This is a genomic window from Leucobacter fengyongliangi (assembly GCF_050971685.1).
Taxonomy (GTDB): Bacteria; Actinomycetota; Actinomycetes; order Actinomycetales; family Microbacteriaceae; genus Leucobacter.
Window position 1 is genome coordinate 1 of the sequence record NZ_JBPCEU010000016.1, and the last position, 56,938, is coordinate 56,938.

Annotated in this window: 49 protein-coding genes, 4 tRNA genes and 2 pseudogenes (1 of these 55 cut by a window edge); 38 read left to right on the forward strand and 17 right to left on the reverse strand. The window is 66.1% G+C overall.

Annotation, left to right across the window (positions count from 1 at the left end; translation table 11 throughout):
- Positions 1-66: 66 nt before the first annotated feature.
- Genes ACR0R4_RS11640 through ACR0R4_RS11650 form a run of 3 tightly spaced genes read right to left on the reverse strand, consistent with a single transcriptional unit; the run spans position 67 to position 3,292 of the window.
- Positions 67-1,077 (reverse strand): tyrosine-type recombinase/integrase, encoded by a 1,011-nt coding sequence (locus tag ACR0R4_RS11640; RefSeq protein ID WP_433646244.1) that lies wholly within the window; start codon positions 1,075-1,077, stop codon positions 67-69.
- A complete protein-coding gene (locus tag ACR0R4_RS11645) occupies positions 1,074-2,033 on the reverse strand; it encodes a tyrosine-type recombinase/integrase (protein WP_433646243.1) in 960 nt (319 codons plus the stop codon). The genes ACR0R4_RS11640 and ACR0R4_RS11645 overlap by 4 nt, the downstream gene beginning before the upstream one ends.
- Positions 2,030-3,292, reverse strand: coding sequence for a site-specific integrase (locus tag ACR0R4_RS11650; protein ID WP_433646242.1), 1,263 nt, complete (start codon positions 3,290-3,292; stop codon positions 2,030-2,032). The genes ACR0R4_RS11645 and ACR0R4_RS11650 overlap by 4 nt, the downstream gene beginning before the upstream one ends.
- Positions 3,293-3,456: 164 nt before the next feature.
- Here ACR0R4_RS11650 and ACR0R4_RS11655 point away from each other — a divergent pair, with 164 nt between their 5' ends.
- From ACR0R4_RS11655 to ACR0R4_RS11665, 3 genes and pseudogenes are all read left to right on the forward strand, one after another.
- On the forward strand, positions 3,457-4,248 hold the full coding sequence (locus tag ACR0R4_RS11655) for a Mu transposase domain-containing protein (protein WP_433647622.1): 792 nt from the start codon (positions 3,457-3,459) through the stop codon (positions 4,246-4,248).
- Between the two features lie 148 nt (positions 4,249-4,396).
- Positions 4,397-5,170: an ATP-binding protein gene (locus ACR0R4_RS11660; protein ID WP_433647624.1), complete on the forward strand. Its 774-nt coding sequence runs from the start codon at positions 4,397-4,399 to the stop codon at positions 5,168-5,170.
- A 110-nt stretch (positions 5,171-5,280) separates the two neighbouring features.
- Positions 5,281-5,949 (forward strand): annotated as a pseudogene (locus ACR0R4_RS11665) (IS3 family transposase); the annotation flags it as partial.
- Here ACR0R4_RS11665 and ACR0R4_RS11670 read toward each other — a convergent pair.
- Positions 5,946-6,185 carry an alpha/beta fold hydrolase domain-containing protein gene (locus ACR0R4_RS11670; RefSeq protein ID WP_433647625.1) on the reverse strand — a complete coding sequence of 80 codons (240 nt, stop codon included), beginning with the start codon at positions 6,183-6,185 and terminating at the stop codon, positions 5,946-5,948. The pseudogene ACR0R4_RS11665 and the gene ACR0R4_RS11670 sit on opposite strands and share 4 nt — an antisense overlap.
- Positions 6,186-6,299: 114 nt before the next feature.
- Complete coding sequence (locus ACR0R4_RS11675; RefSeq protein ID WP_433647626.1) at positions 6,300-6,458, reverse strand: hypothetical protein; 159 nt, start codon at positions 6,456-6,458, stop codon at positions 6,300-6,302.
- Between the two features lie 82 nt (positions 6,459-6,540).
- Here ACR0R4_RS11675 and ACR0R4_RS11680 point away from each other — a divergent pair, with 82 nt between their 5' ends.
- Positions 6,541-6,906, forward strand: a complete 366-nt coding sequence (locus ACR0R4_RS11680) for a Y-family DNA polymerase (RefSeq protein WP_433647627.1) — start codon at positions 6,541-6,543, stop codon at positions 6,904-6,906.
- The gene (locus ACR0R4_RS11685) at positions 6,903-7,313 is read left to right on the forward strand and encodes a DNA polymerase Y subunit UmuC family protein (protein WP_433647628.1); all 411 of its coding nucleotides are present in this window, start codon (positions 6,903-6,905) and stop codon (positions 7,311-7,313) included. The genes ACR0R4_RS11680 and ACR0R4_RS11685 overlap by 4 nt, the downstream gene beginning before the upstream one ends.
- Before the next feature lie 153 nt (positions 7,314-7,466).
- On the opposite strand, the pseudogene ACR0R4_RS11690 reads toward ACR0R4_RS11685, so the two are convergent.
- The 4 genes and pseudogenes from ACR0R4_RS11690 to ACR0R4_RS11705 all read right to left on the reverse strand — a co-directional run.
- Positions 7,467-7,733, reverse strand: a pseudogene (locus ACR0R4_RS11690) (helix-turn-helix domain-containing protein); the annotation flags it as partial.
- A gap of 197 nt (positions 7,734-7,930) precedes the next feature.
- Positions 7,931-8,164: a hypothetical protein gene (locus tag ACR0R4_RS11695; RefSeq protein ID WP_433647629.1), complete on the reverse strand. Its 234-nt coding sequence runs from the start codon at positions 8,162-8,164 to the stop codon at positions 7,931-7,933.
- Positions 8,165-8,317: 153 nt separating this feature from the next.
- Positions 8,318-8,391 (reverse strand) — tRNA-Met (locus ACR0R4_RS11700).
- A 34-nt stretch (positions 8,392-8,425) separates the two neighbouring features.
- A tRNA-Thr gene (locus tag ACR0R4_RS11705) sits at positions 8,426-8,497 on the reverse strand.
- Positions 8,498-8,543: 46 nt separating this feature from the next.
- Between ACR0R4_RS11705 and ACR0R4_RS11710 the strand changes: the two genes are divergently transcribed.
- Positions 8,544-9,026 (forward strand): hypothetical protein, encoded by a 483-nt coding sequence (locus tag ACR0R4_RS11710; protein ID WP_433647630.1) that lies wholly within the window; start codon positions 8,544-8,546, stop codon positions 9,024-9,026.
- Positions 9,027-9,097: 71 nt separating this feature from the next.
- Here the strand turns inward: ACR0R4_RS11710 and ACR0R4_RS11715 are convergent, their stop codons facing one another.
- Positions 9,098-10,408: a class I SAM-dependent RNA methyltransferase gene (locus ACR0R4_RS11715; protein ID WP_433647631.1), complete on the reverse strand. Its 1,311-nt coding sequence runs from the start codon at positions 10,406-10,408 to the stop codon at positions 9,098-9,100.
- 56 nt (positions 10,409-10,464) lie between these two features.
- Between ACR0R4_RS11715 and ACR0R4_RS11720 the strand changes: the two genes are divergently transcribed.
- Positions 10,465-11,112 carry a Maf family protein gene (locus ACR0R4_RS11720; RefSeq protein WP_433647632.1) on the forward strand — a complete coding sequence of 216 codons (648 nt, stop codon included), beginning with the start codon at positions 10,465-10,467 and terminating at the stop codon, positions 11,110-11,112.
- Positions 11,113-11,155: 43 nt separating this feature from the next.
- Here the strand turns inward: ACR0R4_RS11720 and ACR0R4_RS11725 are convergent, their stop codons facing one another.
- Together ACR0R4_RS11725 and ACR0R4_RS11730 are read right to left on the reverse strand one after the other, a co-directional pair.
- Complete coding sequence (locus tag ACR0R4_RS11725) at positions 11,156-12,619, reverse strand: SulP family inorganic anion transporter (RefSeq protein ID WP_433647673.1); 1,464 nt, start codon at positions 12,617-12,619, stop codon at positions 11,156-11,158.
- Positions 12,620-12,776: 157 nt separating this feature from the next.
- Positions 12,777-13,373, reverse strand: coding sequence for a MarR family winged helix-turn-helix transcriptional regulator (locus ACR0R4_RS11730; protein WP_433647633.1), 597 nt, complete (start codon positions 13,371-13,373; stop codon positions 12,777-12,779).
- A gap of 106 nt (positions 13,374-13,479) precedes the next feature.
- Here ACR0R4_RS11730 and idi point away from each other — a divergent pair, with 106 nt between their 5' ends.
- The 8 genes from idi to ACR0R4_RS11770 are packed head-to-tail and all read left to right on the forward strand — an operon-like array spanning position 13,480 to position 22,502.
- Entirely contained in the window at positions 13,480-14,052 is a 573-nt protein-coding gene (gene idi / locus ACR0R4_RS11735) for an isopentenyl-diphosphate Delta-isomerase (RefSeq protein WP_433647634.1), read from the forward strand.
- Positions 14,049-15,158 (forward strand): polyprenyl synthetase family protein, encoded by a 1,110-nt coding sequence (locus ACR0R4_RS11740; protein WP_433647635.1) that lies wholly within the window; start codon positions 14,049-14,051, stop codon positions 15,156-15,158. Before idi ends, ACR0R4_RS11740 begins: the two co-directional genes overlap by 4 nt.
- Positions 15,155-16,084: a phytoene/squalene synthase family protein gene (locus tag ACR0R4_RS11745; RefSeq protein WP_433647636.1), complete on the forward strand. Its 930-nt coding sequence runs from the start codon at positions 15,155-15,157 to the stop codon at positions 16,082-16,084. Before ACR0R4_RS11740 ends, ACR0R4_RS11745 begins: the two co-directional genes overlap by 4 nt.
- Positions 16,081-17,694 (forward strand): phytoene desaturase family protein, encoded by a 1,614-nt coding sequence (gene crtI / locus ACR0R4_RS11750; RefSeq protein WP_433647637.1) that lies wholly within the window; start codon positions 16,081-16,083, stop codon positions 17,692-17,694. Before ACR0R4_RS11745 ends, crtI begins: the two co-directional genes overlap by 4 nt.
- Positions 17,694-18,038 (forward strand): lycopene cyclase domain-containing protein, encoded by a 345-nt coding sequence (locus tag ACR0R4_RS11755; RefSeq protein WP_433647638.1) that lies wholly within the window; start codon positions 17,694-17,696, stop codon positions 18,036-18,038. The genes crtI and ACR0R4_RS11755 overlap by 1 nt, the downstream gene beginning before the upstream one ends.
- On the forward strand, positions 18,035-19,240 hold the full coding sequence (locus ACR0R4_RS11760) for a prenyltransferase (RefSeq protein WP_433647639.1): 1,206 nt from the start codon (positions 18,035-18,037) through the stop codon (positions 19,238-19,240). The genes ACR0R4_RS11755 and ACR0R4_RS11760 overlap by 4 nt, the downstream gene beginning before the upstream one ends.
- Positions 19,237-21,594, forward strand: a complete 2,358-nt coding sequence (locus ACR0R4_RS11765) for an MMPL family transporter (protein ID WP_433647640.1) — start codon at positions 19,237-19,239, stop codon at positions 21,592-21,594. Before ACR0R4_RS11760 ends, ACR0R4_RS11765 begins: the two co-directional genes overlap by 4 nt.
- Positions 21,591-22,502 (forward strand): TIGR01777 family oxidoreductase, encoded by a 912-nt coding sequence (locus tag ACR0R4_RS11770; RefSeq protein ID WP_433647642.1) that lies wholly within the window; start codon positions 21,591-21,593, stop codon positions 22,500-22,502. Before ACR0R4_RS11765 ends, ACR0R4_RS11770 begins: the two co-directional genes overlap by 4 nt.
- On the opposite strand, the gene ACR0R4_RS11775 is transcribed toward ACR0R4_RS11770, so the two are convergent.
- Positions 22,499-24,385, reverse strand: a complete 1,887-nt coding sequence (locus tag ACR0R4_RS11775) for a SulP family inorganic anion transporter (RefSeq protein WP_433647643.1) — start codon at positions 24,383-24,385, stop codon at positions 22,499-22,501. The genes ACR0R4_RS11770 and ACR0R4_RS11775 overlap by 4 nt on opposite strands.
- A gap of 489 nt (positions 24,386-24,874) precedes the next feature.
- Here ACR0R4_RS11775 and ACR0R4_RS11780 point away from each other — a divergent pair, with 489 nt between their 5' ends.
- From ACR0R4_RS11780 to ACR0R4_RS11800, 5 genes are all read left to right on the forward strand, one after another.
- Complete coding sequence (locus ACR0R4_RS11780; RefSeq protein ID WP_433647674.1) at positions 24,875-26,275, forward strand: quaternary amine ABC transporter ATP-binding protein; 1,401 nt, start codon at positions 24,875-24,877, stop codon at positions 26,273-26,275.
- Positions 26,272-27,159, forward strand: coding sequence for an ABC transporter permease (locus ACR0R4_RS11785; protein WP_433647644.1), 888 nt, complete (start codon positions 26,272-26,274; stop codon positions 27,157-27,159). Before ACR0R4_RS11780 ends, ACR0R4_RS11785 begins: the two co-directional genes overlap by 4 nt.
- A gap of 101 nt (positions 27,160-27,260) precedes the next feature.
- Positions 27,261-28,163 carry a glycine betaine ABC transporter substrate-binding protein gene (locus ACR0R4_RS11790; protein ID WP_433647645.1) on the forward strand — a complete coding sequence of 301 codons (903 nt, stop codon included), beginning with the start codon at positions 27,261-27,263 and terminating at the stop codon, positions 28,161-28,163.
- Positions 28,164-28,454: 291 nt separating this feature from the next.
- Complete coding sequence (locus ACR0R4_RS11795) at positions 28,455-29,228, forward strand: class I SAM-dependent methyltransferase (RefSeq protein WP_433647646.1); 774 nt, start codon at positions 28,455-28,457, stop codon at positions 29,226-29,228.
- A 255-nt stretch (positions 29,229-29,483) separates the two neighbouring features.
- Positions 29,484-29,825, forward strand: coding sequence for an antibiotic biosynthesis monooxygenase family protein (locus ACR0R4_RS11800; protein WP_433647647.1), 342 nt, complete (start codon positions 29,484-29,486; stop codon positions 29,823-29,825).
- 84 nt (positions 29,826-29,909) lie between these two features.
- On the opposite strand, the gene ACR0R4_RS11805 is transcribed toward ACR0R4_RS11800, so the two are convergent.
- A tRNA-Arg gene (locus ACR0R4_RS11805) sits at positions 29,910-29,983 on the reverse strand.
- Positions 29,984-30,097: 114 nt separating this feature from the next.
- Between ACR0R4_RS11805 and ACR0R4_RS11810 the strand changes: the two genes are divergently transcribed.
- Together ACR0R4_RS11810 and ACR0R4_RS11815 are read left to right on the forward strand one after the other, a co-directional pair.
- Entirely contained in the window at positions 30,098-30,664 is a 567-nt protein-coding gene (locus ACR0R4_RS11810; RefSeq protein WP_433647648.1) for an adenine phosphoribosyltransferase, read from the forward strand.
- A 254-nt stretch (positions 30,665-30,918) separates the two neighbouring features.
- A complete protein-coding gene (locus ACR0R4_RS11815) occupies positions 30,919-32,658 on the forward strand; it encodes an AMP-binding protein (RefSeq protein ID WP_433647649.1) in 1,740 nt (579 codons plus the stop codon).
- Positions 32,659-32,777: 119 nt separating this feature from the next.
- Here the strand turns inward: ACR0R4_RS11815 and ACR0R4_RS11820 are convergent, their stop codons facing one another.
- Positions 32,778-33,224, reverse strand: coding sequence for a VOC family protein (locus ACR0R4_RS11820; RefSeq protein WP_433647650.1), 447 nt, complete (start codon positions 33,222-33,224; stop codon positions 32,778-32,780).
- Between the two features lie 362 nt (positions 33,225-33,586).
- On the opposite strand from ACR0R4_RS11820, the gene ACR0R4_RS11825 reads away from it, so the two are divergent.
- The 5 genes from ACR0R4_RS11825 (at position 33,587) to ACR0R4_RS11845 (ending at position 40,051) form a co-directional block, all read left to right on the forward strand.
- Positions 33,587-35,221 (forward strand): ABC transporter substrate-binding protein, encoded by a 1,635-nt coding sequence (locus ACR0R4_RS11825; RefSeq protein ID WP_433647651.1) that lies wholly within the window; start codon positions 33,587-33,589, stop codon positions 35,219-35,221.
- Between the two features lie 24 nt (positions 35,222-35,245).
- Positions 35,246-36,238: an ABC transporter permease gene (locus ACR0R4_RS11830; protein WP_433647652.1), complete on the forward strand. Its 993-nt coding sequence runs from the start codon at positions 35,246-35,248 to the stop codon at positions 36,236-36,238.
- A gap of 89 nt (positions 36,239-36,327) precedes the next feature.
- Entirely contained in the window at positions 36,328-37,179 is an 852-nt protein-coding gene (locus tag ACR0R4_RS11835) for an ABC transporter permease (RefSeq protein ID WP_433647653.1), read from the forward strand.
- Positions 37,176-38,888 (forward strand): dipeptide ABC transporter ATP-binding protein, encoded by a 1,713-nt coding sequence (locus ACR0R4_RS11840; RefSeq protein ID WP_433647654.1) that lies wholly within the window; start codon positions 37,176-37,178, stop codon positions 38,886-38,888. The genes ACR0R4_RS11835 and ACR0R4_RS11840 overlap by 4 nt, the downstream gene beginning before the upstream one ends.
- Positions 38,885-40,051: a peptidase C39 family protein gene (locus ACR0R4_RS11845; RefSeq protein ID WP_433647655.1), complete on the forward strand. Its 1,167-nt coding sequence runs from the start codon at positions 38,885-38,887 to the stop codon at positions 40,049-40,051. Before ACR0R4_RS11840 ends, ACR0R4_RS11845 begins: the two co-directional genes overlap by 4 nt.
- Here the strand turns inward: ACR0R4_RS11845 and ACR0R4_RS11850 are convergent.
- Positions 40,000-41,082, reverse strand: coding sequence for an o-succinylbenzoate synthase (locus tag ACR0R4_RS11850; RefSeq protein ID WP_433647656.1), 1,083 nt, complete (start codon positions 41,080-41,082; stop codon positions 40,000-40,002). The two genes, ACR0R4_RS11845 and ACR0R4_RS11850, sit on opposite strands and share 52 nt — an antisense overlap.
- 158 nt (positions 41,083-41,240) lie before the next feature.
- Between ACR0R4_RS11850 and ACR0R4_RS11855 the strand changes: the two genes are divergently transcribed.
- Positions 41,241-42,185 carry a 1,4-dihydroxy-2-naphthoyl-CoA synthase gene (locus ACR0R4_RS11855; RefSeq protein ID WP_433647657.1) on the forward strand — a complete coding sequence of 315 codons (945 nt, stop codon included), beginning with the start codon at positions 41,241-41,243 and terminating at the stop codon, positions 42,183-42,185.
- Here the strand turns inward: ACR0R4_RS11855 and ACR0R4_RS11860 are convergent.
- Positions 42,182-43,762: a hypothetical protein gene (locus ACR0R4_RS11860; RefSeq protein WP_433647658.1), complete on the reverse strand. Its 1,581-nt coding sequence runs from the start codon at positions 43,760-43,762 to the stop codon at positions 42,182-42,184. The genes ACR0R4_RS11855 and ACR0R4_RS11860 overlap by 4 nt on opposite strands.
- A 305-nt stretch (positions 43,763-44,067) precedes the next feature.
- Here ACR0R4_RS11860 and ACR0R4_RS11865 point away from each other — a divergent pair.
- The 10 genes from ACR0R4_RS11865 to ACR0R4_RS11910 all read left to right on the forward strand — a co-directional run.
- Positions 44,068-44,140: transfer RNA gene (locus ACR0R4_RS11865), tRNA-Trp, on the forward strand.
- Positions 44,141-44,198: 58 nt separating this feature from the next.
- Positions 44,199-44,471, forward strand: a complete 273-nt coding sequence (secE, locus tag ACR0R4_RS11870) for a preprotein translocase subunit SecE (protein WP_433647659.1) — start codon at positions 44,199-44,201, stop codon at positions 44,469-44,471.
- Between the two features lie 87 nt (positions 44,472-44,558).
- Positions 44,559-45,380, forward strand: a complete 822-nt coding sequence (gene nusG / locus ACR0R4_RS11875; RefSeq protein WP_433647660.1) for a transcription termination/antitermination protein NusG — start codon at positions 44,559-44,561, stop codon at positions 45,378-45,380.
- A 166-nt stretch (positions 45,381-45,546) separates the two neighbouring features.
- Positions 45,547-45,975: a 50S ribosomal protein L11 gene (gene rplK / locus ACR0R4_RS11880; RefSeq protein WP_433647661.1), complete on the forward strand. Its 429-nt coding sequence runs from the start codon at positions 45,547-45,549 to the stop codon at positions 45,973-45,975.
- Positions 45,976-45,987: 12 nt separating this feature from the next.
- Positions 45,988-46,677 carry a 50S ribosomal protein L1 gene (rplA, locus tag ACR0R4_RS11885; protein WP_433647663.1) on the forward strand — a complete coding sequence of 230 codons (690 nt, stop codon included), beginning with the start codon at positions 45,988-45,990 and terminating at the stop codon, positions 46,675-46,677.
- Positions 46,678-46,778: 101 nt separating this feature from the next.
- Positions 46,779-47,894, forward strand: a complete 1,116-nt coding sequence (locus tag ACR0R4_RS11890) for a serine/threonine-protein kinase (RefSeq protein ID WP_433647664.1) — start codon at positions 46,779-46,781, stop codon at positions 47,892-47,894.
- A complete protein-coding gene (locus tag ACR0R4_RS11895) occupies positions 47,894-53,290 on the forward strand; it encodes an Ig-like domain-containing protein (RefSeq protein ID WP_433647665.1) in 5,397 nt (1,798 codons plus the stop codon). The genes ACR0R4_RS11890 and ACR0R4_RS11895 overlap by 1 nt, the downstream gene beginning before the upstream one ends.
- Before the next feature lie 79 nt (positions 53,291-53,369).
- A complete protein-coding gene (locus tag ACR0R4_RS11900) occupies positions 53,370-54,476 on the forward strand; it encodes an AAA family ATPase (protein ID WP_433647666.1) in 1,107 nt (368 codons plus the stop codon).
- The gene (locus tag ACR0R4_RS11905) at positions 54,473-55,663 is read left to right on the forward strand and encodes a DUF58 domain-containing protein (RefSeq protein ID WP_433647667.1); all 1,191 of its coding nucleotides are present in this window, start codon (positions 54,473-54,475) and stop codon (positions 55,661-55,663) included. Before ACR0R4_RS11900 ends, ACR0R4_RS11905 begins: the two co-directional genes overlap by 4 nt.
- On the forward strand, positions 55,663-56,938 hold the 5' portion of the coding sequence (locus ACR0R4_RS11910) for a transglutaminase domain-containing protein (RefSeq protein WP_433647668.1). 1,199 nt of this gene lie beyond the right edge of the window; the window shows 1,276 of its 2,475 coding nt (coding positions 1-1,276); the start codon lies at positions 55,663-55,665; its stop codon lies off the right edge, out of view. The genes ACR0R4_RS11905 and ACR0R4_RS11910 overlap by 1 nt, the downstream gene beginning before the upstream one ends.

A 56,938-nucleotide genomic window follows, 5' to 3' on the forward strand; every position in this document is an offset into this window, starting at 1 on the left:
CGTGGGGTGGTGTGGTGGTTTCTGGGGGTGCGCGCCCGAGGACACCAATTCGGGGGAACATAACCATCACAGCGATCTGAGCCAGTCGAGCAGTGCCGTGTCGTCGCGCCAGACTGCGCGCGGGCGGGGTCCCTCCGAAATAGTTGAAGGCTCGGTATGGCGGAGGGCTTGGAGTTTCGTGTTCGTGTTGATCTCGGCGTATCGGTTCGTGGTGGATAAATCAGCATGTCCGAGCCAGCCGCGGATCACGTTAACTTCGACGCCCGCTTCGAGGAGGTGAACAGCGGCGGTGTGGCGAAAGATGTGCGGGCTGACCCTGCGCCCGGTGCGTGGGTCGTCAAGGTGGCCCGCATGCCGGCGAACGATCTTGTAGATTCCCGAGCGGGTGAGTGAGGTTCCGGTCGTAGACACGAACACATGCGCGTCAGGTGCCCGAAGGCGGCCCTCAACCTCGAGGAGTTGTGTGAGTAGCCGTGACGTTTGCTGCCAGAGTGGGCAGGTGCGCCATTTGTCACCCTTGCCGTGAAGGCGAACCCGTGCTGGCGTGTCAAGGCCGAGGTCGCCGACGCGAACGTCCGCGGCCTCTTGCGCGCGGGCTCCGGTGTTGTAGAGGAACAAGATCAAGGTCCGGTCTCGCAGGGCGAGCGTGCCGTGGCGGGGCAGGCCTCGGAGGAGGGTCTCGGTTTCGTCGCGTTCAAGGTAGCGGGTTTCGGCGGGAGCCGACCGTTTCATTGGGATCGCGGTGACTCGTTGGCATTCGCCGAGCATCTCTGGTTCTCGGGTAGCAATGTAGTCGAACAGGGTGTGAACTGCGGCCAGGCGCTGATTCCGGGTGCGGACGTGGTTGCCGCGCTCGTCTTCCAGGTACCGGAGGAATCTCACGACTCGTTCGAAGGTCATGTCACCAACGGTGAGCCTGGTGATTCGGCTGTTATTGTCTTTAGCGACGAACCCGAGGAGCAGCCGAACGGTGTCCCGATAGCTACTCACCGAGGTGGGCCGTAACCCTTTGACAGTGACGAGATGGTCGATGAAGAACGACTGGATCAGTGGCCCAATCGGCTGGTTGGCGTTCATGGGGTTGCCTCCATCCAAACCGATTGCGCATACGTTTCGAACCGGTCGGCGCCCTCGGTGAGTAGTTCCGGGGTCATGCGCAGGTAGACGGCGGTTGATTCCGGGCTGACATGTCCCATGAACGTGGACAGCCGGAATAATCGGTCGCTGGGATCGATGCCCTCCCGGTACCAGCGCAGCAGGCATCCGACCGCGAACGAGTGACGCAGCGAATGCAACCGCGGAGCTGAGACTCCGTCAGGGACGGTGAAATCCAGTTCGGTGATGATCTGGTGGAAGACGCTGCTGGATGTGCAGGGGTGAATGCTGCGCCGTCCATCGAAGCTGAACAGCGGATCGGTAGGGACAGTTGAACAGTGGTTCAGGCGACTGGTCAACAGCTCGCCGATGCGGGGGCCGTGGGGAACCAGGCGGCTTTTGCCGAACTTCCCGCCTCGAACGGTGATGAGTTGACGGTCGGTATCAACATCACCAACTTGTAGGTTGCAGGCCTCACCGGCGCGCAGCCCCAGCCCGTAACATAACGCGAAGACCGTGCGGTGGATCATCGCGCGGTTTCGGGCCCGCGGGTTGTCATCCAATGCGCCAGCGGCGGCCAGGATCAATCGGACCTGGCTGGTCTCGAAGATGAACGGCAGTCGTTCAGCGGTCTCTGGTCGCCGGATTCGTTGTAGTGGACAGGCAGGTAGCCGGCCCTGTGCCACTGCCCAGTTGAGGAAGCCGGTCACGACGAGCACAAGGTGGTTGAAGCTCCGAGCCCGGTGTCGGGGGCGAGATCCGAGAAACTCTTCCAGCAACGGCCCGGTCAAGCCGTCTAGATCTGTGACACCGTGCTCATCAGCGAATCTGACCAGCAGACGGAGAGCCGCTTCCTCGGTCTCATATTTGCGGCCGAGGGCACGTTTGTATGCGAGGAAATCAGAGACCACAGCCGTGACGGCAGCATCATCATTCATGACAGCACCTCCTCACCGTCACCAAGAGCAACCTCACGCAACGCCTCGATGGCGACTTTCGCGTAGACCTCGGTGGAGCGGGCGGAGCGGTGCCCGATGAAGTCCCCGATCGTCTTCAGATCCATGTCCGCATCCACCAGCCGTTGCACCGCCGAGTGGCGAAAGGTATGCGACCCAGGGCGCGGCACACTCACCCCTGCTGCACGCAGGTAGCGGCTCGCAAGCGCAGACACCGCCGCCGAACTGATCGGCCGTTGTGGCGCGGCAGCCCGGAAGAATACGTGCCGGTCACTGGTATCCGGGCGGCCATGTTGCAGGTAGTCAACGACCGCGTCACCGACGATGGGAGACAGCGGGAACGCGGTGGAATGGCCAGCCTTGCGCTCGGGGATAGCCAACCGCTCCCGCTTCCAGTCAAAGTCATCCAAGGTCAGCGCGACGATCTCCCGGCCGCGCAGCCCGTAAGTGGCTAGCAACAGCAAAATTGCGTAATCTCGCCGACCGACAGGGCTGCGCCGGTCAACCGCAGCAAGGGTGCGGTTCACCCCTTCCCACGAGACCGAGCGGGGAATATTGGAAAGCCGGTAGAACTGGGGCCACCCGACCGTCCCACTCAAATCAGTACCGATGACACCCTCGCGGTGCGCGTATCGCAGGAACACCCGTAGCACTCCCGCAGTGCTGCGAACTGTGCTCTTTGACAAACCAGTAGCCGAGCGCTCCACCATGTACGCGCTCAGCAGCGTCGGCGACAACTCACCCAGGCTGGTAACCCCGATCCGGGACAGGTGCGCCTCGAATCGGGACAAGTGATGCCGGTACTGAAACAGTGACGACGCTCGGAGGCCCCGCTCACTACTGAGGTAGTCGAAGAACCCGGGCAGCACGTCAACGAACGGCACCCGTTGATGCCTCCGGCCCGAACCCTCGAAACCAGGCAGCACAACCGACAGCATCTGCTCGACCGGACCACGGACTTCCTTGACCATTGATCTGTCCGACCCGAACCGCGCTAAATGAGATGCAACTCTGTCTGCTACGAACGCCTCAACGTGCTCGGGTAGATCGGCAACGGTCCTCGCGCCTTGGACCCAAGCGAACTCCCCGAACGCGTACCCGATCGGCACCCGCCGCCAGATCGTCTTATCGGCATAGCCCTCCCTGACCAGCCATTCCAGATACGATTCGATCTCAGCACCGATCCAAGACCCCCGAAACCGATCGGTCGTAGCTGGCTTGACGAAATACTCCTCGAACATAACAATTTCCTTTCACTCGATTGAGTGAAAGGAAACACCCTCGCCCGACCATCCGCATTATGTTCCCCCGAATTGGTGTCCTCGGGCGCGCACCCCCAGAAACCACCACACCACCCCACGCCCTGGGCGCATAACCGAACGGGGCACAGAATCCCGATAATGCATTGACCGCGACGCATCGGAGAACGAAGGGGGAAGCTGCGCGGTTTGTGACCGACCGATACCGGCAAATGGCAAACCATTACCACCTCGCAATCGTGCCAGCCAGAGTACGCAAACCACGCGACAAGGCTGCCGTCGAGTCCGGAGTGAATGTCATCAATAAGCGAGTCCTTGGTTATCTGAACGAAGAGACATGGACGAGCATTGCCGAGCTGAACGAAGCGATCCGTGAGCGCGTGCACGAGATCAACCACGACATTCGTAGGATCGATGGGAGCACCCGGTATGAGCGTTTCACTGCGGAAGAACACCCACTCCTGTCACCGTTACCAGCTGATGGGTTTGAAGAAGTGGAATGGAAGGAATCAAAAGTCGCCCGCAATTACCACGTCACCTGTGACTCGCAGCACTATTCCGTTCCCCACGAGTACGCTGGCCAGCTGCTGCGGGTGCGACTGACCAGCAGCAAAGTCACCATTTTCGATGGGCAGCACATCGTTGCTGAGCATGCGCGCCAAAGGGGCCGAAAAGGGCAATACGCAACTGACCCTGCCCATGTCCCCGAACAGCATCGAAATGTTGCCGGGCTGTGGTCAAGAGCATGGTTCCTTGATCGGGCTCGCGCGTTCGGGCCAGCAACGGTCACAGTTATCGGGAGGGTGCTTGATCGCAGAGAGATTGAGGCTCAGGGGTATCTCGACTGCCAAAACATTCTCGAGACCTTGGGCAAGAAGGATAAGCAGCGTGTCAGCAGCTCATCAATATGGATGGGTATCCGTCGTACTCAACGTTGAAGCGGTTGATCACGGGCATTAACTCTGATGCGCAAAAGCAGCAGCCGTTGCGGCCAGCTGCGTCGAATAAGAAGCCGGTCAGATTTGAGGAGGTTCTCCCACCTGATGTGTTTGTGCGTGGCGCCGACTATTACCGGGAGGTGCGGTGATGAGTGTGTTCACGAGCATCGATTACGACAAATTTCGCACCCTACGCATTACGCATGTCGCGGCCCGGCTGGAGGAACTCATCAGTGATGAAGCGAACGATTCACTCACCCCTGAGCAGCTCTTCCTCACCGCTGTTGATGATGCACTCGAGCAACGTCGCGCAGGCCGCGTGGCGGCCTCGATTAGGAGAGCAAGATTCCCTCTCCCGCAGGCCTCGATAGCGGAGATCGATTACCGGGAGGGGCGGGAACTGAACCCGGTACGCATGCGTCGATACGCGGCGCATGACTGGAGCAGCGAAACCACAAACCTCCTCGTTCTATCGCCCACTGGTGGCGGCAAAACCTATTTGGTGTGCGCGATCGGGGTGAGCGCCTGCCATAACGGGTACGACGTGATCTACACCCGGATGGACGATCTCGCCCGCCGGCTTGTGATCTCCAGAACCGATGGAATTGCGCACCAGCGGCTCTTGAACGAGTTATCGAGCACGGATCTGTTGATCATCGATGACTTCCTGACCGTCGGGATAGACCCTGACGCGGCGAGTGATTTGTTCACGGTGCTTGCAAACCGTGAACATCACCGGCCGACGTTGATCGCATCGCAGTCTGGGCCGGAATATTGGGCTTCGGCGCTTCCTGACCGGGTTGCGGCCGACTCGATCGTGAACCGTCTCGCGACGAACGCACGAACGATCACGCTCGGTCAGGTCGACATGCGACGCCAGCGTGGCATCGAAGCACGAAACGCAGACGGCTACTGGGAATGAGCGAGTGACGCGTGGGTGGCAGGCAGCGGATTGTGTTGTCTGTTACCCACTCGCCAGAACGGTGTTACCAGGTGCGCAGACCAGCGTTACCAACAACCGCTACGCGCCAATACCGACGTGCGTACCATGACGCGCGTGCTGAGGGCTGGAATGTGAACCACAAGAAGGTGAAAAGGTTCTGGCGGGAAGAAGGGCTACGGGGGCCACAGAAACGGCGGCGGAAACGCGTGGGCGCCTCAACCATCGATGCGCCAGCTGAGGTCGCGCCAGGCGTGGTGTGGGCGGTCGATTTCCAATTCGATGTCGATGAGCGTGGCAAAGCGATCAAGATCTGCTCGATCGTGGATGAGCACACCCGTGTGTGTTTGGGTGGTCTTGTAGAACGATCAATCACCGCTGACCGGTTCATGGAACATCTCGAGGAACTCGTCGCTGAGCATGGGGCGCCGATGGTGCTGCGCAGTGATAACGGGCCGGAATTCATCTCCGATGCTGTTGCAGATTGGGCGGGCACGAGAACCGGGTTGTCATACATTCCGCCAGGTCAGCCCTGGCGAAATGGGTACGTTGAGTCGGCTGGCTCGAGGTTCCGTGACGAGTGTTTGAATATCAACTGCTTCACCTCGTTGCTTCATGCTCGGGTTGTGATCAGCGACTGGAAACACGAGTACAACCACGAGCGCCGGCACTCTTCGCTCGGGTACCTGACCCCGGTCGAGTACGCTCGATCCTGCACCCACACGTTCGAAGAAGCCGACTCACATACCGAGTGGAACTAACAACGGGGGGGCGGCCCAAGTTGTGCAAGACCATCGCCGCGGCTGAGCGGATCCTCCGCCCCCGAAATGATGAGGATCGGCAGGTCAGCAGGGATACCGCTCGCGGGCCGCCCGTAGAGCCGCAGGGCGTCGGGAAGCCCGAAGAGCCTGAGGACGTCGGCAGCGAAGCACAGCTCATCTTCGATGAAGGTGCGCTGAGTTTCGCGGTCACGGCTCAACCACTCGAAACCGTTCACGCGCCCGGGAGGTGACCCCCCATCCCAGAGCTCATTGCGGCATAATCAGAAACACTGACCTGCATGGTGTTGAGAAATTCCACCACTCAGCGGGACGTGACCCGCACCGGAGCTTCAGACCCCAGATACACACTGGATCGCGATGAGCCGCTTTGAACGACGGCTTCTCGGCGGCGGTTTCAGCGCGGGCGCCTCGGTGGCCCATGCGGCGAGTTCGGTGTCTGCCGCTGCGGGGATCATTTCCTCGTAATCAACGATGACTCGGCCGCACATAGTCTGCAGCGTAACAGGGGGAGTGAAAGCTGCGGGGGATCGCTTCTGATCACTGTCGGTGGTCACGCCTACCGTCGGTCATGTGCCCGCGACGACCGAGAAGCCACAGCGCCAGATCGCGCTGATTGACTGTGTTTCCTTCTATGCGTCGTGCGAGCGGGTGTTCGAGCCGAAGCTGCGGGGGAAACCCATTGTGGTGCTCTCGAACAATGACGGGTGCGTGGTGGCGGCCTCGCCCGAGGCGAAGCGGCTCGATCCCGCCATCATGGGTAAGCCGTACTTTCAGATCAAGAGTTGGTGCGAGCTGCACGGGGTCGTGGCGCGTTCCTCAAACTACGAACTGTACGGTTCGCTGAGTGCCCGGGTGATGAACTCATCGGGCGCCATGCCGCCTGGCAAGAGGTGTACTCCATCGATGAATCTTTCGTCGGGCTCACCGGGTCAGTGAATGAGTTGATCGAGGCGGACCGGTTGATCCGCCACACCGTTTTCAAGCACACGGGGATACCGGTGCGGGTCGCGATCGGGCCCACGAAGACGCTCGCGAAGCTCGCCTCGATCGGCGCTAAGAAGAATCCGGACTTCGAAGGGGTCTGCCAACTCGGCGTCTACACTGCTGGGCAGCTTGAGCGCATAATGGAGTCGCTCCCCACCACGGAGTTGTGGGGTGTTGCCGGGCGCACCGGGAAAAAGCTTGCCGCAATCGGAGTCCACACGGTGCGGGATCTGCGTGACGCCGACCCGAAGCTGATCCGCAAGAAATTCTCGGTGGTGCTGCAGCGCACCGTCATGGAGCTGCGTGGCATCCCGTGCAGTGTCGGTGTCGTCGGCGAGGGGCCAGTGGGTGAAGTCTGATTGCCAGGTCTCATTGGGCGAATCGGCTTCGAATCGGATGAATGAATTCTTCGGGCGTTTGCGAGGTTCCGGCGTGATGAGACCTGCGGCGTGCAGGATCCGCCGGATGGTTGAGGTTGACGGTGCGTGGAGTCCTTCTTGTTCGAGGTGCCAGGCGATGGTGACGGGGCCGGCGTCGTGCCCGCGAGCGGTGAGCTGCTGGCGAAGTTCAATGATCCGGTTCCGACTGCTCGCAGGGGTCGCCGCTGGACTGTTTTTCGGGCGTCGCGAGCGTGGCTCGATCGCGTCGATGCCCTCGGTCTTGGCTCTGCTGAGGAGACGGTGGAGGTGTTGACGACTGATTCCGTACGTCTGAGCTGCGTCGGTGATGGTGAGCTGGCCGGAAAGGATGTTGAGGATCGCGACTCGGTGTTTCGACATGTCTCTGACTGTCGCGTATGTCGCGACTCAGGTGTCACGTATCTTGTGTCGCTTATGTCCTGAACTCAGACACCCTATCCTCCGCCAGTGTGATGTCTCGCGACATAGGTCTCATATGTTGCGAGACGTGCGCATTATCCTCCGTCACCTGCCCCCAGCAGCGCGGAATGACGACCCGTAGACGCTGGGGTTGAGCTTCACTCCTCATCGAACTCTGGATCGTGCTTGCCTCGTTCGGGATGGCGGATCAGGCCGGGGTCTGCCATGCCCCGCCGCGGGTTATCCGTTGAGGCTTCCGCTGCTGCACTCTCGGTGGACCCATCGAGCACAGGGCGGTCTTGTGTCGCGCCCTCCGGGTGTTTGGAGACGGTTCCCTGACCCGTGCCAGCGTCGAGCCTGTCGGCATTGTGTGGTTGATCGTGGTGATCCATGATGGCCCCTTATCTCTCAGCCTTGGGCCGCTAACGATACGCCTAGCCGGGATAGATGGAAAGGGGTTGCGGCTGGCAACCCGGACCTGGTGCACCCGCGCCACAGACAAGAAAACCCCCTCGATCAGGGGGGCTTCTCGTTGATCCGCTCGGTAGCTGAGGCGGGGCTCGATCCCGCGACCTCACGATTATGAGTCGTGCGCTCTAACCAGCTGAGCTACTCAGCCACAAGGTTCGCCGTGTGGGCGGTGAGCAGATCAGAGCCCCGACCGGGATTTGAACCCGGGACCCCTTCCTTACCATGGAAGTGCTCTACCACTGAGCTATCGGGGCGTGTGCTCCCGTGCGGAAGCAACCAGGAAAGGCTACCATCAACTCTGTGTCAGTGCGAAATCAGGTCATCGGTGGGGTCGGAATTCTGTTGGCTGTATGGATGGGTCTGGGGAGGTGGATCTTCGGACTCGGCGGTGAATTGACCTGGTGGTATGTTCCGCTCATCACGGTTCCGTTCGCGCTGCTGCAACTGTGGACGGTGCGTCGCATCCGTATCGCACAGGATCGCGGCCGTCGCGTCGGGCGTGCGCCCTACGTCGCGCTCGCACTCTCCTGGGTCTCGGCCCTCGGGTTCGGGATCACCGTGCCCGACGTGGTCGGGGGCGAACTGATCACCGTTGCGGGCCACTTCTGGGGCACGCTCGCGAATGAGCTGGCCATCGCGTTCTGCAACCCGCTGGGTATCGTCGCATTTGCGACCACAATCATCGCACTCGCGTACGCCGCGGCAGCGGGGCGCGAGCCCCGCCCCGAGGAAGACGAGCTCGACGGGAGCGGTATGGTGCCGCACCCGTTCGAGCGCCCCTAGCGTTTAGCCCGCCAACCAGCGAGCCTGTCGGCCCCACGCGGCCGAACGAGCGTCACCGTCGTTCGGTAGACCTAGTCGGTCACGCGCACGAACACCGCGAGCGACTCGAAGTGATGGGTGTGCGGGAACAGATCGAACGCCCGCAGCGAGGTGAGCCGGTAGCCAAGGCCGTGCAGGGTTGCCGTGTCGCGGGCCAGCGCAACCGGGTCACAGGCCACGTAGACGATGTTCGCGGGGGCGAGTTCGCCGAGTTGCCCGACCACGCCACCACCGGCACCCGATCGCGGTGGATCGAGCACCACCGTTGCGCGCCGCAGCCGCTGGCGCACCGTCGGCGCACCCTTCTCCAGGTCGGCGAGGTACCGATCCACTCGCCCGGTCACCGCGAGACCACCCACGAGTTCCTGCAGGTTCTCGGCCGCGTCGTCGGTCGCACCCGGGTCGGACTCGACCGTGGTCACCTTGAGAGCCGGCCCCGCGGCCTCCGCCATCGCCGCAGCGAGCAGGCCCGCCCCGCCATAGAGGTCGAGGTTGGCGGCCGACGGGTCGAACCGTCCGTCGTCAATCAGCTGGTGGATCGCGTCACGCACCGCCGTGAACAGCGTCAGCGGCGCCTCCCGGTGCACCTGCCAAAACCCGCCGGCGCGCACGAGGAACTCGCGCCCGCCGACCGACTCGGCGACCCGATCGTTCTCACCCGCGCGCTTCTTCTCGCCTGGCAGGGTCACCAGCATGCGGGAGTCGTCTGCGCTGGGGGCGATGAGATCCACTGTCGCCACATCGGGCATCGCCTCGCCGAGCGGCGCGGAAAGCTCGATGCTTTCGACCGCGAGCGGCAGGCTCTTCACGCGGATCACCTGGCGGCTCCGGCTCGAATAGGGTCCGACCAGGCCGGTCTCGGGGTCAACGTGGAGGCGCACGCGGGTGCGGTAGCCCAGCCCGTTCGCCTCGTCGTCTCCGGGCACGGCCTCGACCTCAAGCGTGCCGCCGGCGACCACGGCGATCTCGGCGTCGGTGAGGCCGCCAAAGCGACGCAGCGCGTCGGCGAGCACCTCGGCCTTGAGCGCGCGCTGGCGGGGGAGCGCGATGTGCCCGAACTCGGCGCCGCCCACCCGGTGCTCAGGGTTGCGCGAGAGCGCGGCCTCGGCCCAGATGTGCGGGCGCCGATCCGCTGATTCTTCGATCACCGACACGGTCGCGGCGCGAGCGAACGACTTCTTTCGCGCCTCGGTGACGCGGGCGCGGACACGCTCGCCCGGAATCGCGTCGGCTACGAACACCACGCGCCCTTCGTGGCGGGCGACGGTGATGCCGCCGTGGGCGATGCCCGTGATGTCGAGCTCGATCTCGTCGCCAACGGCGAGGGGGGTGGGTTCAGTCATGGGCCCATTCTCCCATCCTGCGCCTGGGGCCAGTGATCCACCCTAGAATTTCGAGTATGCGCCTGGTACTTGCTTCGACCTCACCCGCCCGCCTCTCGGTGCTGCGGGGGGCGGGCATTGAACCGCAGTGCTTCGCGCCGGAGGTCGATGAGGAATCAGAGGTGGAGGCACGCGAGGAGCAGCTGGGGCGGGCCCTCAGTGCGCCCGAGCTCGTCGAGTACCTCGGGAGACTCAAGGCGGAAGATGTCGTGCGGCGGCACGGGCCCGCCGGCACCGGTGAGATCGACGGGCTCGTGCTCGGCGGCGACTCGGCATTTCTGCTCGACGGCGAAATTCTCGGGAAGCCCTATACCCCCGAGGTCGCGCTCGAGCGGTCACGGCAGCATCGCGGGCAGACCGGGGTGCTGCACTCGGGCCACTGGCTCATCGACTGCCGGGGCGGCGAGGTGCGGGGTGCGCGCGGCGAGGTCGACACCGCCAGGGTCACGCTGTCGTCAGACGTCAGCGATGCCGAACTCGAGGCCTACGTCGCGACGGGCGAGCCGCTGCTGCTGGCCGGGGGATTCGCGATCGACGGGCTGGCCGGTGCCTTCATCGAGCGGATCGAAGGATCCCCGAGTTGCGTAATCGGCCTGTCCCTGCCCGCGCTGAGACGCCTCGTCACCGGGCTCGGGCACGAGTACCCCGCGCTCTGGAATCGCTGATCCGCTACGCCGGCAACAGCCACACCGACAACTACAGCGACAACTACAGCGAACCGGCGAGCCCGCCGCTCAGACGCCCGTGGAAGTCACGCGTCGCCTCGTTCATGCCCTCGAGGATCACGCGCTTGCCGAGCTGCTCATACTTCGTGACGATCGCGTCGAGCGCGGCCACGGTCGACGCGTCCCAGATGTGTGAGCCCGACATGTCGATCACGATGCGCGGCGGATCGGCCCGATACTCGAACTGTGTGGTGAGGTCGTTGCTCGAAGCGAAGAACAGCTCGCCCGAGACGGTGTACACGGCGGTGGGGACCACCGCGAGCGGGTCGGTCGACCGCGTCACGGTCGCGAAGTGGGCCACGCGCCTCGCGAAAAGCACCATCGCCGTGAGCACGCCCACGATCACGCCAATTGCAAGGTTGTGGGTCCACACGGTGATGGTGACGGTGATGAGCATCACCGCGGTCTCGCTCTTCGGCATGCGCCGCAGGGTCGAAAGCCGCACGCTGTGCCAGTCGAACGTGGCAACCGACACGACGATCATCACCGCCACGAGTGCCGCCATCGGAATCACGGCCACCACGTCGCCGAGCACCACCACGAGCACCAGCAGAAACACGCCCGCCACGAAGGTCGAGATGCGAGTGCGCGCGCCGGAGGCCTTCACGTTGATCATGGTCTGCCCGATCATCGCGCAGCCGCCCATCCCGCCGAACAGCCCGGACAGCATGTTCGCCACACCCTGCCCCCACGCCTCGCGGGTCTTGCGCGAGTGCGTGTCGGTGATGTCGTCGACGAGCTTCGCCGTCATGAGCGATTCGAGCAGGCCGACCACCGCCATCGCGGCCGCATAGGGGGCGATGATCCGCAGGGTTTCCCAGGTGAGCGGCACGTTCGGGATGAACAGTTCGGGCAGACTCTTCGGCAGCTCGCCCTGGTCGCCCACGGTGGGCACGTTCAGTGCAAACACCACTACCGCCCCGGTGAGGAGCACGATCGCGACGAGCGGGGCCGGAACAACCTGAGTGAATCTCGGCATCAGATACATGATGAGCAAGCCGACGATCACGAGCGGGTAGACCAGCCAGGGCACCCCAAGCAGGTGCGGGAGCTGGGAGATAAAGATGAGGATCGCGAGAGCGTTCACAAATCCCACCATCACGCTGCGTGGGATGAAGCGCATGAGCTTCGCAACCCCCAGCACGGCGAGCAATACCTGAAACACGCCAGCGAGCAGCACCGTCGCGATGAAGTAGTCGAGTCCGTACTCGCGGGCAACCGGCGCGATGACGAGCGCCACGGCGCCGGTCGCGGCCGAGATCATGGCCGGCCGGCCTCCGAGGAAGGCGATCGAGACCGCCATGATGAAGGAGGAGAAGAGTCCGACGCGCGGATCCACCCCCGCGATAATTGAGAACGCGATCGACTCGGGAATGAGCGCGATCGCGACAACCAGGCCGGCCAACACCTCGCGGCTGAGGAGGCGGGGGTTTCGCAGCGCCTGCATCACCGTGGGTTCGATGCGGTAGCGCGAGGGCTGGTCAGTGGTCTTCGACAAGCTATTCACGCAAAACTCCTCGGTGGATCGGGGCACCTGCGTGGGGCTGAGCCGCCGCCGGCCGCTGGGAGCCGGGGTGCCGGGCCCCGGGGTGCCGACGACGAGTCTACGCGTCGGCTGTGGCGGGGGCGCTTGCCCCGCCTGCCCAGGCCGCGTCGCGGAGAGATATCTGCTCGGCCATGTCGGTGAGGAAGCGGATCACGACCTCGCGCTCGTGCGGGGCGAGGCGAGCGGCCGCGTGAAATCGCTTCGCCTGCTGCCGACCCACGGTCTGCATGGCGGCCTCGTGAGTTTGGGGGGTGATCGAAATGGCGAGCGCTCGGCGGTCGGTCGGGTGCGGCGCTCGGGTGATGTGCCCGGCCTTCTCGAGCCGGTCAAGCAGCTTCGTGGTGGACGCGCTTGAGATACCGAGGTGAGTCGCAATCGCCCCCGGTGTTGCGATGTTGTCAGTGTTTCCGGCGACGATCAAGTAGTGCAGCGCGCGCATGTCAGAGCGGTTCAGGTGCATGTATTTCTGCGATGCCTCAGACAACTCTTGCTCGGCATCACGCAGCTTGCCGAGGGCGGACATGAGCTTGCCGATCTGCTTCATCTCGTCGGGTGCGAGGCCGTCACGATCTATCAATCGCGAGTCAGGATCGCTGGTCTCGACGTTATACAGGGTCGACGAAACGGCGTCCCCTCGATCGTCGAATTCAGGCATGTGGATATAATAACGCATTTCAGACTTCGTGCTAGGTTTATTGCTAGATCGGCTAATAATATGTTGTTAGCAGAGATACTTGCTCTGAAACTTGGAGGTGGGAATCATGGAGATGGTGGTGCTCCTCAGCGAAGACGGCGAAGCCATTGGCACCGTGCCCAAGGCCGACGTGCACACCACTCAGACCGCGCTACACCTCGCGTTTTCCTGCTACGTCATGAACGAAGACGGAAAGCTGCTCGTGACGCGCCGGGCGCTCGACAAGCGCACGTGGCCCGGTGTCTGGACGAACAGTTTCTGCGGTCACCCCGCCCCCGGCGAAGACATGCAGCTCGCAATTGCGCGCCGCGCTGCCGACGAACTCGGCGCGACGGTCGGCGAGGTTCAGGTCGTGCTTCCCGACTTCCGGTACCGTGCGGTTGACGCCAGCGGCATCGTCGAGAACGAGGTGTGCCCGGTGCACATCGCGCGACTGCACGGCGAGCTCACGCCCCGGCCAGACGAGGTGGTCGAGTGGGCATGGGTGGATCCGCACACACTTGCAGAAGCGGTTGAGCGGGCGCCGTTCGCCTTCAGCCCCTGGCTTGCGATGCAGCTTCCCCAGCTGCTTGAACGGCTGGGCCAGGCCGAGAACCCGAACGCCGACGCGTCCGCACCGCTGGACGGACGCGATTCATGACCGCGGTCGTGGGGCACAACCGCACCCGCGCACTGCTGCGCACCGCGGTCGAGCGCGAGCTCAGCGAGATTTTTGCGGCGCAGACCGCGGCCGCGGAGGCCTACGGCAGCGAGTTTTCGCACCTCTGGGGGCTGGCGGCCGAGCACGTTCTCGGCGGGAAGCTCGTGCGGCCGGTGCTGATGGTCGAAGTTTTTGACGCGCTGGTGTCGGAAAGCGCACCTGAGTCGAGCATCGAGCGGGAGTCGATCATTCGCATCGCCGCCGCGATCGAGCTGCTGCACTACTCCTTCCTGCTGCACGACGACGTGATCGACGGCGACCTGGTGCGCCGCGGCCGTCGAAACCTCATCGGTGCGCTCCTTGACGACGGCAGCGCGCGCGGCGAGTGCGACCAGCGCGGTGCGCTGCACTGGGCCCGCACCGGGGGCATCCTGATGGGCGACCTGCTGCTCGTCGCCACGCATCAGATCTTCGCCCGAGTGGATCTGCCCCACGCGGTGCGGATCCAGATGCTCGATCTGCTCGAGCACACGATCACCGAGTCGATCGCTGGCGAGCAGCTTGACGTGGGGCTGAGCGACGGGCTCATTGCGCCCGACCTCAGCACCGTGCTCACCATGTCTGCGCACAAGACCGCCACCTACACGTTCGAATTGCCAATGCGGGCGGCGGCGATTCTCGCGCAGGCCCCGCAGCACCTCGAACGGTCGCTCACCGCGGCCGGGTACTATCTGGGGCTCGCCTTTCAGCTGCAAGACGACCTGATCTCGACGTTTGGTGACCCCGAGCTGCACGGTAAAGACCCCTACTCTGACCTGCGCGAGGGCAAACAGACCGCGATCATCTCGTACGCCCGCATGACGAGCGCGTGGCCGACGGTCGAAAGCGAGTTCGGTAACCCCGAGCTCACCGAAAAGATGGGTGCGCGACTGCGCGCCCTCCTCACCGAGTGCGGGGCCGAGAAGTTCGTGCGCGGCCTCGTCGAAGAGCAGACGACGGCCTTGTACGAGGTGCTTGCGGGCACCGGAAGTGCGCACACCATTGCTCCGGGTGCCCGGCGGGTGCTGCTCGCGCTCGCGGCGGAACTCGAGGAGCGCCGATCGTGAGCGACGACGCGTCGTCGCTCGACCGATTCACCCGCACCGCCGAGATCGCGGCGGGAGACGTGATCGGCACGTATTCGACCTCATTTGGCCTCGCCACCAGGCTGCTTGGGGCGCGGCATCGCCAGCACGTGCGCAACATCTACGCGATGGTGCGCGTCGCCGACGAGATCGTCGACGGGGTGGCTGCCGAGGCCGGGCTGAGCGTCGTCGAGCAGACGGAGGCGCTCGAGCGGTACGTGGCAGACACGCACCGCGCGATGCGCGTGGGGTACTCGAGCGATCTCGTGATCCACGCCTTTGCTCGCACCGCTCGCGAGGCAGGAATCGACGAAAGCCTGACGCAGCCGTTTTTTGATTCCATGCGAGCAGACCTGGGCGAGGATGTTGGCGAGGCTGTTGGCGAGACGGATCCGACTTTGGGGCCAGCCCCGCTCGTCTATGACACGGAGGCCCACGCGCGCTACGTGCACGGCTCCGCCGAGGTGGTGGGGCTCATGTGCCTGCGCGTGTTCCTGCGCGGGCGCAACCACACTGACGAGGAACGCGATCGGCTCGAATTCGGTGCCCGCCAGTTGGGCGCCGCATTCCAAAACATCAACTTCCTGCGCGACTTGGCAGACGATACCGACCGCCTCGGTCGCAGCTACCTGAGCGCCGACCACCGACTGAGCGATGCGGATCGCGACAGTTGGGTGCGCACGGTGCGGGCGCAGCTTGACGACGCGAGAGCGGTGATCCCGCTGCTGCCGAAAGACGCGCGCGCGGCCGTGCGCAGCGCGCTTGCCCTCTTCGCCGCGCTGACTGACCGGGTGGATCACACTCCCGCCGAAGATTTGTACACCACCCGCGTGCGTGTGCCCGACCCGGTGAAAGCCGGACTCGCCGCGCGTGCGCTCATCACCACCTGGATGGAGCGAGACTCATGACCCGCACGATCGTCATCGGAGCAGGCGTGGCCGGCCTCGCCACCGCGGCACTGCTCGCGCGCGAGGGCCACGACGTGCACGTGCTCGAGAAGAACGAGCGGGTCGGCGGCCGCGCAGGGCTCATCGAGCGCGATGGCTTTCGCTTTGACACGGGCCCCTCGTGGTACCTCATGCCGCGCGTATTCGACCACTATTTCGAAATGCTGGGCACAAGCACCGAGGAACAACTCGACCTCACGTTCCTACGCCCCGGGTACCGAGTTTTCTCGGAGCCCGCCGAGGGGGGAGAGCTGGCCGATCCGCTGACGATCCCACTCGGCAAGCACCGCGTGCTCGACACCTTCGAACGCGTCGAGCCGGGCAGCGCCGAGGCTCTCGCGAAGTACCTTGCCTCGGCCCGCCACACCACCGACATGGCCGAGAAGTACTTTCTCTATAACCCGTTTACCAGGCCGGGCTCGCTCGCCCAGCGAGAGGTGATGGGCGCGGCCCCCGAACTCACCGGCCTGCTGGCCTCCTCGCTCGAATCGTACGTCGCGAAGCGCTTCGAGCACCCGGTGTTGCGCCAGGTGCTCGGCTACCCCGCGGTCTTCCTCGGTACGAACCCGGCCGATGCCCCAGCGATGTATCACCTGATGAGCGCGCTCGATCTCGACGAGGGCGTGCAGTACCCGATGGGGGGCTTCTGGCAAATATCCCAACGGCTCGAAGCGCTCGCCAAAGAAGCGGGCGTCAAGATCACGACCGGTGCCGAGGCCAAGCGGATCGTCACCCGCAAGTCGCGGAAGGCGGGAAAGCTCAGCCGCAAGCAGCGCGAAATCGCCGGAGTGATCTGGCAGGGCGCGGATGGCGTCGAGCACAGCGAGCAGGCCGACATCGTGGTTTCGGGCGCAGACCTGCACCACACCGAGACGCGTCTGCTGCTCGAGCCCGACCGCAGCTACCCCGAGAAGTGGTGGCAGAAGCGCACGAGCGGGCCGGGTGCCGTGCTTGTGATGCTGGGTGTGCGGGGCGAGTTGCCCGAGTTGCCCCATCATTCGCTCTTCTTCGTTACTGACTGGAAGACGAACTTCGACGCGATCTTCGGTGCCGAGACACACGTCCCGTCACCGGCGTCGATCTATGTCTGCAAGCCCAGCGCCACTGATCCGAGCGTCGCACCGGAGGGTCACGAGAACCTTTTCGTCTTGATCCCGGTTCCCGCAGACCCCGGCCTGGGCAGCGGCGGATCGGACGGCGCGGGTGACGCGGCGATCGAACGCGCGGCCGACGCGGCGATCGACCAGATCGAGGCGTGGTCGGGCATCGAGGGTCTGCGCGAGCGGATCGTCGTGCGCGAGACGATCGGCCCGGCAGATTTCCAGAGCGACTACCACTCCTGGCAGGGTGGCATGCTGGGCCCCGCCCACATCCTCAGCCAGAGCGCGATGTTTCGTGCGCAAAACGCCTCGAAGAAGGTCGAGGGTTTGTTCTACGCGGGCGCGACCACCGCGCCCGGCGTGGGGGTGCCGATGTGCCTCATCAGCGCAGAGTTGGTGCTGAAGCGCATTCGTGGCGACCACAGCGCGGGCCCGCTCCCGGTTCCTGCTCGCACCGGGGGCCCGGCCTAATGGGAGCCCTCTACCTCGCCGCGCTGCTGGTCGGGATCGGGTGCATGCTGCTGCTCGACCACCGGTTTCGCCTGTTCTTCTGGCATGACGCGGCGATCGCGAGCCTGATCACCGTGCTGGGCACCGCGCTCTTTCTCGTCTGGGATGTCGCGGGCATCTCCCTCGGCATCTTCTTGCGCGGCGACAGCCCGGTGGCGACGGGTATCGTGCTCGCGCCCGAGCTTCCGCTCGAAGAGCCGGTCTTCCTTATCTTCCTGGTGTTGTGCACCATGGTGATCTACACGGGTGCGGTGCGTCTGCTCTCCCCACGCGCGTCCACGAACGAGCTGGTGGATCAGCCATGACCTACCCCACCCTCGCTCTCCTCGGGGCTGTCATTGCCCTCGCCGCCGGTCTCGTGGCCTGGGGCCTGGCTGCCGCTCGCCGCACCCCGACGCTCGCGGTCACCGGCGCCTCCCGCCGGCACTGGATCGCGGTGGCGATCACGGTCGGTGCGCTGTTCATCTTGACGGCGATCTTCGACAACGTGATGATCGGCCTCGGACTGTTCACCTACGCGCCCGAATTTCTGCTCGGAATAAGCGTAGGACTCGCCCCGATTGAAGACTTTTCGTACCCACTTGCCGGTGCCGTGCTGCTGCCTGCGCTGTGGGTGCTGCTCGCGCGCGGTGGGGCGGATCGACAGCGCGCGTTCTCTCAGCTCGTGCTCTCCTCGCGCCCGGTCAGCTGGATCAACACGGCGTACCCCTTCGGCGCGGCGTACCTGCTCACCACCCGCGAGATCGACTGGCTGCTTGTGCTCGGCTTTCTCTATTTCCTCATTCCCTACAACCTCGCAATGTACGGCATTAACGATGTGTTCGACTACGAGTCGGACATTGCGAATCCCAGGAAGGGCGGCATCGAGGGGGCGCTCCTGCATCCGCGCCTGCATCGGGCAACACTCTGGGCAGCAGCGCTCACGAACATCCCCTTCCTGCTCGTGCTGGGGCTCGCTGGAGGCCCCGCCACCTGGCTCGCCCTCGCCGTCAGCGTGTTCGCGGTCATCGCGTATTCGGCGAAGGGGCTGCGCTTCAAGGAGCGGCCGTTCCTCGACTCGATCACCTCCAGCACGCACTTCGTGAGTCCCGCGGTTGTGGGCCTCACGCTCGCGGGTGCCGAGTTCACGATGCCGCTGGTGCTGACCCTCGCGGCATTCTTCCTGTGGGGGATGGCGGCACACGCCTTCGGTGCGATTCAAGACATCGGCCCCGACCGTGAGGGCGGGATCCACTCGGTGGCCACCGTCATCGGAGCGCGCTCCACCGTGCGGTTCGCCCTCGTGCTGTGGCTGCTCGCGGGCGTGGCCATGCTCTTCACCCCTTGGCCCGGCCCCCTCGCCGCGATCATCGTGGTGCCCTACCTGGTCAACTGCGCACCATGGTGGAACGTGACCGACGAAACGTCGGGCCGCACCAACATCGCCTGGCGCCGCTTCATCTGGCTCAACTTCTTCTCAGGTGCCCTCGCAACACTCATCCTCATCACCGAATGGACTCCGGCATGACCTCCCGTTCACGAATCGCGCAGCAAGCGAACGCGCCACACCAACCCCACCACGCACGAAGCCCCATCGACCCCGTGCGCTCGCGGGTACCGAAGTGGCTGCGCATCCTCCTTCCCGCAGTGCTCATCATCATCTGGCTCACCGCGGCCGGCGTTGGCGGCCCCTACTTCGGCAAGGTCGAGGAGGTGTCGTCGAACGACCAGACCACCTTCCTGCCCGAGTCGGCCGATGCCACACAGGTGCAGGCGCTCCTCGGGGAGTTCAGCGATTCCGACGCGATCCCGGCCATCGTGGTCGTCGTGGGCGACACGGAACTCACCGAGGCTGAGCTCACCAGCATCAGCGGCGAGATCGCGGCCCTCACCGAGCTCGAAGGGGTAGGCGACGAGGTGTCGCCCGCGATCCCGTCGGAGGATGGCCTTGCGGTGCAGGCCTTCGTGCCGATTTCCAGCGACGGCGAGATCGCCGAGATCGTGACCGAAGTCGGCGACGAACTGCGCGCGAACGCTCCCCCAGGGGTCGAAGTGTTCGTCACCGGTCCGGCCGGCTTCACGTCCGACCTGTCGGCCGCATTCTCGGGTATTGACGGTCTGCTGCTCGCGGTCGCGCTGCTCGCCGTGCTGGTGATCCTGGTGCTCGTGTACCGCTCGCTCCTTCTGCCCGTTGCGGTGCTGTCGACCAGCCTCTTCGCGCTGTGCGCCGCGCTGCTCTTGGTCTGGTGGCTCGCGAAGTGGGAGATCCTGCTGCTCAGCGGCCAAACCCAGGGCATCCTCTTTATCTTGGTGATTGGTGCCGCCACCGACTACTCACTGCTGTTCGTCGCGCGCTTCCGCGAGGAACTGCGGGTGAACTCCGACAAGTGGGTCGCGACGATGCGCGCGATCAAGGGCTCGATCGAGCCGATCCTTGCGTCCGGCGGAACGGTCATCGCGGGCCTCCTCACCCTGCTGCTGTCAGACCTGAAGTCGAACAGCACGCTCGGACCAGTCGCCGCGATCGGCATCGTCTTCGCCATGCTGTCGGCGCTCACGCTGCTGCCGGCGCTGATGTTCGCGTTCGGCCGTGCGGCCTTCTGGCCACGCAGGCCGAAGTTCGAACCCGAGGTTGTCGCCGCCGAGAACGGCATGCCCGCGAAGGGTTTTTGGGTCTCGGTCGCGCGCCTCGTACAGCGCCGCCCCCGCCTCATCTGGGTGCTCACCACGGTGGTGCTCCTGGTCGGCGCGCTCGGCATCACCCAGCTGAAGGCCGACGGCGTGCCCGCCTCCGATCTGGTGCTGGGGGCTTCCGAGGCTCGCGACGGCCAGGTCGCGCTGGGCGAGCACTTCCCCGGTGGATCGGGCAGCCCCGTGCAGGTCGTCGTCGACGAGGGCGAGTTCCAAGACGCGACCAATGTTCTGCTCGCGAACGCCGGCATCGATGGCGTCACGGTCACGGCGGCAGACTCACCGAGTGGATCCGCACCCGTCACCGAGGATGGCATCACCGCGTTCGGGCCTCCCGGCACCCCGGCCCCAGAGCCAACCGTGGTGGATGGCCAGGTGCTCGTGCAGGGCACGCTGGTGAATGCCGCCGACTCCGCGGAGGCGGGCGACACCGTGCGCGAGCTCCGCGCCGAGTTCGCCGATGCTGCGCCGAGCGCCCTCGTAGGCGGGGTGACCGCAACCGCGCTCGACACGAACGATGCGTCGATCCACGATCGCAACCTGATCATCCCGATCATCCTGGTGGTCATCTTGCTGATCCTGATGCTGCTGCTGCGTTCGATCTTGGCGCCGGTGCTGCTCATCATCACCACCGTGATCTCGTTTGGCACGGCGATGGGAGTCGCGGCGCTGGTCTTCAACGGCATCTTCCAGTTCCCGGGTGCCGACCCCGCCGTGCCACTGTTCGGCTTTGTGTTCCTGGTCGCGCTGGGCATCGACTACAACATCTTCCTGATGACGCGTGTGCGCGAGGAGACGATCAAGCACGGCACCCGCGAGGGGATCCTGCGCGGGCTCACCATCACGGGCGGGGTGATCACCTCGGCGGGTCTCGTGCTCGCGGCGACCTTCGCGGCGCTCGCGGTGATTCCGATCCTCTTCCTGCTGCAGCTCGCCTTCATCGTGGCCTTCGGTGTGCTGCTCGACACCTTCGTCGTGCGCACACTGCTGGTGCCGGCGCTCGGGTACGACATCGGGCGCAAGATCTGGTGGCCGTCGAAGCTCGGGCGGGCCGAGCACGAGGAGAAGGTCGCGGCGGAGAAGGCCGCGGCACTGGCTGCGGCCGGGGCGGCGCACCAGCCCGAGCACGCGGCGGCAGCCGTCGCGGCTCCGGCAGCCGACGCCGGGCATGCGGGGGCGGATCGCGCATGACGCGGCGGGTGGTGGTTTCGGGAGCGTCGGGTCTCATTGGCACGGCCCTCGTGCGCGCGCTCCGCGAGGTGGGCACCGAGGTCACCACCCTGGTGCGCCGCCCCGCGCGCGGCGCCCACGAGGTGCCATGGGCGCCAGGAGAGCGGCCCCTCGACCCGGGCCTCATTGACGGGGCCGATGCGGTCGTGGCGCTCGGCGGCGCGAGCGTCGGGCGCATGCCCTGGACATCGAGCTACCGGGCGGAACTCACGGCCTCACGCCTGGGCCCCACTCTCGCGCTCGCCGACGCGATCCGAGAGCTGGGGGAGGGCGCGCCAGCGTTCCTCTCCGCCTCCGCGGTCGGCTACTACGGGTCGGTGCCGGGTGCCGTACTCACCGAGGCTTCCCCCGCGGGGAATACGTTCCTCGCGGGTCTCTGCGTGGAGTGGGAGCGGGCGGCACGCACAGCGGGCCCGCACAGCCGGGTTGTGCTGTTGCGCACGGCTCCGGTGATCCACCGTGATGGCGTGTTGAAGCCGATGATTCGCCTCACTGGCCTGGGTCTCGGTGGTCCACTGGGGCGCGGCACGCAGGTGTGGCCGTGGATCTCCTTGGACGACGAGGTGCGCGCGATCCAGCACCTGATCGCGAGCGAGATTGAGGGGCCGGTAAACCTCACGGGTCCGACTCCCGCGACCGCGAACGAGCAGGGGCGGGCGCTCGCGCGCGCGATGCGGCGCCCGTTTTGGCTTCCGGCGCCCGAGTGGGGGCTGCGGCTCGCGCTCGGCCGTGCCGCGACCGAGTCGTTGCTGACCGCGGATGCCGACGTGCGGCCCTCCGTGCTTGAGCGCTCGGGGTTCACCTTCACCTCCGAGACGGTCGAGGCGGCGGTGCAGGCCGCGCTCGCCGAAGGCGACCGCAGGGGCTAACGGTCGCGGCGGGGCTTCGGCTGATCGCCCTCGGCGCCGTTCCCGTCATGGGTGCCGTCCGTGTGGTGAGCATCGTCGGCTTTTCCCGTGTCGACTGACTCAACATCGACTGACTCGCGGTCGTGCGTCGAGATGTCGGTGCGGAGCTCGCCCGTGAACGCATCCACCGCCGCGCCTACAGTCGGCGGGAACCGATCGGGCGTGAACCTGTCACCCAGCCCGTGACGGTGGATGAGGTCTCGCACCGGACCCTTGAGTTCCGCGAGCAGCAGCGTGATCCCGCGGCTCTGCAGGTACTCGTCGAGGCGCACGAGCTCGTCCATCGCCGTGGTGTCGATGTCGGTGATGGGTTCGGCCGCGAGCAGCACGGTGTGGATCGCGGGAGCGCCGGGTGGTGCCTCGCGCTCGGCCCGTTTCAAGACGCCGCGCACCCAGGAGGCGAAGATGTTCGCGTTCGCGAAGAAGAGCGAGGCATCCCAGCGTACGATGACGATGCCCGGAATGCGTTCCGCCTCGGGGTTGCGCGATCGGTCGTGATAGCCGCGGCGACCCGGTATCCGGCCGAGTTCGGCGCGGTACGGGCGCCACGAGTGCCACACGAAGGCGACGAAAGAGAGACCGATCGCGATGAGGATGCCCTCGAGTACGCCGACGAGGAGCACTCCAAGAAACGCCGCGATTGCGAGGCTGCTGTCCCAGCGGTCGATCTTCCACATCCCGACCCCTGTGGGCTGAAATACTGAGGAGATCGCCACGATGACGACCGCGGCCAGCACCGATTGTGGGAGAAACTCGGTCACGTCCGGCAGGAACAGCATGAAGGCGAGCACCAGGAGCGCCCCGATCACCGCGGCGAGTTGCGATCGCGCGCCCGCCGCCTCGATCACGGGGGTGCGCGACATTGACCCTGCGATGGGGAAGCCGCCCATGACCCCGCCAGCGACGTTCGCCATGCCGAGGCCCACCATCTCACGACTGCCGCTCACCGTCTCGCCCCGCCGCGAGGCGAGGGTGCGGGAGAGCACCCCGGTATCGGCGAAGGCGATGAGTGCGATCGCGAGGGCGGGGGCGGCAAGAGCCAGCGCATCGGACCACTGGATTCCGCCGAGGGCGGGTGCCGGGAACCCCTGCGGCATCTTGCCCACCACCGGGAGCGTTTCCGAAAGGCCGAGGATCGCAGTGACGAGAATGCCCGCGACCACCGCGACGAGCACCCCGGGGATCCGGTCTTTCAGAAGCAACTTGAAGCTGAGGATCACGGCGAGTGAACCCACCCCGAATATCGCGGCGGGCGGTGTGATCCCGCCCTGCACGATTGCGACGCCGATCGACCAAATGTCTCGCAGCGGCTGCGTCGAATCGATCGAGAACCCCAGCAGCTTGGGCAGTTGCGAGATGATGACGATCAGGGCGATGCCGTTGAGATAGCCGCGGCGGATCGGCTTCGAGAGCAGGTCGGTGATGAAGCCGAGACGAAGGCCACCCGCGACGATCAGGATCACCCCGACCATGATCGCGAGCAGCCCGGCGAGGGCGACCGCGCGGTCCTGGCTTCCGAGTGCGAGCGGCAGCACCGCGACGGCGATGAGGGGAGCGAGCCCGGAGTCGGGCCCGACGACCAGGATGCGCGAAGGCCCGAAGACCGCGTACGCGAGAAGCGGGATGATGGTGGCGCAGAGGCCAGTGTAGGCGGGGAGGCCCGCTGCCTGGGCGTACCCCATGCCGGCGGGCACGAGGAGGGCGCTGAGGATCAGGCCCGCGCGAATGTCGGGCCACAGCCACGCGCGCTGATACCCAAGGGCGGTGTCGAGGCCGGGAAGGAGGGTGCGCAGGGAGCGCCTGATGCTGTGCCCTGTGCCCCGTGTCTGCCCCAGTGAAGCCATGTCGCCAGGATAGCCCTGTGGCCGCGGCGGTGCGGAACGGCAGAATTTGGTTGCTGGATCGGATTGTGTATAACGATCTGGTCTCGGAGAAAACTCCAGGTCAGAGAAAAATCTGAGCGCTCAATCAGCGTCAAATTCCACGCCCCTGCTTTGCGCTTTGCGTGAGGACCTTGTTACGGTCAAAGGAGGAACTCACCGTTCCCTGCCCGCCAGGTTGCGCGTCGTCTGCTGTTTGAGAAGCGGGTGCGAAATCGACAGGGCTGAACGGTGAGAGCGGCGCCGACAGCCGCCACACGGAGGTGTGATGTTCGGTGAGCGGCCCAGGGCCGCTCACCCTCACCTCTTTTTCCGCACCGGCGGCGCTGGCTTCACTTGGTCATGCGTCGGCCAGAGAAGCGATGGGCACGTTTGGCGTGCCCGCAAGGAGAAATTGTGGCATTCCCCAGCACTTACCCACAGACCAAACCGACTGCGCAACTCGCCGAGAACGTGTCGCCCGCAATCGAGGTCAGGCGCGTCTTCAAGGTATTCGGGAAGCGCCCCAAAGAGGCGGTGCGCCGCCTGCAGGCGGGATCCACTCGCGAAGAGGTGCGGGGCCTCGGAACCGCAGCCGTCATCGACGCAAGTTTCGACGTGCGGCCGGGGGAAATCTTCGTGGTGATGGGCCTCAGTGGATCGGGCAAATCGACGCTCATCCGCATGCTGAACGGCTTGAACGACACCACCGACGGCTCGATCCGTGTGTTTGGCACCGAGGTCGTCGGGCTCACGGGCGAGAAGATCCGCGCGCTGCGCCGGGATCGTATGGCGATGGTGTTTCAGCACTTCGCCCTGCTGCCGCACCGCAGCGTGATCGACAACGTCGCTTACGGTCTGGAGATCCAGGGCGTCTCAAAGGCTTCCCGCACAGAAACCGCGCAGGAGTGGATCGCCCGCGTCGGCCTCACTGGCTGGGAGGACAGCCTGCCCAGCCAACTTTCGGGTGGCATGCAGCAGCGTGTCGGGCTCGCCCGAGCCTTCGCCGCTGGCACCGACATCTTGCTCATGGACGAGGCGTTCTCGGCGCTCGATCCACTCATCAGGCGGGAGATGCAGGAACTGCTCGTCGAGCTGCAGCAGGAACTCGGGAAGACCATCGTGTTCATCACCCACGACCTGAATGAGGCGATGTTTCTCGGCGACCGCATCGCGGTCATGCGCGACGGGCAAATCGTGCAGCTCGGAACCCCGAACGACATCTTGACTGACCCGGCGAACGATTACGTCGCGCAGTTTGTGCAGGACGTGGATCGGGCCCGGGTGCTCACCGCGGGCGATGTGATGGAGCCACCGCGCGCGGTCGTGCCAGCCACTGCCGGCCCCCGCGCGGCGCTGCGCATCATGCGCGATGTGCAGGCCTCCGCCTGCTTCGTCACGACAGGAGGCCGCTCGCTGCTCGGAGTGGTGCGCGATAAGGACGTGCTGCGCCAGGTGCGGGAGGGGGGTGTCGACCTGACCGCGGTGCTTCGCAGGACGTCCTCGGTCGTGACCGCCGACCAGCTGCTCGTCGACCTCTTCGAGCTCGCGGTGGAAAGCCCGCTGCCGGTCGCCGTAGTCGACCAGAGCGACCGGCTGATCGGTGTGGTGCCACGAGTAACGCTGCTCGCCTCGCTCGCGAATATGCCTCCGATGACTACCGAGATCCCCATCATCGAGCCCACGCCAACTATCCCTGCGGCCGAGATCACCGAGACGCTTGCCGATACCGCCGCTGGTCCCGCCGATCCGGCCGGTCTGGCCGGGACCGCCGGTTCCGCTGGGCCAGATGGCACACGCGGTACTGCCGCCGCAGTCGATACGCCGAGTCGTCCCAACCCGCTGCTGCCCAAGACCCAGGAGGACCGCGCATGAACGACTTCCGCCTGCCCCTCGGCGACGGCGCATCCGCCGTTGTCGACTGGCTGACCACTAACCTGGCCGGGTTCTTCGACGTGCTGAGGAGCATCTTCCTCGGCATGTTCGAGGGCCTGCAGTTTGTGCTGACGCAGCCCCCGTTCTGGTCCATTATCCTTGTGATCGCGGTCATCGCTTGGCTCGCGAAGGGCTGGAAGCTCGCCCTCGGCACCGCCATCGGCCTCCTCATGATCGTCGGGGTCAACCAGTGGGACAACGCGATGGACTCGCTTGCGTTGACCGTCGTTGCCGCCCTCGTGGCGCTCCTCATCGCGATCCCACTGGGCATCCTCGCCGCACGAAACGACACGGCCTCGCGCATCATTCGCCCGGTGCTCGACTTCATGCAGACGATGCCCGCGTTCGTCTACCTGATTCCCGCGATCGTGCTGTTCCGCGTCGGTGTCGTGCCCGGTATTGTCGCAACGATCGTATTTGCGCTCGCCCCAGGCGTGCGGCTCACCGAACTCGGTATTCGGGGGGTGGATCGCGAAGTCGTCGAGGCGGGTCACGCGTTCGGCGCGAAGCCCGGTCGCATCCTGCGCCAGATCCAGCTGCCACTTGCCATGCCGAGCATCATGGCGGGTGTGAACCAGGTCATCATGCTGTCGCTGTCGATGGTCGTCATCGCAGGCATGGTGGGTGCCGGTGGTCTCGGCGGGGCCGTCGTGCAGAGCCTGCAACGCATCAACATCTCGCTCGGCTTCGAGGCGGGGCTGTCGGTAGTCATCATCGCGATGATCCTCGATCGGATCACCGGTTCATTCGGCAGGAAACGCACGCGACGCATCAAGAAACTGTCGCCCGCACTGCCGGTTGGCGGATCCGCGGTTCACGCCTAGCGGTCACTCAAGCTCGGGCGGCCCCAAGCCGTCCGTTTCCGGGTCCAGGCCCGGGTGCACATCCCCAACAACTGCGCATTGCGCGGGAGGAAAGGAACACCATGAAGAAGAGGAAAGTCACGGGCGCACTCGCACTCGGCGCCGCAGCCGCCCTCGCGCTGGCAGGTTGCTCGGCGGGAACCCCGGCAAACGACGGCGGATCCGCTGATGCTGGAGAGAACCAGGACATCACGCTTGCCGTGTTCAACGGCTGGGACGAGGGAATCGCCGCGAGCGAGCTCTGGAAGGCCGTGCTCGAAGAGAACGGCTACGACGTCGAGCTCGAGTATGCTGACCCTGCGGCCGTGTACCTCGGCCTGACCACCGACGACTACGACGTGACGCTCGACACCTGGCTGCCGATCACCCACTCCGACTACATGGAGCAGTACGGTGACGACCTGGTCGACCTGGGTGCGTGGAACGAAGAGGCCGCGCTTACCATCGCTGTGAACGCGGACGCGCCGATTGATTCGCTCGCCGAGCTCGCCGACAACGCCGATGTGTTCGGCAACACCATCGTCGGGATCGAAGCCGGGGCTGGGCTCACTCGAATCACCGAGGAAGCCGTGATTCCGGCCTACGGGCTCGAGGGCATGGACTTCACGATCTCGTCGACGCCCGCGATGCTCGCCGAGTTGCAGGCCGCGACTGACGCCGGTGACAACGTGGTCGTCACCCTGTGGCGTCCGCACTGGGCCTACGACGCGTTCCCCATCAAGGATCTCGCCGACCCTGAGGGAGCACTCGGTGACGCCGAGGGGATCCACTCGATTGGCGGCAAGAGCTTCGAGGGGAACTTCCCCGAGGTCGCCGACTGGTTGAAGTCGTTCAAGATGAGTTCTGAGCTGCTGTACTCGCTCGAGAATGTCATGTTCAATGAGTACGACGGTGACGATTATGGCCCCGTTGTGGCCGAGTGGATCGCGGAGAACCGCGACTACGTGGACTCGCTGACCGCGTAGCGGTCCCTCGTTGCCCGGCCTGTGAGTCGGTAGTTCGGGCTTCAACCGGCAGATTTGACGTACATCAGCCGGTTGAAGCCCGATTTGCTGGGTGAAGGTGAGGATCGAGTCTGAGCCGCCTCTCCGATAGCCGTTGCACGCGAGGGTGGATGGTGCTTGACCCGCCGGGGCGGCCGGAATCTCGTTCCTGAGTTGCGACGCACGTGCAGTTAGAGGCTTGCCTGATCTTGCTGGAGCCGCAACGCAACCGTGACGGTTGCGTTATCTGCGCGAGAGGAGTTGGCTAACCCTATGACGAGACAAGAAACGCACATTCATGCATCCCGGACTGAAGTGGAAAGCGATCTCGGCGTTGAGCATGCAGATACTCCGGAGGAAGTCGCCCCTGCTGAGTACTGGGAAGCGCGCTACGGAAGTGCTGAGAAGATGTGGTCGGGCCGTGTGAACCAGGTATTGGCCCACACGGTGAGCGAATTTGACCCGGGTCGCGCGCTCGATCTCGGCTGCGGCGAGGGTGGGGATGTGGTGTGGCTCGCGAAACGTGGGTGGCACGCGACCGGAATTGACATCTCGGAAACCGCCATTCAGCGTGCCCGGGCTGCGGCCCACGCCGCAGGGCTCACCGTGGCGCAGGCGAACTTCCGGGTTGCTGACCTCGCCGCGCTCGCGGCCGAAGAGCAGTTCGATCTCGTCACTGCGAGCTTCCTGCATTCCCCTGTCGAGCTTCCGCGGGAGCACATCCTGCGACGTGCCGCTGCGCACGTGGCCCCCGGTGGTCATCTTCTGATCACTGCGCACGCTGCGCCGCCGCCCTGGGCCGCGGACCTGCATCATCACGGTTCAGATGGCCAGGGGCCTGGGGATCACAGCTCAGTGGAGCACGAGGCTCCCGAGTTTCCTCTGCCCGAAGACGAACTTTCGGCACTCGATCTGAACCCGGAGGAGTGGGACACGGTGATTGCCCAGACGCGTGACCGCGAGGCGGTCGCCCCCGATGGTGCCCATGTTGTCTTGACGGACGGGATCGTGCTGGTGAGGCGGCGCGCAGCCGCGGTGCCGCAGTAGGCGCGGGAGGCTGGGCACCCCTGTCGGCGGACCTAAACCTCGCGACTCACGTCGGGTATTTGACTTCGGTCGGACAATTCGGGCCAGGTCCATCCGACTGGAGTGAAATACCCGACCGGAGTCGTGTGGACGCGGCCGGGAAGTCAGTGTGAGGCAGAAACCGCACCAGCCTGTGAGAACCGCCTCACTGTTGGTTCTGCTTGGTGCTCGGTATTCTGGGCATCTCGAACCCTGCCAAATTGTGAGGATACTGTAGTGGCACCGAAACCGAAGTACAGTTCCACCTTCATATTTGAAACGAAGGAGTTGAACGACGACTTCCATCGGCTCGACAGCGAGATCGCAGCACGCGCGCGGAAGATCCCTGGTTTCTTGGGCGAGGAGGCCTGGCATAACGAGGAAACCGGGTTGCACTCCGAGGTCTACTACTGGTCGAGCATGGAGGCACTCCGCGAACTCATTGGGATGGACACCCACGCCGTCGCGAAGCAGCGTCACGGCGAATGGCTTGGCGAGTATCGGGTGATTATCTCCGAAGTGCAGGCGGTCTACGGTAGCGCGAATCTCGGACTCGAACATGTCCCGATTCGGGACTGATCCCCAGCTTCGCCGCGGATAGTGAAGTCCTTCGTGAAACGAAAAACCCGACCAGATTTTATCTCTGATCGGGCTTTCTCTCGGTGCGCCCTAAGGGATTCGAACCCCTGGCCTTCTGATCCGTAGTCAGACGCTCTATCCAGCTGAGCTAAGGGCGCATGTTGGTTTCCCAACCAAAGAGACATTACCCGATCTCTCGGGGAAATGGAAATCGAAGGGGGTCTGGTGTCAGCGCACGGGGAGCATTCGGCGTACTCAGGTACCCTTTCTGCGTGACTACAGCACCCGCAGCATCACCCGCAATTTCCACCACGTCGACCTCGACCGCACTCGATCGGGCCGCCGCGCTGATCCGCGAGATTCCCGACTACCCTGAGTCGGGAATTCTGTTCCGCGACATCACCCCACTGCTCGTCGACGGTGAGGCCCTGCGCGTCACCGTCGACGCGCTGCTTGCCCCCTTTACCGGCACCTTTGACGTGATCGCGGGCATTGAGGCGCGCGGGTTCATTCTCGCCAGCGCAGCCGCGATCGCCGCGGGCACCGGCGTTGTGCCGATCCGCAAGGCTGGGAAGCTCCCCCGCCCCGCAGCTTCGATTGACTACGCGCTTGAGTACGGTACCGCCACGATCGAGATGCACGCGGATCTCCCTCCGGGAACCCGGGTGCTCGTGATCGACGACGTGCTCGCGACGGGCGGCACCCTGGCCGCCGCGCTCGACATGCTGCAGCAGCTTGACTACGAGGTGGCGGGCACCGCGGTGTTGTTTGAAATTGCAGGGCTCGGTGGGCGCGAGACGGTGGGCGATCCACACTTGCACACTGTATTTCACAGCTGAGCCGCGCTCCCGATCCCGCTGCATCCTTGCCGGAGCCGAAGCGCGACCCGGCGCGCACCGAGTGGGCAACGACGCAGGGTTCCATTGCGATGAACCCTGCGTGAGTGTCCATCTGTCGATAGCGATCCCTTGCGAGTAGGCAACGACGCAGGGTTCCGTCGCGTTTAACCCTGCGCGAGTGTCCATCCGTCGAAACAGAACGCCTGCCCGGCTGCCCTTCCGGATGCACAGTACCCATGCGCGAGAATGGGGGAATGACCCCCAGCGAACTGACAGACGGATCCCGGGCCTTCTTCGCCGCGCGCGACCGGCTCCTCGCCTGCTCTGGCGACCCGGTCCGCGCACGCGCAGAATTCCAGTGGCCCGATGTGGGCACCGAATTCAACTGGGCCCACGACGTGTTCGACGTCATCGCGCGGGGCAACGATACGGTCGCCCTGTGGATCGCCGAGGCAGACGGCACCGAGGTGAAGCGCACATTCGCCGAACTCAGCCGGCGCAGCGATCAGGTCTCCAACTGGATGCGCGCGCAGGGCGCAAGGCCCGGCGATGTCGCCATGCTGATGCTGGGCAATCGCGTGGAACTCTGGGAGATTATGCTCGCCGCGCTGAAGATCGGCGTGGTGATTTTGCCTACTTCGGTTGTGTTGGGTGCCCAGGAACTTGAAGATCGCGTGGTGCGCGGGCAGGTGCGCTGGGTGTTCGCGGCGGCCGAAGACGCGCTGAAATTCGCAAGGGTTCCCGGCGAATACAAAGGTATCGGGATAGGTCTTGACGCAGCGACCCCCGATCAGCGGGCGGCGCTGTACGACTGGGAGCGCTTCGAGGAATCGCGCGCGGCCTCCGTCGCGCGCGTCGTGAAGACCACGGCGAGCGACGACCCCGCGCTCATCTACTTCACCTCGGGTACAACGAGCCTGCCCAAGATCGTGATGCACTCGCACGCAAGCTACCCGGTTGGGCACCTCACCACACTCGCGTGGATCGGTGTGCGCCCGGGCGACACGCACTCTGTCGTGAGCGCGCCGGGCTGGGGCAAGCACGCCTGGTCGAGTTTCTTCGCCCCGTGGAACGTGGGGGCCACCATTTTCGTCGCGAACTATTCGCGTTTCGATGCGGATCACTTCGTCTCCGAACTCGACCGTGCGCGAGTGAACACGTTCTGCGCCCCTCCCACCGTGTGGCGCATGCTGATCCAGCACCACCTTGAGCACAAGCCCGCGGCCTTGCGTGAGGTCATATCGGCGGGGGAGCCACTGAATCCCGAGGTGATCGCGCGCATTCGCGACTGGTGGGGTCTCGAGATCCGTGACGGGTACGGCCAGACCGAGACCACGGCGCTGATCGCGACGATGCCCGGCGAAGAAGTGGTGCCGGGGGCGATGGGACGCCCGCTGCCGGGCGTCAACGCGGTGCTCATCGACCCGCTGACAGGCGCCGAGACCGACGAGGGTGAGATTTGCCTGCGCCTCGATCCGCCCCCTATTAACCTGATGCCCGGGTACTTCGGCAACGACGGGGCGACCGCGAAGGCCATGCGCGACGGAGTGTTTCACACTGGCGATGTCGCCCAGCGCGGAGAGGGCGGGGTGCTCACCTTCGTGGGCCGCACCGACGACATCTTCAAATCGAGCGATTTCAAGGTGTCGCCGTTCGAGGTGGAGAGCGCCCTCCTCGAGCATGCGTTCGTGGCCGAAGCCGCTGTGGTGGGAGCCCCTGACGACACACGGCTCAACGTGACCAAGGCGTACGTGGCGCTCGCCGCCGGGGTCGCGGAATCGTCCGAGACCGCGCGCGCCATCCTGGCGCACGCGCGCGAGGTGCTGCCGCCGTACATGCGGGTGCGCCGGGTCGAGTTCTTTGCGCTGCCGAAGACGGCGTCGGGCAAGATTCGTCGGGTGGAGCTGAGACAGCGCGAGGTTCACGCGCATGCTGCGGGCGAGCGGATCGCCACCGAGTGGCGCGAGGAAGACTTCCCGGGGCTCAAGGCGTAGGCGCGCTAGGGCGGACGGCCGCGCCGGGTTCGTCACTCGCGAACCCTGCGCGAGTGTCCACCGGGAGCGTCATCGCGCACTGCCCGACCCGGTCGCGGTGATCCTGGTGACCGGGAGACCTACGCCGCGTTCTCGTCCGGTTCGTGCACACCGAACACGTTGTTCTCGGTGTCGAGAAAGTATCCTTGCCAGGCCATCCCAGGGAGGGCCGCCTTCGGCTGTGCGACGATGCCTCCCGCGGCGAGCACGCGCTCGGCCGTGATGTCGAACGATTCGACACCGATGGTGAGCACGGCTCCGGCAACGGGAGTGTCGGGTTCGGGGTTCTCTCCCTGGCGTTGCATGATGGCACCGTCGATGCCTGGGCCTTCGCCGGTGGTGAGGCCGAAGTACGGGGTTCCGGCGTACTCTGACCAGTCTTCGGTCTTCCACCCGAAAACGGTCACGTAGAACTCTGCAGCGCGATTCGGATCGGCCGCGTGGATCTCGAAGTGGACTGGGCGCCCCTGGGGGAGCTGTGGTGCGTGTGGTTCCTGTGGTTCCTGCGATGCCTGAGCGTCGGTCATGATGTGCTTCTCTGCGGTGAGGGGCGGGGCGCGCCCTGGGTTCGGTGCCTGGGATCCCGCGCGACACCATTCGCCTCCAGCCCGGGTAGGGCGCAAGTGGCTGTTTCCAGGGGCGGCAAGCAGCCACTTGCGCCCTATGCGAAGGTGACGGAGCTTCTTGCCCGGCACCCAGGCTGCCCGGCCCGCGCATTCCGTTGCTCATGTCTCTGAATGCCTCCGATTTCGAAACCTGAAGGGTTTTCGCCCGAAGATTTCGTTTGCGTTACACGAGGTCACGATCGATGCCGCAGATGGCCCAAATGCGCTAGCGTGACTCCCAGAGTGCGCCGTTGCACACTGACATTCAGACCCGAGGAGACCTCATGTCGATGCGATCCCCCCTTCGTTCGCGCGCCGGTGTGCGCGGCGCCATTGCGACCGCGGGTGCCGCGCTGCTGGCGCTTTCCCTCGCAGCCTGCGGTGGCGGTGCGCCCGCAGCCACCGAGCCCGTCAACCTCGTCGACACCGGGGCGGAGCTTGACGAGATCACCGTCGCGCTGCCGGGCTCGCTCGCGAATCTCTACACGGGCGTCGAGGGCGGCATCCTCAACTACTACGTCGCCTCAACCGTGCAGGAGGGGCTCGTCGGCATTGATGAGACCGGCGCGGTGGTACCGTCCCTCGCCGAGTCCTGGGAAACCCCAGACGAGAACACCTACGTGTTCCAGCTGCGCGATGACGCGACGTTCCACGACGGCGCGCCCGTCACCCCCGAAGACGTGGTGTTCAGCCTGCAGCAGGCACAAGACGAGGTTGCCTCGCCGAGCCTCTCCTGGTACCTCTACAACATGGCGAGTGTCGAGGTCACTGGCGAGAACGAGGTCACGGTCACTACGGCCGAGCCCGATCAGGCATTCCTGAAGAACCTGAGCACGGCCGGGTCGGCGTTCGTCACACCCAAGGCGCACTGGGAAGCCGTTGGCGGCGCCGTGGGCACGAGCGAGTCACTGCTGCCGGGCAGCGGGCCCTACGAGGTCACCGAGTTCCAGCCCGACTCCCACGTCACCCTGGTGCGCAACGACAACTGGTGGGGCGGCACCCCCGCAGTGAAGCAGATCAACATCGAGTTCATTCCCGACGAGAATACCCGCCTCCTCGCAGCGCAGAAGGGCGACATCGACATCGCGTTCAACGTGCCCATCGGTCAGGCCGATCAGTGGCGCGAGATCGACGGTGTGCGGGTTGAGAACGTGAATGACCTGTCATACGTCGGCCTGCTCTTCGACCAGAACGTCGCCCCGTTTGACGATCCGAAGGTGCGCGAGGCGATCGCGCTCGCAGTGGATCGCCAGACCATCGTCGACCGCCTGCTCCGAGGCAACGGCGAGGTTGCGACGACAATCATGACCCCCGAGTCCATCGAATCGGTGGTCGGCGCAGACGAGGCACGCAAGCTGCTCGCGGGAGCGACTCAGCACGAGTTCAACCTTGATGAGGCACGTGCCGCGCTCGAGGAGTCGAGCGTGCCTGATGGCTTCGAGCTCGAGCTCACCTTCCCCAACACCGGCCCGCAGCTCGGCACTGCCGCCCAGGCGATCGGTGAGAGCCTCGGAGAAATCGGCATCGAGGTGGCGGTGAAGGAGGTGCCCATCGAGACCTGGCTCGCCACGATCGGCGACGGAGAGCACGGCCTGAGCTATATGTGGTACTTCTCCACGACGGGCGACCCGGCCGAGGTTCCCGCATACCTTATCGGGCCAGATAACCCCAACGGGTTCGTCAGCGACGAGGCCGCGGCACTGCTGAGCGAGTCGAATGCGGCGGTAGACCCCGAGGAGCGCATCGATCTCATCCTGCAGCTCGAAGAGCTCAGCGCGACCGAGGTCGTGAACGCCCCGCTGTGGTGGGGCCAGGCGCTCACCTCGTTCACCAACCGCGTGGGGCTCGCTGACTACAGCGCCTACTCGTTCGTCGGGCCGTGGGGCGCAAAGCTCTTCGCCGCCGAGGTCGCTGAGTAGCGCCAAGTCACACACGGAGCACCTATGTTGACCACCACCCCGACCCCCGCCCGTCAGGCGTCGCGCGCGCTCGCGCGCATGATCGCCGTGCGGGTGGTCGGGGTGGTGTTCATTTTGCTGGTCATCTCGCTCCTGACGTTCGGTCTCATGTACCTGGCGCCGGGTGACCTGGTGAAGAACCTGCTCGGCAACCGGCCCACCTCGCCCGAGGCCGTGGCAGCGATCCGCGAGCAGTACCGCCTCGACGACCCGTTCTTCGTGCAGTACTTCACCTGGCTGGGCAACGCGTTGCAGGGTGACTTTGGCACCTCGGTGCGCATGCAACAGCCGGTGACCACGGTGATCGGGGCGCGCGTCGGGCTGACCGTCGCGCTCTGCCTGCTGGCGTTCGTCATCGCCGCGATCGTCGCAATCCCGCTCGGCATCGCGAGCGCGGCGCGAGCGGGATCCACCATCGACCGCGTGAGCAGCTCGGTGACGCTCATCGGCCTCAGCGCACCCACCTTCGCGCTCGCGCTGCTCCTGCTGTATCTGTTCGCGTTCTTCCTGCCGATCTTCCCCATCTACGGCGGCGGCAGCGGCCCGCTCGACACGCTCTACCACCTGGTGTTGCCGGCGATCATTCTTGCCGCGGGGCTGGGCGCGATTCTCATGCGCATGACCCGGGCGGCGATGATCCGCGAACTCGGCAGCGACGCGGTTTCATTCGCGCGGGCGCGCGGCATCGCTGAGCGCGACGTGCGGTGGATCGCGCTGCGCGCCGCGGCGATCCCGATCGTGACCGGTGCGGGTCTCGTGCTCACCTTCCTCGTGGGGGGCACGATCATTGTCGAGACCATCTTCGCCCTGCCCGGCCTCGGTTCGCTTCTGCAGGATTCGGTTCTGTTCAAAGACATTCCCGTGGTGCAGGCGCTCACGCTCGTGGTTGCGGCGGTGATCGCGGTGATCGCGATCGTCGTTGATTTGAGTTATCTCGCGCTCGATCCGCGGGTGCGCACCCGGGAGTTCGCCCGATGAGCGGCCAGCCGGGGGTGCCAAGCGGGGCGCCGCTCGGATCGCTGCCGGGGCCACCTCAGGGGTCGCCTCACAGTGGGCCGAGTGCGACTGTGGGCCCTCGCACCACGCAGCTGCGACTGTTGCCGCGTGGCCCGAAACCCGCGTGGAGTGTGGTGGCATCGTTCGTGCTGCTCGGGCTCGTGGCGCTCGCCGCGGTGCTCGGCCCGGTGGTGTTTGCCGATGCCACGAAGCAGAGCATCCTCGATTCGCTGCTGCCCCCGTTCACCGCGGGGCACCTCCTCGGCACCGATGAACTCGGGCGCGACGTGTTCGCCCTGCTCGTAGCGGGTACCGCGTCGGCGGTCGTCGGCCCCCTCGTGATTGCCCTCGGCTCGATGACGATCGGCATCGTGCTCGGAACGCTCGCGGGCTACCATCGCGGGTGGCTCGACATGATCATCAGCCGCTTCAGTGACGTGCTGCTCGCGCTGCCGGTGATGCTGCTCGCGATCGTCGTAGCCGGCATCTTCGACGCCGGCTACTGGATGACGGTGGCCCTCCTGGTGTTGCTCTTCAGCCCCTCCGACATTCGTATCGTGCGCGCGGGTGTGCTCGAGCAGGCGCCGCGCCCCTACGTCGAGGCCGCGCAGATGTTGTCGCTGTCTCGCTGGCGCATTATGTTCGTGCACGTGGTGCCGAACGTGTGGCCGCTCATCGTGACCAACGTGCTGCTGAATACGTCGTTTGCGCTCGTCACCCTCTCGTCGCTGTCGTTCCTGGGCCTCGGCGTCGCACCGGGCACGGCCGACTGGGGGCGCCAAATCGCCGATGGCCGTGGTCTCATGGCCGACAACCCGGCCGCGCTGATCGCGCCCGCGGTGCTCATCGTGCTCGTGTCGATGGCCATCAACGTCGTCGGCGACTGGTTTGGCGAGCGGCTCGAGCGGAAGGGCATCCGATGAGCGGGGTACGGGGCCTTGTGGTCGAGAAGCTCGCGGTGACCGGGCCTTCCGGGGCCATCGTGCACCCCGTCGACTTCGTGGTGCCGCCCGGCCGCACCCTCGCGGTGATCGGCGAATCGGGCTCGGGTAAGACGATGACCGCGCGGGCGCTCACGGGGCTGCTGCCGTCTGGGGTGACGGCCACGGGCCGGTTCTCTGTCGACGGCGACGCCCTCGACCTTCCCGCAGACCCCAGTGCCTGGCGCAGAGTGCGCGGTCGCCGCATCGTGCTACTCATGCAAGACCCGTTCACCAGTCTCAGCCCGGTGCACCGGTGTGGCGACCAGATCGCGCTCACGATTCGGGCGCGGATCGCCTTCGAGCGTGGTGCCGATCGTGCGGCCGCCGTGCGGCGGGATCGGGCGGTGCGCGGGGCGGTGCAGGCCGAGGTGTTGCAGCGGCTGGCCGAGGTCAACCTCCCGGCCGAGGTCGCGCGTGCCTACCCGAGCGCGCTTTCTGGCGGCATGCGGCAGCGGGTGGCGATTGCCGCGGCGCTCGCAGCACGGCCGCGCGTGCTGATCGCCGACGAACCGACCACCGCGCTTGACGCGAGCAACCAGGGTGAGGTGCTCGACCTCCTGCTCTCGCTGCAGCGCGCGCACGACATGAGCCTGATTCTCGTCAGCCACGACCTCGGGCTCGTGAGCGGACGGGCAGACGAGGTGCTCGTCATGCGGCACGGTGAGGTGGTCGAACACGGGCGCGCCGACCGCGTGCTCGTGCGCCCAGAGCACGAGTACACCCGCAAGCTCCTGGACGCGAACCCGAGCATCAACGATGTGATGGGATCCACTGCCGCATCGACCGGCCAGGTCGGCGAAGTCGGCCCGACCGGCCAGGCCGCGGAGCGAACCGTGGCCGATGTTGCCTCTTCCGCCCTCGCAAAAGGGTCAGCGGGCTACGAACTGCTCCTCGTCGCGGCGGGCATCGCGAAGCGCTACGGCACCACGCAGGCGCTTGCGGGGGTAGACGTTGACGTGCGCGCGGGCGAGGTGGTCGCGGTCGTCGGCGAGTCGGGATCGGGCAAGTCAACGCTCGCCCGCTGCCTCGCTGGCCTCGATGCGCCCGACGCGGGCAGCGTGCGCCTGGCCGGCGAAACGCTGCCCGCGGGGCGGCGCGGACGCACCCCTGACCAGATGCAGATCGTCTTCCAAGACCCGTACTCGACGCTGAACCCGGTGTTCACGGTCGAACAGACGCTGCGCGAGGCCCTGCGCGTCGCGGGTCGCCCTGCCTCTGACCTCACCGAGCTGCTCGAAATGGTGGATCTCGGCCCCGAGTTTGCCGGCCGCAGGCCCTCGCAGCTGTCGGGCGGGCAGCGGCAGCGCGTCGCGATCGCTCGCGCCCTTGCCCCTCGGCCCCGCGTGCTGATCTGCGATGAGTCGGTGTCGGCGCTCGACGTGTCGGTGCAGGCGCAGATCCTAGAGCTCATCGTGCGCCTGCGAGACGAGCTGCAGCTGGCGGTGCTCTTCATTACGCACGACCTCGGGGTGGTGGCGCGGGTCGCGGGCCGCGTGCTTGTGCTGCGACGCGGAGAGGCTGTCGAGCGCGGCACCACCGCCGACGTACTCACGCGTCCGCAGCACCCCTATACCCAGCTTCTCGTTGCCGCAGCGCGCGATGACAGCATCGCCCGTCAGAATCACGATCCAGCAGGGAGTCTCCCGTGACCGCACTCACCGTGACCGCAGAGCCGTTTGCGCACCTCGGGCCAGAGGGGGCGCACCGACTCGGACCGGCGCGCACCGCGCTGTGGTCGGCCGACCGTGCGCTGTTCTCACCCGAAGTATTCCGCGCGCGGCATGCGAACGGTGACCTCGCGGCGGCCGCGCTCGTGACCTCGCGCCGCGGCACCGCGTATCGCAAGATCGTCGACCTGTGGTGCGCCCCGGTGCCCGGCACAGACAGTGCCGCCGCCGACGCGCGTCTGTTCGATGACGAGGCGTTCGCCGCGGTGCTTGACGCGATCATCGCGGCGCAGCCGAGCGGCGCGATCGCGCTGAAGTTCGAAGAGCGCCCGGTGGTGGCCCCCCTGTGGCCCGAGGCGCTCGCGGCGCTGGCCGCCCGGGGCTTCGTGCCCGATCCACTGCCCGTGCACTCGGTCGAATCGACTCTGGGCGGCGTGCGCGGCTTCACGCGATGGGAAGGACGGGGTCCCAGACACACCATTGGCTACTACGGCCAAACCACCGACGTGACCTGCGGCGCGGTCACCGCGCTCATGGCGCTCGAAACCGACGGCGCGCACCTGCTGCAGCCGGCGGATCACGCGCACAACCGCACCATCGAGATCGAGCTCTGGCGCAACGCGACGAACATGCCCGCAATCGAGCCGGTCGGGCTCGCTGTCGCCACCGCGCGAGCCGCGGCCGAGCGCAAGGTGCCGTTCGCGCTGCCCCGCGTCTACCTGAGTGCGCCGAGCCCCGTGCTGCTCGAGTGGTACGACGGCGATGAGCGCCAGCTGCGGGCCGACCTGCAGGCAGAGTCGGGTCATCAGGCCGACGCGCTCGGCATCGAGGTGGTGCGCGAGTGGATCAGCATCGACGACATCGCCGCCGCGATTCAGGCGGGCAATTTCGTCTTCCTCCTCATCGACCTCACCCTGATGATCAACGACCCCACTCCGCACTGGGTGCTCGCGCACGATGTGATCGATGGCTGCGTGATCATCGACGACCCGTGGGTCGAGAAGGACCACGGCGAGACCTGGGTCGACACGCACCACCTGCCGGTGCCGTTTGCGACGGTCGACGAGATGACGCGGTGGGGCGAGCCTGAGGCTTACCGCGGCGTGGTGGTGGTGCCGCGCGTCGGGGCGGCGAGCAGCGCGTAGCAGCGGGCGATCCGCTCCCGCCACCAGGTGACGCGTTCCGCCGATGCCGCGAACCGGGTCAGCAGATCGGGGTCGAGCGCCGGGCGGCGCACCGCGATGCCGCCGTCCACCGGCACGAGCGGGTCACGGGTCACGTCTCCGGCCAGGAGCGCCACGGTTCCGAGCCCGCATGCCCCGGCGAGTTGCCCGTCGGGGAGCGCGGCGGCGAGGTGCAGCCCCATCGCGATGCCCACCGACGTGTCGAGCGCGCTCGAGACCACCACCGGCAGCCCCGCCTCGCGCACGATCTCGAGCGCCCGCGTCACTCCGCCGAGTGGCTGTGCCTTGATCACCAGGAGGTCGGCGGCGCCGGCGCGGGCGACGGCGAGTGGATCCGCTGCCTTGCGCACACTCTCGTCTGCCGCGATGCGGATCGCGCCGGGCTTCGGCGTTGCTAGACCCGCTCCGTTCACCCCGGTGCTGCTGGACGCGGGGGTCGCCCCCAAACGCCTGCGAAGTTCGGCGAGGTCGGCCACGCTGGCGCACGGTTGTTCGGCGTAGTCGAGATCAAACGGGGCGAGCGCGGTGAGCGCTGCATCGGCCTCAGCGAGCGTCCAGCCAGCGTTCGCGTCGATGCGCAGGACGGCGTCACTGCCCATTTCCTGCCGCACGGCACGCACGCGGGCCACGTCGTCGGCCAGCGACTGGCCGCGCTCGGCGACCTTCACCTTCGCGGTGCGACACCCCGGGAACCGCGCGAGCACGCCGGGCACCTCGCCCGGCGAGACGGCGGGAACGGTCGCGTTGACCGCGATCCACTCGCGATGCGTGGCGGGGGGCTCGGCCCACCCAAACTCGATTGCGGCGGCGAGCCACGGTGCGGCCTCGGCATCGTCGTATTCGGCAAAGGGTGAGAACTCGCTCGCGCCGTGGGGTGCGGCGAAGACGACGGCCTCGCGCACGCTGATGCCGCGGAACCGGGTGCGCGTGGGGATCGCGACCACGCGCGTCGCGGCGAGGATCTCATCGAGCGGGGGGAGCAGGGGAGGCATATGATCCACCCGCTCATCTTCCCACTCGCTCGCCCGCCCAGCGTCTCCAGGAGGCGCAATTCCACCACGACCTTGAGCCCGGTGGTGGAATTGCGCCTTCTGGATGGAGGGAGAGCGCACGGGAGAAGAGGAAGGGAAGTGCGAAGTAGGCTGGGGGCATGAGTGAACAGGCGCCCGAACAGGTCTCCGAAATCTTCGACCCCAGCGAGTGGGAGGTCGCCCCCGGCGCCGAGCGCTATACCGACATCACGGCCCACCTGAGTCGCGACGGCCGCATCTCTCGGGTCGCGTTCAACCGGCCTGAGGTACGCAACGCGTTTCGTCCGCACACCGTCGATGAGCTGTTTGACGCGCTCGATCGGGTGCGCATGAACCCGCGCGTTGGCGTCGTGCTGCTCACGGGCAACGGGCCGAGCCCGAAAGACGGCGGCTGGGCGTTTTGTTCGGGTGGAGATCAGCGGATCCGCGGCCGCGACGGGTACAAGTATGCGGCCGAAGATGCCGCGGGCGATGCGGCAGAGACCGCCGCGGGGTTGGATCGTGCGCGGGCTGGGCGCCTGCACATCCTCGAGGTGCAACGGCTGATCCGCTTCATGCCGAAAGTGGTGATTGCACTAGTTCCCGGGTGGGCGGCCGGCGGGGGGCACTCGCTGAACGTGGTGTGCGACCTCTCGATCGCGAGCCGCGAGCACGGCCGCTTCAAGCAGACCGACGCTGATGTGGGGTCGTTCGATGCGGGCTATGGCAGTGCCTACTTTGCCCGCCAGATCGGGCAGAAGAATGCCCGCGAGGTGTTCTTCCTCGCCCGCGAGTATTCGGCCGAGCGCGCCCACGAAATGGGGGCGATCAACGCCGTCGTGCCGCACGCCGAGCTGGAGGCAACAGGCATCGAGTGGGCCCGTGAGATTCTCGGGAAGTCGCCAACCGCGATCCGCATGCTGAAGTATGCGTTCAACGCGGTCGATGACGGGCTCGTCGGTCAGCAGCTCTTCGCGGGGGAGACCACTCGTCTGGCCTACAGCACAGACGAAGCAGTCGAGGGCCGCGACTCATTTCTTGAGAAGCGCGCCCCCGACTGGTCGCCGTATCCGTATTACTACTAGAGGCGCGACCTCACTCCCCGGCGTGCGCCGGTTGCGAGGAGCGCAGCACCCGCACCCAGCAGCAGGAACAGGGCGGTTCCGACATCAGATCCGTCAGTCGCAGCACCCGTGACCGCAAGCGCCTTGATGGGCGGTGGTGAACTCGTGATGGGAAGCGGCGGTGTCACCGAAGCTGGTGGCGGCGGTGGCGGTGGGCAGTCGTTCACAGTGAATGCCTGCATCCCAGTTACCGTGTGCTCCTCCCACTCCCCTTCTTCGGACATGACTCGTGCCATATCAACGGGATACTCCATCGTCCACCAGGTTCCCGTGACGGTGGCGACGGAATCACCAGGCCCGGGCACCGGCTGTTCGATGACGGCTGAGCCATCGACGGGAACCACTGGGGTTTCGCTCATGAAGCCGTCGGGTCCGGTGACCACCAGCGCGTACTCCAGCCCTTCGACCAGGTTGGTGATCGTGACGGTGACGGTGCTCGGCACGTCTCCATCGTGAACGAAGCACTGCACGACCGTCACATCGACCACCGGGTTCGGCGGAGGGGGAGGCGGGCACTCATCTACCGTGAACTCCTGCGACCCCCATACCGTCGGGGGAACGGGGATCACGGAAGCCACTGCTGACTTCAGATCCATCCACGGATACCCGGTAACCGTTGCGAGATAATCGCCCGGCCCGTTAATTGGCTGATTGACGAACGCCCCACCGCCGACCGGGGTGAGTGGCGTTTCGCTTTCGAACCCGCCGGGTCCGGTCACCTCAAGCACGTAATCAAAACCCTCAACCAGGCTTGAGATTGAGATACCCACGGTGCTCGGCACCTCCCCTTCCGGGTCAACGCACTGATCCACCGTCACCATCACCACAGGGTTCGGTGGCGGGGGAGGCGGCAGCATCTCGCAGTCGTTGTAGTAGATCGCTTGACCCTCTGCGTCCCAATTTTGACCAGGGAATTCGACGATCATGCCGTCGTGGCTGTACTCAAACGGGGGAATGATGTCGCGGCCATCCTGATGGTCCGTCCCCGCGTGTCCGTTGACATCGCCAGAAGCCGACGCGGGCACCATCACCCAGTGATTGACTGCCCCGGTTGCATGACAGATATCAATATCCTCGAATTCCTCCTCTTCGTCGCCACTGGGGGCAACCATGGCAGCGGCGGCAGCGGGTGGATCAGCTTCGTCAGCGGGCTCAGCCGTCTCAGAACGTTCTCCGTCCGGAAGCGCGGCATCGTCCACACCGTCGGCTGGAGGCTCCGGCGCGGCCGGAGGCTCTGGCGCTGCGGGCACTTCGGGTGCTGCGGGGAGCTCTGCTGGAGCCTCAGGTGCTGGAGGTGCTGGAGGCTCGGGTGCCGGTGGTTCGGGTGCCGGTGGTTCCAGCACAGGATCGGCCGCCGGTGCGGCAAGCGCCACCTCGGTGGTCGCGGCGGGATCCACCGGAACCGAATCGTCGGCGAACGCACTCATCGCCCCCGGGCCAAAGATCAATGCCGCCGTTGCGAAAAGGGCGACCAATGTTCGGCCGCCAAAGGTACGACGCCCCGCATCGCTGCGGTTACGCCGTCTCGCTGTACTCATCTGCGTACTCCGTTCGTGTGTCGGTGCAGCAGACGAGAAACCCGCAGGCTACACACTGTTGGGTAGACCTGTTCGGAGCCTAAATTTGGGCGCGCATGGGCACATCGGTGCCAATTGCGTACTTTGTAATGCAGCTTCGGTGCACGTCTCGCGACACACCTCGGTTCGACAAGCGGCGGTGGATCACGTAAACTCGTTCGAGGTAGTTGACTTCTGCCAGAATTTTCTATGCCCGTAGTGCTTTGAGGTCGCTGTGCTTTCAGAGCGGATCGGGTGCAGAGAGTTCAGGCGCAGAGGTCGCCCATAGGGCGGTGGCTCAATTGGTAGAGCAGCGGTCTCCAAAACCGCAGGTTGCAGGTTCGAGTCCTGTCCGCCCTGCTGCACCCCACAACTCGGTGAGAACCGAGGGGTGGGGCAGATGAAAGGACGGTAGCCAGTGAGCACCAACGAGATCGACGAGACCGGTGGCGGTGTCGTCGAGCGCGCGAAGGCTGACCGGGCTGCGAAGAAGTCCTGGATCGGCCGGATCGTGCTGTTCGTTCAGCAGGTCATCTTCGAGCTGAAGAAGGTCGTCACCCCAACCCGCAAAGAGCTGCTCAACTACACCCTCGTGGTGCTGGGCTTCGTCGTCGTGATGATGGCGCTCGTCTGGGTGCTTGATCAGGCCTTCGGCTGGGTCACCGTATTCATCTTTGGCACGCCGCTGTAGAAGTTGTAGCCGTACTCCAGGCACACGGCCCCAAACATCGGTGTCGCGGCATCGCCCGCGATCCACTATCGAAAGCAAGAAAGTCAGATGACGAGCGAGAACAGCAACACACCCGAGGCCGACCTCGACGCGGCACTCGATGCGCTGGCGAACCAGGCAGATCCCGAGGCAGACGCGATCGTTGAGGATGCCCTCGATATCGACAGTGCCGACGAGGCTGCTGCCGCCGCTGATGCCCTCGCGGACTCAGCTGCAGACGGTGAGCTCGAGTCAATTGACGCGGATGAGGTCGACGAAGACCCCTACGCCACGTTCAAGCGCGAGCTGCGCGCAAAGCCGGGCAAATGGTACGTCGTGCACAGCTACGCCGGGTACGAGCGCAAGGTGAAGTCGAACCTGTGGAACCGTCGCGAGACGATGGGCGCCGTCGACGACATCTATGAGATCCAGGTCCCCATGGAAGAGGTCATGGAGGTCAAGAACGGCCAGCGCAAGATGGTGACCCGCGTGCGGATCCCGGGCTATGTACTGGTGCGTATGGATCTGAACGAAAACTCCTGGTCGGTTGTGCGTCACACGCCCGGCGTCACCGGCTTTGTGGGCAACGCTCACAACCCCGTGCCGCTGCGCTTCAACGAGGCGTTCGAAATGCTCAAGAGCACCGTCGAGCTCGAGCCGGCAACGACTGCCAAGGGCAAGGCCGCAGCTACCGCCGCAGCCGCTGGCAACGTCGAGATCGACTTCGAGGTGGGCGAGACCATCACGATCAAGTCGGGCTCGTTTGAGGGCCTGCCGGGCACGATCAGCGAGATCAACGCCGCTGCGGGCAAGCTCACCGTGCTCGTGTCGCTCTTCGAGCGTGAGACCCCGGTCGAGCTCAGCTTCGACCAGGTCACCAAGATGGTCTAGCGTCAAAGTTTGACAGTGGATCGGGGCCGCGCGCGGATCCGCCACCGTAAGATTTACGCTCACAACTGAAGATTTCCGGGGGCAGCCAGCCCGCGGTTACCGCCCCGAGACCGACTCGGGAAGCGGGAGAAGCCGGTGAGAGTCCGGTTTCGAGAGAGGAAATAACATGGCTAAGGCAAAGAAGGTCACAGGTCTGATTAAGCTTCAGATCTCGGCCGGCGCCGCGAACCCCGCACCCCCGGTGGGTCCTGCGCTGGGTCAGCACGGCGTCAACATCATGGAATTCTGCAAGGCGTACAACGCTGCGACGGAATCCCAGCGAGGCAACGTCGTTCCCGTAGAGATCACCGTCTACGAGGATCGTTCGTTCACCTTCGTGCTCAAGACTCCCCCCGCCGCCGAGCTGCTGAAGAAGGCTGCTGGCGTACAGAAGGGCTCGGGCACCCCGCACACCGTGAAGGTTGCCAAGGTTACCGCCGAGCAGGTTCGTCAGATCGCTGAGCAGAAGCAGGCCGATCTGAACGCGAACGACATCGACGCGGCAGCAAAGATCATTGCGGGCACCGCTCGCTCCATGGGCATCACGGTCGAGTAAGGGGCTACGAACATGGCACAGAAGTCAAAGGCATATCGCGCCGCCCTCGCCAAGCTCGAGGAAGGCAAATTCTACACTCCCGCTGAGGCTGTCGCCCTGGCGAAGGAGACCGGGTCTGCGAAGACTGACTCGACCGTTGAGGTCGCCGTCAAGCTCGGCGTGGATCCCCGTAAGGCAGACCAGATGGTGCGTGGCACCGTCAGCCTGCCCCACGGCACGGGCAAGACCGCCCGCGTCATCGTGTTCGCGACGGGCGCTGCGGCCGAGGCCGCAATCGCTGCCGGCGCTGACGAGGTGGGCGGCGACGAGCTGATCGAGAAGGTGGCCGCTGGCTACACCGACTTCGACTCGGCCGTCTCGACCCCCGAGCTCATGGGCAAGGTTGGCCGTCTGGGTAAGGTGCTGGGCCCGCGTGGTCTCATGCCGAACCCGAAGACCGGCACCGTGACCGTTGATGCTGCCAAGGCAGTCACCGACATCAAGGGCGGCAAGATCGAGTTCCGCGTTGACAAGCACTCCAACGTGCACTTCATCGTGGGCAAGGCGTCGTTCTCTGCAGAGCAGCTGCACGACAACATCACCGCTGTGCTTGACGAGATCGTGCGCCTGAAGCCGACCTCGGCAAAGGGCAAGTACGTGCAGAAGGGTGCCGTGTCGACCACGTTCGGCCCCGGCATTCCGCTCGATACCAGCGCGTTCTAATTCGCGCTCACACAAACCCCTGGCCCTCGGGCCGGGGGTTTTGTGCTGTATGCCTGTGGATGGCATCGGTGTCACGGGCGCGACTTCCGTAGGATTGGTGCATGCCCGCGCCACAGCAGTCTCCCCGCATCACGGGGCTGAGCTATGTGCGTCCACTGGGGGAGGGCGGATTCGCGAGCGTCTATCTCTACGAGCAAGATCTGCCCCGTCGGATGGTCGCGGTGAAGGCGCTGAAGAGTGGGTTCGAATCCGCTGAAGAACGGTCCGATTTTCAGGTCGAGACCGACGCGATGGCCCGGCTTGCCGGCCACCCCGCCATCGTGTCTGTGTATGGTGCAGGGGTGTCGGCAGATGGTCGCCCGTACCTCGTGATGGAGTATTGCCCGGGATCGATGCGCGAGCAGACGCGAAACAGACCCGCTCAATTGGCACAGGTGCTCGATGTCGGGGTGCGCCTCGCCGGCGCGCTGGAGACAGCACATCGAGCGGGGGTGTTGCATCGCGACATCAAACCCTCCAACGTGCTCATCACGACGCTGGGCCGACCCTCTCTTGCCGACTTCGGAATCGCATCGCTGCGCGGACGAGCATCATCAGAGACGGCGATGACCGCGGTCACCATTCCCTGGTCGGCCCCGGAGGTGCTCGCCGGTCAGACCCCGGGCACGGTAGCGACCGAGGTGTGGTCTCTCGGCGCCACGCTCTACACCTTTGCCGCCGGGCGCTCGCCGTTCGAGCTTCCCGAACCGGAGAAAAACACCCGGAGCCTCATCACGCAGCGCATCAGCAGGGCCACCTACACCCCCATTCCGGGGGCAGCGGGATACGAGGCGGTCGACGCGGTGCTGAAGAAGGCCATGATGCCGCGCCCCGAGCAGCGCTTTGCCTCGATGGATGTGTTTGCCGGCGCGTTGCAGCAACTGCAGCGCCACTATGGGTTCGATGTCACGCCCTTCGACATCACCCGCGATCTGTGGCCCGCTGACGAATCGCAGCCGGTGGCACCCGGAGTCGTGCGCGGCGGATCTACGACTGCGGTGCGACCGGTGAGCCGTGCCGAGGCGCGTGCCGCGGTGGCACGCGAGCGGGCCGACCGAGACGGGGTCGTGCCTGATCGACCGGTATCGTCGTTGCGCGCAGGCGTCATGGGTGCGGCTATCGCGGTGGTTGCGATCGCCGCGGTGGTCGTGATTTCGGGTTGGATGGGCCTGATCTAATGCGCGCTCGGGGATGGATCGGGTGGCTTTCGGCAGGGGTCACCCTGGCACTGTTCGTGACGCTCGCGGTGGTGGCCGGGGGGTTCGACGCTCGCGAAACGCCCCGTGAGGAAGCCGGCGTTTGGGTCGCCCGTTCAGCCGGACAGTACGCGCGAGTGAACACGTTGACGGCCGAGATCGATGCCGTGCGTCAGGTCGAAAACCCGAGCGGAGTGGTGCAGGCCGGGGCGATGGGCATGCTGCTGACGCAGGGTCATTCGCGGGCGTGGCCGATAGATGCGGCAGATCCCGCCGACCTGAGTGACGATCCGACCGGGGGCGCCGGCGCCGCTGTAGACGCAGCCGCCGAGCTGCCCGTGCCCGCAGCCGCACCAGAGACCACGGGCGCGGGCGACGCGATCCGCACCCCCGAGGGCACGAGCGAGGTGCACGCGTCTCGAGATGCCGTGCTGTTTCGCACCGAGGCGGGCCAGGCCTACCTCGCGGCTGTGGATCCCGCGGCCGAACAGGGGCTCGGCCCCGCGCAGTTGCTCGACCCGTTTGCGGGGCAGAGTACCGGTGACGTGACCTTTCGGGCAGACGCGGTCGCGTTCGACACCGAGGCGGGGCTGATCGGCCTGTTTACCGCGAATACCCGCACCGTGCGATGGTTCGATGTCGCCGCTTCGGAATTTCGACGCGGAGTGAGCGACGTACCCGAAACGGTTCCGGGTGATGCGCAGTTCGCGATCGTCGCAGGATCATGGGTGCTGTTCGACGCCGAAAGTGGCAACCTGTGGCGCGAACGGGAGGAATCTCCGGCGCAACTCGACACGGAGGGCGTGGCACTCCTGCAGTTTGCGAGCGGGGATGCCGCGGGCACCGACGCACTCGTCGCCGATGAGGGCGGCCTGTGGTCGGTGAGTAGCGCGGGCGCGACCTCGCGCGTTGCCGTGGCCTCGGGGGTTCCCGCGCGCCCGGTGGCGATCGGCGCAGATCGCGTTGCCGCGTGGATCGGCGGAGCCTCTGCGCAGATGTGGACGCAGACCGGCGGGCTGCGGGAACTCGAACTTGATGCCGCGGTAGAACTTCCGGGCGAGATTGAACCGGCGATCCACTCGAATGGCAGTCGCGCGGTGCTCGCGGAAGTACGTACTGGGATGCTGTGGCGGGTGCCCGACGGGCAGCTGATACCGGTGGCGCAGTGGCAGTTGGTGACCCCACCCACGCAAGAGGTCGGGGCGCAGGTGACGGAAGACATTGCCGAGCAACAACCGCCCGTAGCCGCTGCCGACGCGTTCGGTGTGCGGTCGGGTGAGCCCGCCTCGCTGCCGGTGCTGCTCAACGACTTCGACCCGAATCGACGCGATGTGCTCACGATCGTGCCTGAGAGCCTGGGCGACGAGGCTGGGACGGGCCTTGATGCGAACTTCGGCACCGTCCAGTTGCTCGGGGGTGGGCAGGAGCTCACGCTGCAGCCCAGCCCCGAGGCCACGGGGAGCTCGAGCTTCACCTATCGCGTTACTGACGGGCAATCGGTTTCTGAGCCCGCCACCGTGACCGTGACAATTGCCGATGACGCCATCACCACCGCGCCGGAGTGGTGTCCTGTCGTCGGCTGCCAGCGCGACTGGCCGGCCCCGGAGCTTGCCCCGGGTGGCACCCTGGTGCTGCCCATCCTGGAGGGCTGGGTCGACGCAGAGGGTGATCCGATGGTGCTCGCAGGTGCGGTGTCCACAGACCCCGAGGCCCCGCTGCGCGTGCTTGTCACCGCTGACGGCAAGCTTGCCGTGCGCCATCTTGACCCCGCTGCGGCCGACGGGGAGGCCACGATTCGCGTGACGGTAGCCGATGCCCGCGGCGAATCGCGCGAGCGCGAGCTGCGGGTGGGGGTGCGCACCGGTGCCACTCTTGAGTTTGCGTCGATCGCGAGCACCGTGCAGACGGGTGTGCCCACCGTGCTCCGCCCGCTCGAACGCGTCACCGGCGGCTCGGGCTCGTTTGAGTTGCGCGATGCCGCCGTACAGCAGGGGGCACTCGATCTCACCGTCGGCCAGGGAACGGGAACTCTCACCGTGACGGCTCCAGGCGGCGGCGCGCTCGTCTCAGTGACGATTCGCGACACGGTGACCGGTCAAGAGGTGGCAGGTACGATCCGGATCACCGCGGGAGAGAGCCTCCCGGCTCTTGCTCTCCCGCCCCTGCGCGCCTTCGTGCGGCCACTCGCCGACACCACGGTCGATGTGCTCGACGCGATTCCCGGGGCCGCAAGCCGCGGGCTCTCGGTGCAGTCGGCAGTAGTGGTCGACGGGCGGATGCGGGCGGATGTCATCGAACACTCGCGAGTCAGGGTATCGGGGGCGAGCTCTGACGGGCAGCCCGGTCGCATCGGCTCGGTTGAGGTGGTCGTGCGTGAGGGCGACGAGACCGCGCGCGGCAGACTCACCGTGTTTCAGATTCCCGCGTCCAGTAGCGGCACCATCGCGGTGCCGGATACGGCCACCGTGCGCGTGGGGTCAGTCGTCGACATTCCGGTGCTCGAGAACGATGTCGCGCCGCCCGGCGAGCGGCTCGTACTCCACCCTGAGGTTGCTGGGGCAGGCGACGCGCTGGCTTTCGCATCAGGGAGCCTCGTGCGCTACCTCGCGCCGAGTATTCCGGGCACCTATACCCTGAGCTACACGACCTATGGTGCGAGTAGCCCCGAACTTGGCGACACTGCGCAGGTGACCATCACGGTGCTTCCGGCGGGTGCGAACCGTGATCCGCACCCCCCGTCGGTGACCGTCCGACTGGCACCCGGCGAGACCGTCCAGACCGAGGTGCCGCTGTCTGGGGTTGACCCTGACGGCGACCGGGTGCGGCTTGTTTCGGTGCAGGAGCCCGAAGATTCCCAGGTAGTGGCCCAGGTGCAGCCACGCACCGGCGTGGTGCAAATCGAGGCATCCCCGAGCGCCTCCCGCGGGGTCAGATTCGCGAGCTATACGGTGCGCGATTCCGGTGGCGGCGAGGCGACAGGGAGCCTGCGCATCATCGTGACCGACCCCGACGCGAGCGGGGGCGCACCGGTGGTCTATAGCGACTATGTGCGGATCGCGAGGGGTACGGGCGACGATGCCGTCGTGCGTCCGCTGGACAACGACATCGATCCCTCCGGGGGTGTGCTCGAACTCGTGTCAGTCGAACCAAACGTGCCGGGTGGGGAGAGCTCGCCCGAATACGCGGTGCTTGCCGCGCGCATCGATCTGGACGCGCTCGAGAGTGGTGTCGTGCGCATCGCGGGCGGCGATGAACTCGGCACCGTGTCGTACCGCTATTCCGTGCGCTCTCGCGTCACCGGAAGCACGGCCGACGGCCTCATCGTTGTGCAGGTATCAGAACGAGTGGGTTTGCAGGCACCACGGGTCACCGACACCGTGCTCGCGGTCCGAGATCGCGTCGATTTTGCCGCGGTCGGCGTCGACGTGGTCGAGGGACGGGTGAGCTGGGCCACGGGAGACGTGGCCGCCCTCGATCTTTCGCTCTGGGGGGAAGCGGCTGATCGGTACCGGGTCAGTGGCAACCGAATTCTCGGCGAATACCGGGCCGAGGGAGACCTCGTGCCCTTCCGGCTCAGCGGGATCGATACCACCGGAGCGGAGGTCGTGGGCTACGGCTTCCTGGTGGTACCCCCGCTCGACGAGCTCCGGCTCAGTCTGAAGTCGGGCACCGCCCCGCTATCGGTGAATGAAGGAGACAGCGTCACCGCCGAGTTGCGCTCAATGCTCGATCTTTCGCCCGGAGACCAGATCGTGATCGGCGACGGTGCCTTCGCAACGCAACGCGACCAGGCCACGTGTACGGCGGTGAGCGGATCGAGTGTGCGCTATACGGCGGGCCAGGGGGAGCCGTGGTCTGACACGTGTACCGTGCGCGTGCGGTTGATCGAACAAACGACCTTTACCGCACTCCCGCTGTCGGTGCGCATCGTGCCGCGCGAACCCGTCGCTCAACTGCGACCCCTCACCCGCACTGTGGCTCCCGGTGCCACCGAAACGATTGCGCTGGGCTCAATGGTCGAGTGGCAGGGTGGCCGCCAGGGGCAGATGGATGCGCTGCGTTTCACGGCCAGCGGCGGAGGGGTGTCGTTCCAAGTCAACCAATCTGGGCCAAGCCTCACTGTCCAGGCGCTCTCCGGGGCGACACCTGGCGCGCAGGAACAAATTACGGTGACCGTTACCGGTGCGGGTGAGAGTCAGGCCATCCTGACGCTCCGGGTCGGGGAAGCGGCGACCGATGCTCCGCGGGGCGCTGCGGTTGCACTCACCTGCACCGTGGGCACCGCCTGCAGCACCGAGCTGGTGGGGCAGGCGGGGGAGTACGACCCGTTTGCGGGGAGGCCCGGCGGCGGGCTGCGGCTCGTCGCGGTCGATGCGGCAGCGTGCGTGATCGGTTCCTTCCGTGTCGTGGGCAACGCGGTACAGGTGAGCTGGGCTGAGCAGCGCGTCGCGGGTGGCACCTGCGAGGTGACGTTCACCGTGCGTGACGCGCAGAACCGAGAGGGGGTGGGCACGCTCAGCTTCGAGGCGCTCGGCGTACCCCCGGCCCCGGCGCTCGTCGAACAGGTCGGATACAGCGAGACCGGAGTCACCCTGCGGGTCAGCCTGGGTGAGGCCCAGAATGCCTATCCCTCGCTGCAGGGCGTTGTCATCAGGCAAGACGGGGCCGCAGTTACAGCCACGTGCACTCCGGCGGGTGCGACCTTCACCTGCGAGGTGGGCGGGCTGACGCTCGGCACACAGCATCAGTTTTCGGCGCGTGCGGTAAACGCGGTCGGAGAATCGGTGAGTTCCGCCGCAGCGACGGGCTGGGCGTACCGTACCCCGGCGACGCCCACAGCCTCGGCAATGCAGGAGGGCGCTGGCTCAACTGCCGAACAGGGAACCGTGCGGGTGCGCATCTCAGGCGGATCGGACGTTCAGGAGTACCAGTTCCTCCTGAACGGTGCCGCATTCGCAGCCCTGCCCGGTGCGACTGTCGACACCACCCTGCAGGTGCCGGTCGGCGAGCACCGCTTCTCCGTGCTGCCCGTGAGCCGGTTCCCGCACCCCCTGAACCAGCCCAACACCGGTGAATCGACCCCGCCTGAGCCACTGATCGTCGCGGGGCCACCGATCATTCGATCGCTGACGCTCGAGAGCGAGCCTGGTTCGACGACCGTGCTCGCAACGGTCGACTTGTTCGCGAACTGGGGGGTAGATACCCAGTATGGAATTGTGGATCACGGTGCCTGCGTTGCGAGGGACGATTGGGACGACTATGAGCCGGCGGTCTTTACCGGAGTGCCGGGTGAGGAAATGGTCGTGACCGTGTGCGCCACGAACGAATGGGGCGATGCGGCACCCGTGACGCGCCAGATCATTGTGGGAGGCACGTAGTGCCTCGATCCACTGCCACGAAGCGACCACCCCTGCAACGAGACCACCCGCACCCCGCACCGGACACAGGAAGCCACCGATGAGCACACCACAGAACCCGGAACCTCAGCCGCGCACCTCGCAGGCATCACCCGAGGGAACGTCGACCGCGCCGTCGACCTCTGCGCCAACCGACTCACGCACGGGCGCCCCCGCACTCGCGACCACGCCGGGTCCGCTGTCGAGCGAGCGCGCGACCTGGGCGGGCGACGCGTTGCGCACCACGGTGGACGCGATCGAGCAGGTCATTCACGGCAAGCGGCGGGTGATCGAGCTGGTGCTCGCCGCGCAGATCGCCGAGGGGCACGTGCTGCTCGAAGACGTGCCCGGCACGGGCAAGACCGCCCTCGCGCGCGCGCTCGCCGCGGTCACGCAGGGCCAGGCCTCCCGCATTCAGTTCACCCCCGACCTTCTGCCGGGTGATGTGACGGGTGTCACGGTGTACGACCAGGGGCGCCAGAGCTTCGATTTTCACCCGGGGCCGATCTTTGCGAACGTGGTGCTCGCAGACGAGATCAACCGCGCGAGTCCGAAGACGCAGTCGGCGCTGCTCGAGGTGATGGAGGAACGGCAGATCACCGTCGACGGGGTGTCGCACCCGGTACCCGAGCCCTTCATGGTCATCGCGACGCAAAACCCGATCGAGCAGGCGGGTACCTATCGGCTGCCAGAAGCGCAGCTCGACCGCTTCATGCTGAAGACATCGATTGGCTATCCCGATGAGGCGGCGATGCGACGCATCCTGACCGAGCAGACGATGGCGGGCGGGCGGGGTCCGATGGTGCCGCCCGTGATGACCGTCGGCACCCTGATTCAGCTGCAGGACTTCGCCGCCGAGGTCTATGTCAACCCCATCATCGCTGAGTACCTCACCCGGTTGGTCGAAGCGACCCGCGCCGCGAGCGAGGTGCGCCTCGGCGCCAGTGTGCGAGGTGCGCTCGCCCTGCAACGCGCGGCGCGCGCCTGGGCGCTCGTGCACAGCCGCGGCTACGTGGTGCCCGACGACGTGCGCGACCTCGCGATCGCCGTGCTGGCGCATCGCCTCGTGCTTGAGCCGGAGGCCGAGTTCGACGGGGTCACCGCCGAGCAAGTCGTTGGCCAGATTCTGCTCGACGTGCCCCAGCCGCAGGAGAACGGCACGGCGTGAAAGACATCCGGCTACGCCCGCTCGGCTGGTTCGCTCTCGTCATCTTGGCGATCGGCGCGCTCGCTGGCGCGCTTTTCGGGTGGATCGAGGCCTGGTTCTTGGCGCTCGCCGCAGCGGCTCTGTTTCTCACCGCGTGGCCATTCCTGTTGGGTTCCCGCGACTACCGCGCGTCGATCCGTCTGAGTCGGCACAGCGTCGTCGTTGGTGGTGAGGTACACGCAGACATCGAGGTGGAGAACGGAGCCACGCGCCCGCAGTTGCCCGCCATCATCGAGCTACCGGTCGGTGAGGCGCTCGGCGAACTCCTGGTGCCGATGCTCGGGGCACAGCAGAGCACGACGTTGCGTGCCGACGTGCCAGCGATTCGGCGCGGAGTCGTGCGGGTGGGTCCGATCACGGTCGCGAGACGCGATCCACTGGGAATCCTGGGCCGCGAAGTCACTTGGCCCGAATCTCACCTCGTGCACGTGCACCCGGTGACCGTCTCGCTGCCACCCGGCACCGCGGGTCTCGTGCGCGATCTCGAGGGCGCAGCAAGTCGACGCCTCACCGATGCCGACCTGTCGTTTCACGCCGTGCGCGAGTACGCGCAGGGCGATGCGCTGCGCCACGTGCACTGGAAATCGACGGCAAAAACCGGCACGCTCATGGTGCGCCAGTTCGAGGAATCGCAGACGGCCCGAGTCGCGGTGCTGTTCGATGCGCGCCGCGATGAATACGCGTCGGATGACGAGTTTGAGCTCGGGGTGAGCGTCGCAGCGTCGCTCTCCGCGCAAGCGGTGCGCGAGGGGCGCGAACGGTTCGTGGCCTCGGCCTGGGCACCGGGCCGGGTGCGACCGAGCGTCGACGGGGTCGAGGAGTTGCCGTCGCGAGACACGACTCAGTTGCTCGACGCGTGGGCCGAACTGAGCCCCGCCCCGGAGCGTGCCGCCCGCATCGAGGGAGTCGCCCGCGGCCTCGCGGCGTCTCGCCGTCACCTTTCGATCGTCTATGTGGTGACCGGGTCGATGCCCGGGCTTGATCGCCTCCGCCGGGCCGCCGCCGCATTCAGCCCCGACGTGCGGGTGATCGCGGTGCGCTGCGACTGGCTCGCTGACCCGGCCCTACAACATATCGACCCGTTCACCGTGTGCACCGTCGGGGCGCTCGGCGACCTGCCCAGGCTCATGCTGCGAGGGTCGCGGTGATGCGCGCGCGCCGGGCGGCCGTCGCCGTGACTGTCGCCGCGGCCGCCCTCGCAACCCTGCTTGGCGTACTCGCCGCTTGGCCGATCTACCAGACACCCTGGTTGCTGGTGCCGGCCGTCGCGGGGCTCGTTCTCGGCAGCGGCATCGTCTGGGTGAGCGTGCGGCTGCGCTGGTCGGCGCCGCTGCTCCTCACGGTCGCCGTCGTCGTCTTCGCGCTCACCGTGCTTCCCGTCGCGGTGCCCCTGGCGTTCCTCGGGCCTCCCGAAGGGCTGCTCCCGTGGGCCGCAGATGCGCTCGCCGCCGTGGTCACGGGGTGGAAGCAGCTCCTTACCCTCACCCTGCCGGTGGGCACCTACCAGACGGTGCTCGTGCCCGCCTACGTTGTGTTCTTCGTCACGTCACTGTCCACCGGGTGGATCGCGCTGCGCGGTCGCCGCGTCGTCTCACTCGCGGCACTCCCGCTCCTGGTCCCGATCGCCTTCGGCACCGTGTTTGGCTCGGCGGAGGTGAGCGCACCGCTGCGCGTCGGCGCGGTGGCGCTCTTTGCCCCCCGGGAGGTGGCGCTGTGGGTGGCCGCAGCGGCCCTCGGTGCGGTGTGGGTGGCGTGGCACGCGGGCGCCGATCGACGGGCGGCGCTGCGGCTCGGCCGGGCGGGGCGATCCGCCATCGTGAGAGGCCGGGCGACCCGTGTGGCGTCGGCGACCGCGATGCTGTTGCTTGCCGGCCTCATCGGGCTGACGTTCGCTCCCGCGCTCGCCGCAGAGCGAGTGGTGCCGCGCGACAGTGTCGACCCCGAGCTCGTGGTGGCCGAACGGCCGAGCCCTCTCGCCGGGTACCGGGAGTGGATGACGGACGCCCGCATCGACGCGCCGCTGTTCGAGGTGCGTGGGACCGATGCACTTCCCGGCCGTCTCCGCCTCGCCGTGCTCGATGACTACGACGGCGTCAATTTTCAGGTCAGCCCTGAGGCTGCGGGGCGCTTCACCCGGTTTCCGAGCGGGCCGAGCGTCGCAGACCCCGTGCGCGTCTCCATCACCATCGAAGGCGGCTACGACGACATTTGGGCACCCACCGCGCCACTCGGCGGCCCTCCGCAGTTCGCAGGCCCGCGATCCGATCTGCTCGCCGACGCCTTCTACGTCAATCGTGACACGGGGGCCGCGATCGCGGTTCCGGGTGAGCCCGGCAGCGAAGGGCTCGCCCCCGGCGACGGCTACGCCGCCCAGATGAGCGCCGCCCCAGATGAACAGCTCGAGGGGGCGCCGGCATCCGACA

Coding starts and splice junctions, on each gene's coding strand:
- ACR0R4_RS11890 (WP_433647664.1), top strand. CDS start 46,779: ATGCCCGCGCCACAGCAGTCTCCCCGCATCACGGGGCTGAGCTATGTG.
- ACR0R4_RS11695 (WP_433647629.1), bottom strand. CDS start 8,164: ATGGATCACCACGATCAACCACACAATGCCGACAGGCTCGACGCTGGC.
- ACR0R4_RS11815 (WP_433647649.1), top strand. CDS start 30,919: ATGACCCCCAGCGAACTGACAGACGGATCCCGGGCCTTCTTCGCCGCG.
- ACR0R4_RS11790 (WP_433647645.1), top strand. CDS start 27,261: ATGAAGAAGAGGAAAGTCACGGGCGCACTCGCACTCGGCGCCGCAGCC.
- ACR0R4_RS11855 (WP_433647657.1), top strand. CDS start 41,241: ATGAGTGAACAGGCGCCCGAACAGGTCTCCGAAATCTTCGACCCCAGC.
- rplA (WP_433647663.1), top strand. CDS start 45,988: ATGGCACAGAAGTCAAAGGCATATCGCGCCGCCCTCGCCAAGCTCGAG.
- ACR0R4_RS11775 (WP_433647643.1), bottom strand. CDS start 24,385: ATGGCTTCACTGGGGCAGACACGGGGCACAGGGCACAGCATCAGGCGC.
- ACR0R4_RS11840 (WP_433647654.1), top strand. CDS start 37,176: ATGAGCGGGGTACGGGGCCTTGTGGTCGAGAAGCTCGCGGTGACCGGG.
- idi (WP_433647634.1), top strand. CDS start 13,480: ATGGAGATGGTGGTGCTCCTCAGCGAAGACGGCGAAGCCATTGGCACC.
- nusG (WP_433647660.1), top strand. CDS start 44,559: ATGACGAGCGAGAACAGCAACACACCCGAGGCCGACCTCGACGCGGCA.
- ACR0R4_RS11650 (WP_433646242.1), bottom strand. CDS start 3,292: ATGTTCGAGGAGTATTTCGTCAAGCCAGCTACGACCGATCGGTTTCGG.
- ACR0R4_RS11725 (WP_433647673.1), bottom strand. CDS start 12,619: ATGCAGGCGCTGCGAAACCCCCGCCTCCTCAGCCGCGAGGTGTTGGCC.
- ACR0R4_RS11765 (WP_433647640.1), top strand. CDS start 19,237: ATGACCTCCCGTTCACGAATCGCGCAGCAAGCGAACGCGCCACACCAA.
- ACR0R4_RS11860 (WP_433647658.1), bottom strand. CDS start 43,762: ATGAGTACAGCGAGACGGCGTAACCGCAGCGATGCGGGGCGTCGTACC.
- ACR0R4_RS11830 (WP_433647652.1), top strand. CDS start 35,246: ATGTTGACCACCACCCCGACCCCCGCCCGTCAGGCGTCGCGCGCGCTC.
- ACR0R4_RS11900 (WP_433647666.1), top strand. CDS start 53,370: ATGAGCACACCACAGAACCCGGAACCTCAGCCGCGCACCTCGCAGGCA.
- crtI (WP_433647637.1), top strand. CDS start 16,081: ATGACCCGCACGATCGTCATCGGAGCAGGCGTGGCCGGCCTCGCCACC.
- ACR0R4_RS11895 (WP_433647665.1), top strand. CDS start 47,894: ATGCGCGCTCGGGGATGGATCGGGTGGCTTTCGGCAGGGGTCACCCTG.
- ACR0R4_RS11760 (WP_433647639.1), top strand. CDS start 18,035: ATGACCTACCCCACCCTCGCTCTCCTCGGGGCTGTCATTGCCCTCGCC.
- ACR0R4_RS11715 (WP_433647631.1), bottom strand. CDS start 10,408: ATGACTGAACCCACCCCCCTCGCCGTTGGCGACGAGATCGAGCTCGAC.
- ACR0R4_RS11770 (WP_433647642.1), top strand. CDS start 21,591: ATGACGCGGCGGGTGGTGGTTTCGGGAGCGTCGGGTCTCATTGGCACG.
- ACR0R4_RS11730 (WP_433647633.1), bottom strand. CDS start 13,373: ATGCCTGAATTCGACGATCGAGGGGACGCCGTTTCGTCGACCCTGTAT.
- ACR0R4_RS11785 (WP_433647644.1), top strand. CDS start 26,272: ATGAACGACTTCCGCCTGCCCCTCGGCGACGGCGCATCCGCCGTTGTC.
- ACR0R4_RS11720 (WP_433647632.1), top strand. CDS start 10,465: ATGCGCCTGGTACTTGCTTCGACCTCACCCGCCCGCCTCTCGGTGCTG.
- ACR0R4_RS11795 (WP_433647646.1), top strand. CDS start 28,455: ATGACGAGACAAGAAACGCACATTCATGCATCCCGGACTGAAGTGGAA.
- ACR0R4_RS11820 (WP_433647650.1), bottom strand. CDS start 33,224: ATGACCGACGCTCAGGCATCGCAGGAACCACAGGAACCACACGCACCA.
- ACR0R4_RS11645 (WP_433646243.1), bottom strand. CDS start 2,033: ATGAATGATGATGCTGCCGTCACGGCTGTGGTCTCTGATTTCCTCGCA.
- ACR0R4_RS11825 (WP_433647651.1), top strand. CDS start 33,587: ATGTCGATGCGATCCCCCCTTCGTTCGCGCGCCGGTGTGCGCGGCGCC.
- ACR0R4_RS11755 (WP_433647638.1), top strand. CDS start 17,694: ATGGGAGCCCTCTACCTCGCCGCGCTGCTGGTCGGGATCGGGTGCATG.
- ACR0R4_RS11675 (WP_433647626.1), bottom strand. CDS start 6,458: ATGTGCGGCCGAGTCATCGTTGATTACGAGGAAATGATCCCCGCAGCG.
- ACR0R4_RS11660 (WP_433647624.1), top strand. CDS start 4,397: ATGAGTGTGTTCACGAGCATCGATTACGACAAATTTCGCACCCTACGC.
- ACR0R4_RS11740 (WP_433647635.1), top strand. CDS start 14,049: ATGACCGCGGTCGTGGGGCACAACCGCACCCGCGCACTGCTGCGCACC.
- ACR0R4_RS11640 (WP_433646244.1), bottom strand. CDS start 1,077: ATGAACGCCAACCAGCCGATTGGGCCACTGATCCAGTCGTTCTTCATC.
- ACR0R4_RS11850 (WP_433647656.1), bottom strand. CDS start 41,082: ATGCCTCCCCTGCTCCCCCCGCTCGATGAGATCCTCGCCGCGACGCGC.
- rplK (WP_433647661.1), top strand. CDS start 45,547: ATGGCTAAGGCAAAGAAGGTCACAGGTCTGATTAAGCTTCAGATCTCG.